Annotated in this window: 43 protein-coding genes and 1 tRNA gene (2 of these 44 cut by a window edge); 38 read left to right on the forward strand and 6 right to left on the reverse strand. The window is 47.3% G+C overall.

Going from position 1 to position 57,671, the window contains the following annotated elements:
- Together F0L74_RS05015 and F0L74_RS05020 are read right to left on the reverse strand one after the other, a co-directional pair.
- On the reverse strand, positions 1–2,037 hold the 5' portion of the coding sequence (locus F0L74_RS05015; protein ID WP_149836714.1) for an ABC transporter permease. 372 nt of this gene lie to the left of the window's left edge; 2,037 of the gene's 2,409 nt are visible here — the first part of the coding sequence; its start codon is at positions 2,035–2,037; the stop codon falls past the left edge of the window.
- 10 nt (positions 2,038–2,047) lie between these two features.
- Positions 2,048–2,677, reverse strand: a complete 630-nt coding sequence (locus F0L74_RS05020) for a 3-keto-alpha-glucoside-1,2-lyase-like domain-containing protein (protein WP_149836715.1) — start codon at positions 2,675–2,677, stop codon at positions 2,048–2,050.
- A 268-nt stretch (positions 2,678–2,945) separates the two neighbouring features.
- Between F0L74_RS05020 and F0L74_RS05025 the strand changes: the two genes are divergently transcribed.
- From F0L74_RS05025 to F0L74_RS05035, 3 genes are all read left to right on the forward strand, one after another.
- A complete protein-coding gene (locus F0L74_RS05025; RefSeq protein ID WP_149836716.1) occupies positions 2,946–5,393 on the forward strand; it encodes a bifunctional YncE family protein/alkaline phosphatase family protein in 2,448 nt (815 codons plus the stop codon).
- Positions 5,394–5,518: 125 nt separating this feature from the next.
- Positions 5,519–6,949 carry a glycoside hydrolase family 125 protein gene (locus tag F0L74_RS05030; protein ID WP_149836717.1) on the forward strand — a complete coding sequence of 477 codons (1,431 nt, stop codon included), beginning with the start codon at positions 5,519–5,521 and terminating at the stop codon, positions 6,947–6,949.
- Between the two features lie 72 nt (positions 6,950–7,021).
- The gene (locus F0L74_RS05035) at positions 7,022–8,803 is read left to right on the forward strand and encodes a MutS-related protein (RefSeq protein WP_149836718.1); all 1,782 of its coding nucleotides are present in this window, start codon (positions 7,022–7,024) and stop codon (positions 8,801–8,803) included.
- 7 nt (positions 8,804–8,810) lie between these two features.
- Here the strand turns inward: F0L74_RS05035 and F0L74_RS05040 are convergent, their stop codons facing one another.
- On the reverse strand, positions 8,811–9,044 hold the full coding sequence (locus F0L74_RS05040; RefSeq protein WP_149836719.1) for a hypothetical protein: 234 nt from the start codon (positions 9,042–9,044) through the stop codon (positions 8,811–8,813).
- A 61-nt stretch (positions 9,045–9,105) separates the two neighbouring features.
- On the opposite strand from F0L74_RS05040, the gene F0L74_RS05045 reads away from it, so the two are divergent.
- From F0L74_RS05045 to F0L74_RS05075, 7 genes are all read left to right on the forward strand, one after another.
- Positions 9,106–10,191: a PA0069 family radical SAM protein gene (locus F0L74_RS05045; RefSeq protein ID WP_149836720.1), complete on the forward strand. Its 1,086-nt coding sequence runs from the start codon at positions 9,106–9,108 to the stop codon at positions 10,189–10,191.
- A gap of 824 nt (positions 10,192–11,015) precedes the next feature.
- Positions 11,016–11,582, forward strand: coding sequence for a DinB family protein (locus F0L74_RS05050; RefSeq protein WP_149836721.1), 567 nt, complete (start codon positions 11,016–11,018; stop codon positions 11,580–11,582).
- 749 nt (positions 11,583–12,331) lie between these two features.
- On the forward strand, positions 12,332–13,393 hold the full coding sequence (locus F0L74_RS05055) for an AAA family ATPase (RefSeq protein WP_149836722.1): 1,062 nt from the start codon (positions 12,332–12,334) through the stop codon (positions 13,391–13,393).
- Between the two features lie 123 nt (positions 13,394–13,516).
- The gene (locus F0L74_RS05060) at positions 13,517–14,263 is read left to right on the forward strand and encodes a hypothetical protein (RefSeq protein ID WP_149836723.1); all 747 of its coding nucleotides are present in this window, start codon (positions 13,517–13,519) and stop codon (positions 14,261–14,263) included.
- Between the two features lie 9 nt (positions 14,264–14,272).
- Positions 14,273–15,682 carry an RtcB family protein gene (locus F0L74_RS05065; RefSeq protein ID WP_149836724.1) on the forward strand — a complete coding sequence of 470 codons (1,410 nt, stop codon included), beginning with the start codon at positions 14,273–14,275 and terminating at the stop codon, positions 15,680–15,682.
- A gap of 185 nt (positions 15,683–15,867) precedes the next feature.
- Complete coding sequence (locus tag F0L74_RS05070) at positions 15,868–17,079, forward strand: sterol desaturase family protein (RefSeq protein WP_149836725.1); 1,212 nt, start codon at positions 15,868–15,870, stop codon at positions 17,077–17,079.
- A gap of 9 nt (positions 17,080–17,088) precedes the next feature.
- Positions 17,089–17,159, forward strand: a tRNA-Cys gene (locus F0L74_RS05075).
- A gap of 6 nt (positions 17,160–17,165) precedes the next feature.
- Here F0L74_RS05075 and F0L74_RS05080 read toward each other — a convergent pair.
- Both F0L74_RS05080 and F0L74_RS05085 read right to left on the reverse strand, forming a co-directional pair.
- Complete coding sequence (locus F0L74_RS05080; RefSeq protein WP_149836726.1) at positions 17,166–18,290, reverse strand: acyltransferase family protein; 1,125 nt, start codon at positions 18,288–18,290, stop codon at positions 17,166–17,168.
- A complete protein-coding gene (locus F0L74_RS05085) occupies positions 18,290–18,784 on the reverse strand; it encodes an RNA polymerase sigma factor (RefSeq protein WP_149836727.1) in 495 nt (164 codons plus the stop codon). The genes F0L74_RS05080 and F0L74_RS05085 overlap by 1 nt, the downstream gene beginning before the upstream one ends.
- A gap of 461 nt (positions 18,785–19,245) precedes the next feature.
- Here F0L74_RS05085 and F0L74_RS05090 point away from each other — a divergent pair, with 461 nt between their 5' ends.
- The 21 genes from F0L74_RS05090 (at position 19,246) to F0L74_RS05190 (ending at position 44,026) form a co-directional block, all read left to right on the forward strand.
- Positions 19,246–21,624, forward strand: coding sequence for an SLBB domain-containing protein (locus F0L74_RS05090; protein WP_188315864.1), 2,379 nt, complete (start codon positions 19,246–19,248; stop codon positions 21,622–21,624).
- Positions 21,625–21,633: 9 nt separating this feature from the next.
- A complete protein-coding gene (locus F0L74_RS05095; RefSeq protein WP_149836729.1) occupies positions 21,634–22,926 on the forward strand; it encodes a nucleotide sugar dehydrogenase in 1,293 nt (430 codons plus the stop codon).
- Positions 22,927–22,959: 33 nt separating this feature from the next.
- On the forward strand, positions 22,960–24,039 hold the full coding sequence (locus tag F0L74_RS05100) for a lipopolysaccharide biosynthesis protein (RefSeq protein ID WP_149836730.1): 1,080 nt from the start codon (positions 22,960–22,962) through the stop codon (positions 24,037–24,039).
- Positions 24,040–24,105: 66 nt separating this feature from the next.
- The gene (gene pseB / locus F0L74_RS05105) at positions 24,106–25,122 is read left to right on the forward strand and encodes a UDP-N-acetylglucosamine 4,6-dehydratase (inverting) (RefSeq protein ID WP_149836731.1); all 1,017 of its coding nucleotides are present in this window, start codon (positions 24,106–24,108) and stop codon (positions 25,120–25,122) included.
- A 4-nt stretch (positions 25,123–25,126) separates the two neighbouring features.
- On the forward strand, positions 25,127–26,326 hold the full coding sequence (gene pseC, locus F0L74_RS05110; protein WP_149836732.1) for a UDP-4-amino-4,6-dideoxy-N-acetyl-beta-L-altrosamine transaminase: 1,200 nt from the start codon (positions 25,127–25,129) through the stop codon (positions 26,324–26,326).
- A 10-nt stretch (positions 26,327–26,336) separates the two neighbouring features.
- The gene (gene pseF / locus F0L74_RS05115) at positions 26,337–27,041 is read left to right on the forward strand and encodes a pseudaminic acid cytidylyltransferase (protein ID WP_149836733.1); all 705 of its coding nucleotides are present in this window, start codon (positions 26,337–26,339) and stop codon (positions 27,039–27,041) included.
- Positions 27,038–28,507, forward strand: coding sequence for a UDP-2,4-diacetamido-2,4,6-trideoxy-beta-L-altropyranose hydrolase (gene pseG / locus F0L74_RS05120; RefSeq protein ID WP_149836734.1), 1,470 nt, complete (start codon positions 27,038–27,040; stop codon positions 28,505–28,507). The genes pseF and pseG overlap by 4 nt, the downstream gene beginning before the upstream one ends.
- Positions 28,504–29,169, forward strand: a complete 666-nt coding sequence (locus tag F0L74_RS05125) for a formyl transferase (RefSeq protein ID WP_149836735.1) — start codon at positions 28,504–28,506, stop codon at positions 29,167–29,169. The genes pseG and F0L74_RS05125 overlap by 4 nt, the downstream gene beginning before the upstream one ends.
- The gene (locus F0L74_RS05130; protein WP_149836736.1) at positions 29,147–29,857 is read left to right on the forward strand and encodes a PIG-L deacetylase family protein; all 711 of its coding nucleotides are present in this window, start codon (positions 29,147–29,149) and stop codon (positions 29,855–29,857) included. Before F0L74_RS05125 ends, F0L74_RS05130 begins: the two co-directional genes overlap by 23 nt.
- Before the next feature lie 22 nt (positions 29,858–29,879).
- Entirely contained in the window at positions 29,880–30,932 is a 1,053-nt protein-coding gene (gene pseI / locus F0L74_RS05135) for a pseudaminic acid synthase (protein ID WP_149836737.1), read from the forward strand.
- 32 nt (positions 30,933–30,964) lie between these two features.
- Positions 30,965–32,305 carry a capsular polysaccharide export protein, LipB/KpsS family gene (locus F0L74_RS05140; RefSeq protein ID WP_149836738.1) on the forward strand — a complete coding sequence of 447 codons (1,341 nt, stop codon included), beginning with the start codon at positions 30,965–30,967 and terminating at the stop codon, positions 32,303–32,305.
- Between the two features lie 13 nt (positions 32,306–32,318).
- Entirely contained in the window at positions 32,319–33,386 is a 1,068-nt protein-coding gene (locus F0L74_RS34050; protein ID WP_149836739.1) for an acyltransferase, read from the forward strand.
- 85 nt (positions 33,387–33,471) lie between these two features.
- Positions 33,472–34,662: a polysaccharide biosynthesis protein gene (locus F0L74_RS05150; RefSeq protein ID WP_149836740.1), complete on the forward strand. Its 1,191-nt coding sequence runs from the start codon at positions 33,472–33,474 to the stop codon at positions 34,660–34,662.
- 12 nt (positions 34,663–34,674) lie between these two features.
- Positions 34,675–35,652 carry a WaaS/CpsH family glycosyltransferase gene (locus F0L74_RS05155; RefSeq protein ID WP_149836741.1) on the forward strand — a complete coding sequence of 326 codons (978 nt, stop codon included), beginning with the start codon at positions 34,675–34,677 and terminating at the stop codon, positions 35,650–35,652.
- Between the two features lie 21 nt (positions 35,653–35,673).
- Positions 35,674–36,792, forward strand: coding sequence for a glycosyltransferase (locus F0L74_RS05160; RefSeq protein WP_149836742.1), 1,119 nt, complete (start codon positions 35,674–35,676; stop codon positions 36,790–36,792).
- Positions 36,793–36,818: 26 nt separating this feature from the next.
- Positions 36,819–39,083: a DUF4838 domain-containing protein gene (locus tag F0L74_RS05165; RefSeq protein WP_149836743.1), complete on the forward strand. Its 2,265-nt coding sequence runs from the start codon at positions 36,819–36,821 to the stop codon at positions 39,081–39,083.
- 117 nt (positions 39,084–39,200) lie between these two features.
- Positions 39,201–40,112, forward strand: a complete 912-nt coding sequence (locus tag F0L74_RS05170) for a phytanoyl-CoA dioxygenase family protein (protein ID WP_149836744.1) — start codon at positions 39,201–39,203, stop codon at positions 40,110–40,112.
- A gap of 5 nt (positions 40,113–40,117) precedes the next feature.
- On the forward strand, positions 40,118–40,717 hold the full coding sequence (locus F0L74_RS05175; RefSeq protein ID WP_149836745.1) for an acyltransferase: 600 nt from the start codon (positions 40,118–40,120) through the stop codon (positions 40,715–40,717).
- 33 nt (positions 40,718–40,750) lie between these two features.
- Positions 40,751–41,890: an NAD-dependent epimerase/dehydratase family protein gene (locus F0L74_RS05180; protein WP_149836746.1), complete on the forward strand. Its 1,140-nt coding sequence runs from the start codon at positions 40,751–40,753 to the stop codon at positions 41,888–41,890.
- Between the two features lie 8 nt (positions 41,891–41,898).
- The gene (locus tag F0L74_RS05185; protein WP_149836747.1) at positions 41,899–43,092 is read left to right on the forward strand and encodes an O-antigen ligase family protein; all 1,194 of its coding nucleotides are present in this window, start codon (positions 41,899–41,901) and stop codon (positions 43,090–43,092) included.
- 124 nt (positions 43,093–43,216) lie between these two features.
- Positions 43,217–44,026 carry a glycosyltransferase family 2 protein gene (locus F0L74_RS05190; RefSeq protein ID WP_149836748.1) on the forward strand — a complete coding sequence of 270 codons (810 nt, stop codon included), beginning with the start codon at positions 43,217–43,219 and terminating at the stop codon, positions 44,024–44,026.
- 37 nt (positions 44,027–44,063) lie between these two features.
- Here the strand turns inward: F0L74_RS05190 and F0L74_RS05195 are convergent, their stop codons facing one another.
- Positions 44,064–45,350 (reverse strand): hypothetical protein, encoded by a 1,287-nt coding sequence (locus F0L74_RS05195; protein ID WP_213086893.1) that lies wholly within the window; start codon positions 45,348–45,350, stop codon positions 44,064–44,066.
- A 297-nt stretch (positions 45,351–45,647) separates the two neighbouring features.
- On the opposite strand from F0L74_RS05195, the gene F0L74_RS05200 reads away from it, so the two are divergent.
- The 7 genes from F0L74_RS05200 to F0L74_RS05230 form a co-directional block, all read left to right on the forward strand.
- Entirely contained in the window at positions 45,648–47,216 is a 1,569-nt protein-coding gene (locus F0L74_RS05200; protein ID WP_149836750.1) for a hypothetical protein, read from the forward strand.
- Between the two features lie 9 nt (positions 47,217–47,225).
- A complete protein-coding gene (gene gmd, locus F0L74_RS05205; RefSeq protein WP_149836751.1) occupies positions 47,226–48,338 on the forward strand; it encodes a GDP-mannose 4,6-dehydratase in 1,113 nt (370 codons plus the stop codon).
- Positions 48,339–48,350: 12 nt separating this feature from the next.
- A complete protein-coding gene (gene fcl, locus F0L74_RS05210) occupies positions 48,351–49,286 on the forward strand; it encodes a GDP-L-fucose synthase (RefSeq protein ID WP_149836752.1) in 936 nt (311 codons plus the stop codon).
- A gap of 632 nt (positions 49,287–49,918) precedes the next feature.
- Positions 49,919–51,820 carry an ABC-F family ATP-binding cassette domain-containing protein gene (locus F0L74_RS05215; RefSeq protein ID WP_149836753.1) on the forward strand — a complete coding sequence of 634 codons (1,902 nt, stop codon included), beginning with the start codon at positions 49,919–49,921 and terminating at the stop codon, positions 51,818–51,820.
- 71 nt (positions 51,821–51,891) lie between these two features.
- Positions 51,892–53,214 carry a glycoside hydrolase family 2 TIM barrel-domain containing protein gene (locus F0L74_RS05220; protein WP_149836754.1) on the forward strand — a complete coding sequence of 441 codons (1,323 nt, stop codon included), beginning with the start codon at positions 51,892–51,894 and terminating at the stop codon, positions 53,212–53,214.
- Positions 53,215–53,312: 98 nt separating this feature from the next.
- The gene (locus F0L74_RS05225) at positions 53,313–57,005 is read left to right on the forward strand and encodes a glycosyltransferase (RefSeq protein ID WP_246197623.1); all 3,693 of its coding nucleotides are present in this window, start codon (positions 53,313–53,315) and stop codon (positions 57,003–57,005) included.
- A gap of 141 nt (positions 57,006–57,146) precedes the next feature.
- On the forward strand, positions 57,147–57,671 hold the 5' end (the start) of the coding sequence (locus F0L74_RS05230; RefSeq protein WP_149836756.1) for a glycoside hydrolase family 2 TIM barrel-domain containing protein. It continues 765 nt past the right edge of the window; the window shows 525 of its 1,290 coding nt (coding positions 1–525); its start codon is at positions 57,147–57,149; the stop codon falls past the right edge of the window.

Raw genomic sequence — 57,671 nt, forward strand, 5'->3', positions numbered from 1 at the left:
TAGCTGCATCATCCGGTTCTCCGGCGCGTACAGCAGGTTTAGTTTATCATCCATAAATGCATAGCTGAATACAGCTGTAGGCGACTGTGCTTTCATCCTCGATTCCAGGAATTGGAGGGTTTGTTGTGAATGTCCGGCTTTTGCCTTTACCAGCAGATAGTTGCAGTAGAATGGTTTGTATTGTATCACCAGGGGTTCTATAGCGGCGTGTAGTGATGCAAAGTTGAAGTCTTTGATAAGACCCACTACCGTGCCGGTGTCCTTATCCAGTACATATGTTTTACCAATGGGGTCTCTAAAACCAAAGGCTTTCACCGCTGCTTCATTAAGGATAAACTCATGATGTTTAATCTCCGGGAATTGGCTCCTGAAATCCCTGCCGGCCAATAAAGGGATCTGCAGGGTGGCCAGCAGTTTTTCATCACTCCACATGGCACGGATAGAGGGCGTTTCTTCCCCGGGAGGTGAGCTTAAGGGATAAAAAGGCTGCATAGGAAACCGTTCTCCCGGTAATGTAGATACTGTTGCGTAATTGGAGATGGCGGTGTTTTGATCCATATCATGGATCAGTGTGCCAAAATGCTCCCACGAATTACCATACATGGTAACGGCTATCTGTTGCTCTTTATCAAACCCCAGGTTTTTATTATGGAATAATCGCATTTGCTGGTACATGACCAGCGCGCTGAAGATCATAAATACAGAGATGGCAAACTGGAAAATGATCAACCCTTTTCTTACGGTATACACCGGCGAGCTAACGTTGCGCTTGCCCTTCAGGGCCGGCACCGGTTTAAAGCCGGTCACAAACCACGCGGGGTATGCGCTGGCCAGCAGACCTATTACCGCTACCAGCAGCAATAAAATGCCCAGGTTGGGGACACTGACCAGCTGCTCAAAATGCAGCTGTTTGCTGCTCAGGTTATTATAAAAAGGCAGCACAGCGGCAAAGAGCACCAGCGCCAGTGTAGCGGCTGCCAGGGTAATGACAAAGGATTCGCCCAGGAACTGCCGCAGCAGCTGCGGCCGCGATGCGCCTATCACCTTGCGCAGCCCTATCTCCTTCATCCGGTTAAAGGCTTGGGCGGTAGAGATATTGATGAAATTCACGGCTGCTATCAGCAGTATGAACAATGCAGCTACGGAAAATATGTATACATAGGTGATGTCACTATTGGGGCTTAGCTCTTTCTCCATATGGGAGTGGAGATGTATATCCGTAATAGGGAAAAGGTGAAGCCTGCGGTTGGCCAGCGCCTCATGCGCTGTTTCGCCGGCGCCGCCATAATACTGCACTATGAACCGGGGCAGCTTAGCCTCCACCACGCTCTTTGACTGGGGCTTATTTAACAGCACATAGGTATAGAGCGCATTCCAGGTGCGCCTTTCCAATGAAACCGGGTCTACGTAATGCTGGATGGTGCTCCAGGAAAGCAGGTAGTCAAATTCCATATGGGTGGGAAACGCCGGCTTTCTTATCACGCCGGTTACCTTTAGCGGTAAAGGGCCTGCCTCGTCTACGATCACCTTACCCAGCGGATCTTCCTGGCCAAAATATTTGCGGGCCATCTCCTCTGTGACCACAATGGCATCTGTTGCTGTTAGCGCAGTGGCAGCATCGCCTTTAATAAAATTAAGGTCAAAAGTGCGGGTAACACTGGGGTCAACAAGGAAACCGCCTTTTTCCTCAAAGCGTTTTGCCTCCCCGTTGGAGGGGGTGTAACTTAATACCTGCCTGGCATAACGGTAAAAGCGGGTCACTTCTGTTATTTCCGGGATGGTCTGCGCCATCTGTAAACCCATAGTGGGGGCGGTGGCTGCCCATTGCCGGGTATCATCCCCCAAACCTTCCGTTGTTACGCGGAAGAGGCGGTCTGCTTTGCTGTACCCTTTATCATACCGCAGCTCTTCCTTTACATGGAATATGATCAGCAGCGCACACATCAGGCCCACAGCCAGCCCCAGTATGTTGATGGCAGAGAAGAGTGTATATTTCCGGAGATTGCGCCAGGCAATCCTGAGATAACTTACTAGCATAAACGGGTGTTTATTCCGGGGTGATTGTAAGGTTCCGCCAGTTGCCGGCAGAATTATTGCCTACCCATAAACCCAGTTTGCCGCCGGCATGATGGCTAAGCTGTTGTACCTGCAGGCTGGGTGTAGGTTGATTATTTACAAATACCTGTACCGTAGGGCTGTTCACCACTATCCGTACCTGGAACCAGTCATCTGGCGCAGGGGGCGGTTCAATAGGCTGTTCATACTGGTTGGGATGTTCTTCCCGCAGTTTAGGCCAGTCATAAGCGGGCAGCGAGATATATTGCACGCTATGGCTTTTCCGGGCGGGGTCCTGCGCACGGAAATTGAACGGACGGAAGTAAACCGCGTCATAGGTGGTATCATTCACGCCTTGAAAAGCAATCCCCACAAAACTCCGCTGCAATACATCCTTTCCTTTTACTTCAAAGCTGATAGTGCCCTTACGGAAGTTTATATGATGCAGCCAGGCAATACCGGGGTTCGGGCATTCACTCAGATGTAGCTCGCCCATGGCGGGGTTATCTGCTGTCCGGTTCACCGCTGTTACTGCCTGTACAGAAAGATCAGCGTGTTGCTGGCTATAGCCTGGTAAGGAAAATAGCAGTATAGTAGCTGATATGTATAGGATTTTGCTCATCGTGGAATATTATATAGCGCTATTCCCTAAAGAAGGTGCCAATCCGTTTATGAACTGATGACCAGTTTATTAAGAGTGCGGTAAAATGTAATATGTCCGCTTTTGGCTAATAGTACTGTCCGGTTTTGAACATGGGTGTAAAGCGGAAACTGTATCCAAGCCGGTGGCTAACCTTCCGCTGTGCTATACATCAGTTTCAACATTAACTTTCTATTACCTTTCCTCCTCCCACTCCCCATTTCCGCCACCACCTTTCTATTTTTATTGGATGAAGAAACTATGCTTATCCATCACCCTTGCCATAGGCCTGCTCCCGGCCATGGCGCAACAACAAGCTGGCGCAGATACAGCCGCACAGCGTTATACCCTGCCCAATGGCTGGTCGCTTACGCCGGTAGGCCATGCGCTGCCCCTGGGCGATCTGCCTTTGAACATGGTGCTTTCCCGCTCCGGCAAATACCTGGCCGTTACCAATAACGGACAAGGCAAACAAACCATCCAGCTCATAGACGCGCAGAAAGAAACCCTGCTGGATGAGGTAACCATTCCCAAATCCTGGCTGGGCCTTGCCTTTAGCAAGGACGAAAAGTCGCTCTATGCCTCCGCTGGTAATGACAATATCATCTGGCAATACCAGGTCAATAATGGAAAGCTGCGGCTGGCCGATAGTATAGTGCTGGGAAAACGCTGGCCGGAAAAGATAGGCCCTGCCGGTATGGTGATAGATGATGCCCGCAAACGCCTCTACGTAGTAACCAAGGAAAATAATAGTCTCTATGTAGTGGATCTCACTACCAATAAGGTGCTAAACCGGGTATCCCTGGAGGCGGAAGCGTATACCTGTGTCCTGTCTGCAGATGGAAAGCAGCTGTACATTTCCCTGTGGGGTGGTGATAAAGTGGCTGTGTTTAATACACAACAGGGCGCCATCACCCAAAGCATACCTACGCAAAGCCATCCCAATGAGCTGATCCTCTCCAGCAATGGCCGCTATATGTATGTGGCCAATGCCAACGAGAATTCGGTATCCGTGATAGATGTGAAAGCGCAAAAAGTGATTGAAACGCTCAATACCGCCCTGTACCCGGGCGCTCCCGCTGGTTCCACTACCAACGGCCTGGCGCTTTCTGCCAATAACCGCACCCTGTATATTGCCAATGCAGATAATAACTGCCTGGCCGTATTTGATGTGGAAACGCCTGGTAAAAGCCGTTCCAAAGGATTTATTCCCGTGGGCTGGTACCCTACCAATGTAAAAGTGCTGGGTAAAAAAGTATTGGTGGCCAATGGCAAGGGCTTTACCTCCATGGCTAACCCGGATGGGCCTAAACCCATCAACCGCCAGGATGCCGCCGGCAGGCATACGGGCAATACCCGTACGGGTAAGCCGGTGCAGTATATAGCCGCCCTGTTCAAAGGCACCCTGTCTATCTTTAAGGAGCCGGATGCGGCTGCGCTGAGCCGCTGGTCCAGGCTGGTGTATCAGAATACGCCTTACTCCAAAGAGCGCGAGGCCCTGGCCCCGGGCATGGCGGGTAATCCCATCCCGCAAAAACAGGGCGATGCTTCGCCTATCAAATATGTATTCTACGTGATCAAGGAAAACCGTACCTACGACCAGGTGCTGGGCGATATGCAAGAAGGCAACGGCGATACCAGCCTGTGTATCTTCCCGGAAAAGATCACCCCTAACCAGCATGCCCTGGCCCGGGAATTTGTGCTGCTGGATAATTTCTATGTAGATGCAGAAGTAAGCGCCGATGGCCACAACTGGTCTATGGCGGGATATGCTACCGATTATGTGGAAAAGACGTGGCCTACCAGCTATGGCGGCCGTGGCGGTACCTATGATTATGAGGGCAGCCGTAAGGTGGCCTATCCTAAAAAAGGATTCATATGGGATTACTGTCAGCGTGGCGGGGTTAGCTACCGTACCTATGGCGAGTTTGCAGAGGCGCATGAGGCCAGCATCAAATCCCTGGAAGGGCATTACTGCGAAGGCTACCCTGGCTTTGACCTCTCCATAAAGGATATAGACCGCCAACAGCTGTGGGTGCGCGACTTTGATTCCCTGGTGGCAGCCAACGCCTTACCGCATTTAACCACCCTCCGTTTTGGTAATGACCATACCAGCGGCCTGCGGAAAGGGGCTTACTCCCCCTATGCCGCCGTGGCGGATAATGACCTGGCAGTAGGCCGTTTTATAGAGCATATATCGCACAGCCCTATCTGGAAAGAGAGCGCCATCTTTATCCTGGAAGACGATGCGCAGAACGGCTCTGACCATGTGGATGCCCACCGTTCCCCCGTATATGTCATCAGCCCGTACACCAAACGGCACACACCTATCCATAACATGTACGCCACCGCAGGGGTACTGCGCACCATAGAGCTGATCCTGGGCCTGCCGCCTATGAGCCAGTACGATGCTGCGGCTATGCCTATGTGGGAGTGTTTTACCGATACGCCGGACCTTACGCCCTACACCGCCGTAGATGCCAATGTAAACCTGGAAGAGCGTAACGTGGCCGTTAACGAAAGCGCCCGCCGTTCCGCCGGTTTTGACCTGGCCCACGAAGACCGGGCCCCGGACCTGGAGCTCAATGAGGTGATATGGAAAGCTATCCACGGCGAGCACGCTGTGATGCCCGCCCCCCGCAGAAGCGCTTTTGTAAAGCTGCAGGAAGGGGATGATGACGATGACGACGATAAATAGCCTTTAACAGGATAATTGCTGGTTGATAGTTGTTGGAATAGCGGAAAAGCCGCTATACTAACAACTATCAACTATTTTTATATCTTGCGCTATTAACAACCATCTACTTTCCTAAAGCAATGATCATGGTAGCAAGAAGAGATTTTATCCGCAACAGCAGCCTGCTGGCAGGCGCTATAGGACTGGGATTCCCCAAGCAGGTGCTGGCCTGGGATGGCTATACTTCTAAACGTCCCCCGCTGGCAGAACGTAAGTTTACCAGCCAGGCAGTGGAAAAAGCCATCACTGACATCAAAGCGCAGATCGCAGATCCGAAGCTCGCCTGGATGTTTGAGAACTGTTTTCCTAATACCCTCGATACCACGGTAAACTTTAAGACCATGGATGGCCGTCCGGACACATTTGTGCTCACCGGCGATATCCATGCTATGTGGCTGCGCGATTCTTCTGCCCAGGTATGGCCTTACCTGCCCCTGGTAAAAGAAGACAGCGCCCTGCAACAGCTGATTGCCGGCGTGATCAACCGTCAGACAAAATGCATCCTCATAGATCCTTATGCCAACGCCTTCAACGAAGGGCCCACCGGCAGCGAATGGGACAAGGATCATACTGATATGAAGCCGGAGCTGCATGAGCGTAAATGGGAAATAGACTCCCTGTGTTACACCGTACGCCTGGCCTACAATTATTGGAAAACAAGCGGCGATACCAAGGTACTGGACGATAAATACAAAAAAGCCGCGCACCTGATCGTGCAAACCTTCAAAACGCAGCAACGTAAAGATGGCCCGGGCCCGTATAAATTCCAGCGTACTACGCCGGTACAGTCAGATACGGTAGCCAACAGCGGTTATGGCGCGCCTATCTCCCCGGTGGGATTGATCGTATCCATCTTCCGCCCGTCAGACGATGCTACGGTGTTCCCTTTCCTCATCCCCTCCAACATGTTTGCGGTAGTATCCCTGCGCCAGCTGGCGGAGATCAGTACCACCGTATGGAAGGACAGCGCTTTTACAAAGGAATGTACAGACCTGGCCAATGAAGTGGACAGGGCTATTAAAGCCTATGCCGTTGTGGAGCATCCGCAGCTGGGGCATATGTATGCCTTTGAAGTGGATGGCTATGGCAACCGCCTGTTTATAGATGATACCAATGTGCCCAGCCTCCTGTCCATCCCTTACCTGGGTTATACCACGGCAGATGACCCGCTGTACCAGACGGCCCGCCGTTTTGTATGGAGCACCTTTCACCCATGGTTTTACCAGGGCAAGTATGGTGATGGCGTAGGCAGCCCGCATACCGGTGTTGACTTTATCTGGCCTATGAGCATTATCATGAAAGCCCTTACCACAGATAATAAAGAGGAGATAGCCGCCTGTATCCGCACGCTGCGCAATACGGACGATGATAGCGGCTTTATCCATGAGTCTTACCACAAGGATAATCCCAAAAAGTTCACCCGTGCATGGTTTGCCTGGGCCAATACCCTTTTTGGAGAACTGATCATGAAAGTGAGCCAGGAATACCCGGAATTACTGAAAAGGCAATATGCCTGATAAATAATAGCAGGTGAAAAGTGGCGCAATGCCGCTTTTCACCTTTTCTTTACACCCATCACTATCCCGCCCATGTCCCCCCAGGAAACTTACACCGCCCGCAATACAGCATTACAGCAACAGGTGACCCAGGCCCGCAATCGGCTACAGCTCTTAGGCTGGATCCGCCTCTTTTGTTTTGTAGGGATGATCATATGCGCCTACCGGTATGTGGCGGACAATTTTGCCGCCATCTGGTGGCTGCCTATAGGCATTTTGCTGGTTGTTTTTATGTATGCGCTGGCAAAATACCAAAAGGTAAAAGATCATCTGCAGCTGCAACAGACCCTGCAAGATCTCAATGAAAAGGAGTTACACCTGCAAACCACGAACGAATCCCGTTTTGAGGCAGGCAATGATTTTGCGGATGATCAGCATTCCTTTGGACAGGACCTGGATGTTTTTGGCCCGGCCTCTTTATACCAGCACATTAACCGTACCGGCACACTTATGGGCCGGCAGGAACTGGCCGGTATGCTGCAGGCGCCTTTGCAGGAAACAGCGGCTATACTGGATATGCAGGCGGTAGTAAAGGAACTGGCGCCCCGGCTGGAGTTTCGGCAGCTGCTAACGGCACAGGCCATCCTGGCCGGGGAAACCCCTGCAGACCGGCGGGAGCTGCAGGCCTGGTTACAGATGCCGCTTGATTTTATTAATAAACGCTGGCTGCAGGTGATAAGCTGGCTAAGCCCTGCCTGCCTGGTGGCCTGCATTTTCCTTTACCTGTATACCAATCATTATTACCCCGCTACCATCTTCCTGATCATCAACTGGTTGGTGCTGGGCTCACAGTCAAAGAAAATGCTGGTGCAACACCGCCAGCTGGATAGCAAGGAAAAGGTGCTGCGTAAGTTTGCCACCCTGCTGCATCTTATCAAACAGGAGCCCTTCCGTGACGCAGCCCTGCTCAAAGCCCGGCAGGAAGAGGCCACTGCGGCAGATGTAGCCCTTATCCGGCTGGCCCGGATCAGCAATGCATTTGATCAAAGCCTGAACCTGATCGTGTCCACTTTCCTGAACTCTATCCTGTTATACAGCGTGCACTGCATGTTTAACCTCGAGAAATGGAAGGCCCGTTATCAGCACCAGGTGCAGGGATGGTTAAAAATAATTGCCCGCATGGAAGCCTGGAACAGCCTGGCCACCTTCGCCTATAATCATCCTGCTTATATCTTCCCCAAGGTAGCGGACCAGCCGGTGGGCCTGCAGGGGCAGGAGATAGGGCACCCGCTGATTCCGGCGGCGGAATGTGTGACCAACGGTATCAGCATAGGCCATCCCCAGCAATTCCTGATCATCACCGGTTCCAATATGAGCGGCAAAAGCACCTTTCTCCGCAGCGTAGGCAGCAATCTGCTGCTGGGCATGTGCGGTGCGCCGGTATGCGCCGGTTCTTTTGAGTTCACCCCCATGCGTATCATGACCTCTATGCGTATCAAGGATTCCATTGCCCGCCATACCTCTTATTTCCAGGCAGAGCTCCTGCGCCTGCAACAGATCGTAGAGGCGCTTAAAAACGGGGAACAGGTGTTTATCCTGCTGGATGAGATCCTGAAAGGTACCAACTCCGCTGATAAACTTACCGGCTCCCGCCAGCTGATCACCCACCTGCTACAGTATAACTGCCGTGGTATGATCGCTACCCACGACCTGGAATTAGGCGCCCTGGAACAGGCCTACCCTGACCTTATTAAGAACTACTGCTTTGAAAGCACCATTGAAGATGATCACCTGTACTTTGACTACCGCATCAGGGAAGGTATTGCCCATAACAAGAATGCCACCTTCCTGATGCAGCAAATGGGGATCATCTGATAGTATTTTAGCGGCTTTTGCCCAGGTCTTTCCTTCGCTTCTCCTTCGCTTTAGGTTCGGTTAAGGTTCGCTTAAGGTTGCAATGGGGGCTATTGGGTAAAATAGTATCAGAGATCTTTTTTGTTTCAGTGGTCCCCTTCCATTTCCGGTTGGCCTTCAGGCCCACACACGGCCATGTTTTTTCATTAAATGAAACGGCCTGATCGTAGCTATTCATCACGTTATCAAATCGTTCGCTCATGCTAATAATTTTATTTGCAAAACACTAAACTATTTAGTACTATTGCTAAAATTATTAGCATATGACATTGCCTTTTCAGGAAGGTGGTGCACCTGAGACCCAATACTACAAAGGAAGGGGCGCGCAGCTAAACCCGAAGAATAAGTTTCTGGCCAATGAGTACGCGCAGGAGCACCCCGAAGGAATAGATGAATGGTGGCAGGCGGATGTTCCTACCCAGATAATAGAGGAACATGCGAAATCACTCGTGAATAAGGTAGATAGTCCGGATGTAGGGATGTGGTACTCCATGAACCCTTACCAGGGCTGTGAACATGGCTGTATCTATTGCTACGCCCGTAACGCCCACCAATATTGGGGCCTTAGCGCGGGGCTGGATTTTGAAAGGAAGATCGTTGTTAAACGGAACGCGCCGGAACTGCTGCGCAAGTTCCTCGATAATAAGAACTGGACGCCCAAACCCATTGGCCTGTCTGGCAATACAGACTGTTACCAGCCGCTGGAGCGTAAAATGTGGATCACCCGGCAGTTATTGGAAGTGGCCCTGGAGTACAAGCAACCCCTGGGCATCATTACCAAGAACTCCCTGGTGCTGCGCGATAAATACCTGTTACAGCAGCTGGCGCAAAATCAGCTGGTATGCGTTTATGTATCTATTACCACCCTGCAGGAAGACCTCCGTCAGAAAATGGAGCCCCGCACTGCTACCGCTGCGCAGCGCTTCCGGGTGGTAAAGGAGCTCACGGATGCCGGTGTGCCGGTAGGGGTAATGACTGCTCCCATGATCCCCGGCCTTAATGACCATGAGATGCCCCAGCTTCTGGAAATGGCCGCCCAGCACGGAGCCAAATTTGCCGGATATACCGCCGTACGGTTGAATGATGCCGTAAAGATCATCTTCAATGACTGGCTGTATAAGAACTTCCCTGACCGTGCAGATAAGGTATGGCACCTGATAGAGAGCATGCACGGCGGCCAGGTGAATGACAGCGAGTTTGGGCGCCGTATGCGGGGAGATGGCAACATCGCAGACCTGCTGCGCCAGCAGTTCAGGATACATACCAAAAAGAATGGCCTTAACCTGGAGAAATTTGAATACAATACCAACCTCTTTCAACGGCCCCAGAAACAATTAAGGCTTTTTTGATAGCGCCCCACCGTCCCTGGTCGGTAACCCATGGGCCCTGCCCTTGGATTGCAAAGGCTTGTGACATAACCCATGCCGTGGACTATCGACCATGGACGGTGGACTATGAACTATGACTATGAACAGTGGACAATCAAATATGAACAGTGGCGGGTTGCGGACCATGGGCCAACGTATACACATCCACGTACCCATCATCACCCTCCATTTTGTGGACTTATTCCACAGTTTCCTCCCGCATACTATCCGCCGGAAACCGCCAGCTACAGCCTATTAGCGCCCCTTTATAAAAAAATTATTAATTCCGCAAAAAAACCGCTATTGAATTTTGCTTAATAAAAAAAATAAAAATATCTTTGCTACAGCAAAATAAAATTAAGTGTCACGCATTTCACAACATATGATTTCTGCGGTATCCTGTAAGCTGAAGAAGCAGGTCAGGGACGGATTGCGGGCATGTTGCACCAATTGTTAACAAAATAGTTATCAAGTGATAAAACAAAAGTCCCGCAGACAAAGTGCGGGACTTTTTGCTTTAGCGAAGTTTGAAAATGATGACTGAGCACAGAATAAAACGTATCCTAACAGCAACTGTCAAACGTGTAATTGCACTGTCTTTCGACTGTGCCGGCACGCCATGGGATTATTTTGTGCTTAAAAGATCGCACGGACCAGGTAGTATATAGCAAAACAGTATAGTTTTTGTTATAAGATCCCGGCCCGTTGATATCGAGCCGGGATTTTTGTTTTTTTTAATATAGTTATGTACTAACCCGTACAGTGAATGAATCAGGTCAGGTGCATAACCCCAAATGGAGTAGACCATGAGAAACGTTATTCAAACAGTAAGAGAGGCCTTGCTCACCAACTTCAGGGAGTTGGACACCTGGTTTAATAAAGAAGTAGCATTACTTGATTTTAAACCGGGCCCGGACCAATGGAATGCCCGTGAAGTGCTGGAGCATATCAGCCTTACCAACTATTTCTTGTTGCTGATCATCAACAAGGCCACGCGCAGAGCGCTGGACCGCAAAAGTAACGGGCATACCGTCGTACTGCCCGGAGATTACTTTAGCAAGTTTGACCAGATAGATGTGCTGAGCAGCAGATCTTCCGGCTGGATCCGTCCGGACCATATGGAGCCCACCGGCTTCAGACAGCTGGATGAGATACAGACCCTGCTCAAACAACAGTATGCGCAGTGTATGTATAACCTTAGCCTGTTAAAGAATGGCGAGGGCCGCCTGGTATTCACAAATATGGCGGTAGATGATCTGGGTAAACTGGATATATACCAATATATCTACTTCTTGACCAAACATATTGAACGGCATATCCGTCAACTGCAAAGGTTAGAGAAACAGTTTGCCACTAATTTGGAATTGATTTAATACGGTCGACCAGATATCGTCATCCTTGACATTGTTAATCTTGCTTTCGGGTCATTTATAAATAAGCGTGCCGTCCACCCAAAAAAGTGGATGGCATCTTGTTACTATCGCCTAAGGTTAGACGAAAAATAAATTTTAAAAAAACAAGCACGGAAATTTGTAGGATCAGCAGGAATCAGTGTATATTTGTGCCGTTAAATTATTCATCAAAAAAACATAACATGCGTCTTAATACTTTACATATCGGTGCAGCGTGGATGTCCTCCAAGAAGGACAACCAACAAGGCCGGGCATGTTATCACCATAAATGAATCAAAGTAATTTGTGTATATAGCAAGAAGCCCGGCAGCAAAAGCGCCGGGCTTTTTTGTTATCCGGCTTATGGAGGAAATCAGAAAAAATATAAGTCACTGTTTGCGCCACCAGGGCACGTGTGCTTTTAAATTAAGCACAAGCCAATGGTTTGGAGCTGTCCCTTATCGCCTAAGGGTCAGTTGGGCAAGGTATGCCAGTATGTGAAGTCAATGCTTTACATAACAAGGAGCCCTGCCCGTGCAAACGAGCAGGGCTTTTTTGTAAGATATTTTTTTCGTCTCTGTTTGATTTTGACCCCCTTTTACAAATGAGCGCATGGTGTAGTGTGGTGATGTATTCATCTTTACCAGGGGCCGCCAGCAAGGACTGCGTGTGCACTGGTAAAGAACCGAATACGAGGTTGGGACATCTGCCTCTTTAAACCAAACACAAAAATGGATCAACATATACAACAAAGGATCATCACATCAGAAAGCGTTTTCGGTGATCGTTTACTGGAATCCAAGCGGTTCTATTTGTACTGCTTCAATGCCATCCCCAGCATCAATATAATATGGTCAGTGGATGGCTACCGCGCGGCAAAAGCATTCAAAGAACAATTTGCCGTCCGCATTAAACAAAGCTACCAGTACGGCACACTGGCCCGTAAGAAAAAGGATTACGAATACACGATGACCTTACTGGTAATGGATAACAACTGTGTAGTGGAATTCGCATATGGTTATTGCGAGATCCTCCATAATGGCGCAGAAATGGGATTTGTAGCAGAGGTAACTGCCTTCCTGAAAAAATTCCGTCAAAGGCAGCCCCGGGAAAAGCCCGAGATAAACCTGATCACACGTTATGGCAGCGGATACGATCTTAATAGTATGGAGATCAAAAAGACCAAACTGGATCTGAACCTTTATTATGAAGACGATTTTGCGGCCATAGACGCTACCATCCAAAAGCGCCTCAACAAACAGGACGATAAAGGCATCGTACTGCTCCACGGCCTGCCTGGTACCGGTAAGACCACTTACCTGCGCTACCTGATAGGCCGCCTTAAGAAAAAGGTGCTGTTTGTATCGCCGGCCATTGCCGGCAGTATCACGCAGCCTGGTTTTGTAGAGCTGCTGATAGAGAACCCCAACAGCGTGCTCGTTATAGAGGACGCGGAGAACATCATCATGGATCGCCGGCTCTCCGGAGATTCTACGGTGTCTAACCTGCTGAACCTGTCAGATGGTTTGCTGGCAGACTGCCTGAATGTACAGGTGATCTGCACCTTTAACAGCGACCTCTCTGCCATTGACAGCGCACTTTTACGCAAAGGCCGGCTGATCGCCCGCTATGAATTTAACAGGTTATCTGTGCAAAAGGCACAACGCCTGTCCCGCCACCTGGGGTTCGAAACGGAGATCTATAAGCCCATGAGCATTGCCGAGATCACTAACCAGCATGAACCCTCTTATGAACAGCAAAAGGCTGCCCATATAGGTTTCCGGCTGAATTAAACAACATTGTTCACCACTAAATCATTAACGCATGAAAACTTCAAACAAGTCCATATACAATAGCAGGGAAAAAAGGCGGGAACTACTGTACCGCATATTCTTTCGATCGGAGGATAATGTATTATGGACAAACAACACAGAAACTATTACGACTACTTACAAAGCTCCCGGATCAGCAATGAGCGAACCCGCGAGCGAAGGAGAAGAGAGCACCACGACAAGCAATTGCTCAAGGTAAAAAGGGATATGTACAGGCTCAGGGATGCGCGGAGAAACCAGGAATGGGTAGCACTGCAGCCGCCTATTATGAGAGGTTATTTACGCCATTTTGTTTTAAGGGCAGATGTGGCCGCCAGCAAACAGGCCGCCTTCTACCAGGGTATCCTTGACAGGATCAATACGGAACAGCACAGCTACCGGAAAGATTTCAGGGTAAAGAAGAAAAGATGGGGAAAGAAAACCTGGAAGATAAGGGAGCAGCAGCTGCAACGGCCACTGGACCGGGAGTTCAGGCGAATGAATTTTACGGCGGCAGAAGCCGCTCTCTTTGAAGAAAGAGAGACCCCGGAGCATAAACGGAAGTATCATGGGGCAACTTATGTATTCCGCGAACCGTGGCGTTTTACATTGCGGGTACGCCCGAACATGATCACAAAGATGCAGTTGCTGGATGAACAGGTGGAAAGTGATCTGAAACGGCTTGAGAACTACGTGGAGCGAAACGGATTGCGACCCAGATTGGACAGGATTATGTACAAACCTGCAACCTGGTACAGGCGCGACCTGGAGCCAAAAGCAAAAGAAGTGTACAAGCACTTGCCCTTGCAAGTATTGCTCAACAACGAATGGTTTAACAGGCATGAATTGTAAAATACTATCATGACAAAACTTAAATTAACTGGTAAAGCGCTACGCAACATCGGCTTCCCCGAGGGGCCGGCGATCAGCATAGCCATTACCGCCATGGAACAGCGGTTTAAACATCATACAGAAGCCGCTGCCCTGGACATCCTGAAGCAGGTGCTAACGGATCCCATGGCCTACCTGGCAGATGATGCCTTACGGAAAATTGCAGGGAGGTTAATGGAAGCAAAAGAAGAAGAGGATATCCCCTTAAAAGAGATACCCGTGCCGTACGAAATATTCGGCGCAGGTTTTATAGAAACAGGCGCGCTTCAGCAAATGAACAGCGCCGTACGTTTACCGGTAGCCGTGGCCGGCGCCCTTATGCCAGATGCCCACCAGGGTTATGGCTTGCCAATAGGAGGGGTGCTGGCTACCAATAACGCGGTCATCCCTTACGGGGTTGGCGTAGATATTGGCTGCCGCATGTGCCTGAGCATACTGGACCTGCCGGTAGACCAGCTGGATAAAAAAGCCAGCCGTTTTATAGATGCCTTGATGAAGCATACTAAATTTGGCGCCGGCGAAGAATGGGACGAGCCTGCAGAAGCAGCCGTACTGGAACACCACCTGTTCCGCGAGCTGCCCCTTTTACGCAGGCTGCTGGATAAGGCGGCCGGACAACTAGGCACTTCCGGCGGTGGTAATCACTTTGTGGAATGGGGCCTCGTGCAGATCACCGGCGCCACGGATTGCCACCTGGCGCCCGGTACTTACCTGGGACTATTGTCCCACTCCGGTTCGCGTGGCCTGGGAGCGCAGATCGCCACCTACTATACCCGCCTGGCAAGGGAGTTATGCCCGCTGCCCAGGGAAGCCGCCCACCTGGCCTGGCTGGAGATGGACTCCGAAGCCGGACAGGAATACTGGCAGGCTATGAACCTGGCCGGGGATTATGCCAGCGCTTCCCATCACGAAATACACCGCCGTATGATAAAGGCTACCGGCGCACAACTACTGGCAAGGGTGGAGAATCACCACAACTTCGCCTGGAAAGAAGTGCATAACGGACAAGAGCTGATCGTACACCGTAAAGGGGCTACCCCGGCGGCTAAAGGTGTGTGCGGCGTAATACCCGGGTCTATGACGGCCCCCGGTTATATTGTAAGGGGCCGCGGTGATGCCGCTTCCCTGCACTCTGCCGCCCACGGCGCAGGGCGTGCAATGTCACGCTTTACGGCCACACAGTCCATTACCCGTTATGAGCTCAACAAACAGCTGCGCGAACATGGCGTTACGCTGATTGGCGGCGGCCCGGATGAGGCGCCCATGGCTTATAAGAACATAAACGAGGTAATGGCCGCCCAACAGGGACTGGTGGATGTTGTAGGCCGCTTTCAGCCTAAGATCGTGCGTATGGCCGATGATGGAAGCAAAGAAGATTAGACAAGGGTTAATCAGTACAGGAGGCAGCAGCTGTTTTTATACATGCGTGCTGTCTCCTTTTTTTATGCCGTATCTGTTGATATACAATGCTTCTAATAAGTCTACAAATTTTGTAGGGTTTTGTGATGTAAAAAGCCTATTATTGTAACTGTTTACCACCACCTTGTTGTTTCTCAGTTTAGTCTATGCAGTTAAATCACATGGCATGGGCCATACCAGTGTTCCTGTTACTCATGGGCATTGAATATTGGGTGGCGCGTAAAAAAGGAAAGAAATACTTTAGCTTCAGTACCTCCATCACCAACCTGCATGTGGGTATTGCAGAGCGCCTGCTGGATACCTTTACAGTAGGGGCCTTCTATTTTGTGTATGATTATCTGCACCGGCATTTTGCCATTTTTAATATACAACCCAGCGTATTGTTATGGATCACCCTACTCATTTTTACGGATTTTATCTGGTACTGGTATCATCGCCTGGCGCATGAGGTAAATATCCTCTGGGGCGCTCATGTGGTGCACCACCAGAGCGGGGAGTTCAATTATACAGTATCCGCCCGCATCACGGTATTCCAGGCATTTGCCCGTATGCTGTTCTGGTCCGTGCTGCCCATAGCGGGTTTCCCGCCCGCTATGATCATCAGCGTACAGCTGGTACACGGCATTTATCCCTTCTTTATCCATACGCGCACCATTGGTAAACTGGGTTTCCTGGAATATATACTCGTTACGCCTTCCCATCACCGGGTACACCATGCCTGCAACGAAAAATACCTGGATAAGAACTATGGTGATGTGCTCATTATCTGGGATAAGCTCTTTGGCACCTTTGTACCGGAAGAGGAGGAGCCAACATATGGGTTAACCAAACCGCTTGAAAGCCATAGTTTCCTGTGGCAGCATTTTCATTTCTTACTGGAAATAGCCTGGGCTTTCCGGCAGGCGCAAGGCTGGAGGCAGCGGTGGCAGGTGGTGTTTGGCCGCCCGGATCATATAAGCTCGGATATAAGGCCGTTGCTAGAAGAAAAATTCCTGGTCCGCAACAATACCGGTGCGGCTACCCGCCGCTTACATAATTATGTAAAACTGCAGATGGGGTTTACGCTTGCCGCGCTTTTTTGCTTCCTGCTACTGGAACATTATATCCCGGTTTTTGTACAGGCATGTTTTACGGTATTCATTTTTCTTACATTAATTAACAGCGGGGCTATCCTGGAGCAGCGGAGATGGGTGTTTTACCTGGAGTATGCCAGGTTGCTTGTGATCTTTATTGCCGGCTATTATTACTGGCCGCATCCCGGCCTGCTATGGCTGGTAGCCATGGTGCAAACGCTGGTATTTTACTATAAAGCCGCCATTCAGCAACATTATTTAAGCCTGTTATACGGGCATACATAACTAAACGCAGGTTACGTGGCCGAGTGACAAGGTGAAGGTCAGCAAAACCTTTTACGACGGTTTGAATCCGTCCGTAACCTGCTTGCTCATACCCTTATGTACACTTTCTTTTTATCCATCCACCAGCCCAATGCCCAGAACAGGCATACATGAAAAACGGCAAACGCCAGGGAACCAGGGTAATTGCCCCATACCGGGCGAAAAATATGTTCGTACAACCACCCGTACAGGTTTTGGCCGGCAAGGGTACGCACCAGCAGGTATAGCTTCACCAATACGCCAGACATTACATAGATAAACAACGGGTTCTTTCCAAACACCTCAAAAACGCTTCCTGCCCGCCGCCATCCCCGGAACTCTATCGCATACATCAGCACAGACAGGAGCAGCAGGGCAATGCCCACCGTATATAATACGTAGGAGCTGGTCCAGATCTTCTTATTAATGGGAAAAACCAGATTCCAGCAAAGGCCGGCAAAGACCAGCAGGCAGCCGGTCACCAGCAGCCCGCACAGCATGGGATAATCTTTACCTTTTTGCTGGATATAACGCCCGGCCAGGTAACCAAAGATCACATTACAGGTAGCCGGCAGGGTGCTCAACAGGCCTTCCGGGTCAAAAGGAACCCCTTCGCCCCGGTACAGATGCTGCTCGCCTAATACCCATTTATCCAGCCGCAGGCCGGCGTAGCCCTCCAGGCTGTAAGGGTCGCCCTGTCCAAAGGCCAGTAACAGCCACCAATATGCCAGCAGCACACAGCCCGCTATCATAAAGGAGCGCCGGTCTCCGGAAAAATGGATGATAAGTCCCGCCAACCCATAACAAAGGGCTATACGGGGCAGTACCCCCAGGATCCTTAGCTGGCCAAGGGATCTGAATACCAGTTGGCCGTCCTCATTCCACCGGAAAAAGGGGAACCAGTTGAGGAACAGCCCAATAAGGAATATCAGGAGGCTGCGTTTCAGTATTTTCTGCAGCGCCGCTTTATGGCCCTGTTCCTGGTAACGTGGCAGGGAAAAGCTCATCGCATTGCCTACGGCAAAAAGAAAGAACGGGAATACCAGGTCCGTGGGGGTACAGCCATGCCAGTGGGCATGATCCAGCGGCGGGTATACATAATCCCAGCTGCCTGGGTTATTTACCAGTATCATACCGGCAACGGTAAGGCCGCGGAATACGTCCAGGGATAGGAAGCGTTGTGGAATGGTCATCAGGAAGTGATCTGTTGCTTTAGCATTTTCCGGGCAAAATGGATCCGGCTTTTAATAGTGCCCATGGGCTCCTGCAGGATATCCGCTATCTCGTAATATTTAAAACCTTCATAATATAGCAGGAATGGGCGTTTGAAAAGTACCGGTAGGCGGTAGATGGCATGGTGTATATCCTTTATCCGGAGGCTGCTTTCTGCCTCATTATTGACATAGGGTTGTTGTTTAAGGGAAAGATCGCGGGCTACCTGGTCCCGGAACAGCTGCTGCTTGGCCTTCCGCCGGTAGTGGTTGATGAAGAGGTTCCGCATGATAGTGAATAACCAGGCACGGATATTGGTACCGTCGAGGTACTTTTCCTGGTGCAGCAAGGCCCGGTAGATAGTTTCTTGGTAAAGATCGCGTGCAGATTCCGAATCTCTGGTAAGCACGATGGCAAAAGGCTTGAGAAAGTCTGATTGATGCAGCAACAGGTCGGTAAATTCTGGGGACGACATTTTTACCTGGTTTTAACTTTAGCTAATTTAAACAAAAAATAATACAGTTCCTAAAAAAATGAATAGGCGTGGAGGGGGTAAAAATGGGAGTGGTAGCGGGCTGCTAGCCCCCGGGTGTGCAGGCGCCGGAAAGATGGGTATGTTTAGTATATGTATAAGCTGCAGGAGGCCAAACAGGGGGATCGCCAATAACAAATAATTATTCCACTGATTTTCATTAACCTAATGCAAATAGGTTATTTTTAATAGATTTGCACCTGGTTTGCCCGGACCTGGCAGGAGGGAGTTGTATGCCAGGCAGTTGATTTTCAAAACATTCGAGAAAGTATATTTGGTAGTTCATGCTTAGAAAGATATTACTGTTACAACTGTGTTTGCTCGTAGGGTATTGTTCTACAGTGAGGGCGCAAGTGCCGTCTACTATATCAAGGGACCAGCTGAGACAGGTTAAAATAGACGATTTGTCTGATGACCAGATACGCCAGTTAGCGGCCAGGATGAAGCAGAGTAACGTCAGCTTTGATCAGATTGACGAATACGCACAGCAAAATGGAATACCGCCCGGCGAAGTTGCTAAGCTAAAAGCCAGACTCCAGCAACTTGGGCTTGATCAGCAACTGACAAACCAGAGCAAAAAAGACTCCAGCGCCGAGGATAATGAGGAAACTGACCGCCAGGTAAGCGATAGCACGGACTATTGGGATCAGAAGTTGCGCAGGATCAACAGTAAGGAAGATTATGAGCGTGCTTTGCGGCGAAAGAAGATTTTTGGCACAGAGCTTTTTAATAACAAGAATCTCACATTCGAGCCCAACCTTAGAATGCCAACGCCGCCTAATTACCGTATAGCGGCCAATGATGAACTGTTAATAGATGTATATGGTTATTCGGAAGTACAGCATCAGTTAAAGGTATCCCCTGACGGATATGTACGGATCCCCTATGTTGGGCCGGTATATGTAAACGGTCTTACGATGGAAGAAGCCCGTGTCCGTATCACCAAGCAACTGTCATCTATTTATGGAGGCATTAAAACCGGTAATACCTTTGTTCAGATCTCCCTTGGTAGCATAAGAAGTATACGCGTGCTGCTGATAGGAGAGGTGGAGCAGCCAGGCACATACAGCTTACCTAGCCTGGCAACCGTAGCTAATGCACTGTATGTATCCGGCGGCCCCAGCGAAAACGGTTCTTTCCGTAGTATACAGGTGATCCGTAACGGGCAGCCTGTAGCGACTTTTGATCTGTACGACTTCCTTTCTCATGGCGATCTTACCAATAATATAGTACTGCAGGACCAGGACATAGTAAAGGTAAACCCCTATAAAACACGTGTTGAGCTGATGGGAGAGGTGAAGCGCCCTGCCATCTTTGAAGCAAAAGACGGTGAAAGCCTGCAGCAGATACTTGACTATGCAGGAGGCTACACAGACCGGGCTTATCATGAAGTTATCAAGGCTATCCGCGTTACTGATCGGCAACGGGAGGTAATGAATGTGCCAGCTGACCAGGTAGCCAGTTTCCACCTCCGGTCCGGTGACAAATACATTATAGATTCTGTTGTGAATCGTTACACAAACAGGATAACCATCAGCGGGGCTGTATACCACCCGGGTGATTATGCACTGGAGGACGGCATGACGATCGCGGATCTTATTAAGAAAGCAGACGGCGTAAAGGAAGAAGCTGCCATGGCTCGTGGTATAATACGGCGATTACAGGCAGATTATACGCCGGCTATGATCAACTTTAATGTGCTGGACGCGATCAACGGACGCCAAAATATATCCCTGCAACGGGAGGATAGCGTAGTCATATATTCCAAAATGGACCTGCGGCAATTATACCAGGTGACCATCGGTGGAGAGGTGAACCTGCCCGGCCGGTATCTTTATGCGGATAGCATGCATCTGGAAGACCTGATACTGCTGGCAGGCGGCCTAAGGGACGCCGCTTCTTTAAAGCATGTCGAAATTGCCCGGCGCATACGTAACAATAGTATTGATTCAGTAGACAGCCGCATGGCCATCATACAACAATTTGATGTGAATGCGGACCTTAGCAATAATCCCGGTGCAGCCGCTTTTGCGTTACAACCGTTTGACGAGATAGTGATCCGTAAGGCGCCTTCCTATGTGCAGCAAGCAAACATACAGATAGATGGGGAGGTGATGTTTACCGGCAAGTATACGATCAATACAAAACAGGAGCGTATTTCTGATGCAGTACGCCGGGCCGGTGGTTTGCGCCCGGAGGCCTACCCGGAAGGTGCGGTGCTGTTACGCAAAACCTTTGTGAATGAGTCAGATAGCGCTTTCCTTACCAACAAGCTGGAAGTATTCTACAACAAACTGCAGGATAGCTCTGATATAGAAAGAGTAAGAAATGTTGTACAGCGTAAGGAGCAGCTGCTGGGCATTAATCTTGACCAGATACTAAAGAACCCCGGGTCCAAATATGATCTGTTGCTGGAAGAAGGCGATATCCTGAAAGTGCCTAAAAAGCTGCAGACAGTGCAGGTTTTTGGCGAAATATATTTCCCCAAAAAGCTGCGGTTTGATAAAAATACAGACTTCCGGGATTATATAAGGGGCGCTGGCGGTTTTACATCCCAGGCATTGAAGAGACGTAGCTATATCGTATATGCTAATGGTGAGGTGAAGAATACCCGTAAGGTATTGTTCTTTAATAGTTATCCCAAGGTAAAACCAGGCGCCGAAATATATGTGCCTACAAAAAAAGACAGAAAAGGGCTCAGTGGTCCTGAAGCCATCGGTATAACAAGCGGATTGGCGTCAGTGGCATTGATCGTTATAACAATATTAGACCGGATCAAGTAAATAGCCGATATGACATCCATGCCCTACAAGATTGCGGTAATAGGTTTGGGATATGTGGGGCTACCGTTGGCCATTGAGTTTGGAAAGAAGTATGATGTGTTGGGTTTTGATATTGATCAGCACCGGATCAGCGAACTGCAGGCAGGCAATGATCATACGCACGAAGCTGATCTGGAGGCGCTATTCACGGTAACGCAAAAGCGCAGGGAAGTTGAGGGGGCGGGATTATGTTTCTCTGCTGATCTATCTTCCTTATCGGCATATACGACGTATATTGTTACAGTACCCACTCCGCTTAATCAGTTCAAAGCGCCTGATCTGCAACCTTTGCTCAGGGCTACGGCAATGCTGGGGCGGGTGTTGAAAAAGGGAGACCTGGTGATCTATGAATCTACGGTGTACCCGGGCTGTACGGAAGAGGATTGTGTGCCCGTACTGGAGCAGGAATCGGGGCTGCAATATAATGTTGATTTTTTCTGTGGTTATTCTCCCGAGCGGATCAATCCCGGCGACAAGGTAAATACCCTTACGAAGATCAAAAAAGTTACTTCTGGCTCCACAGGCGCAATTGCCAACCGTGTAGATGAGCTGTACCGGAGTATAATTACGGCCGGTACACATAAAGCGCCCAGTATCAGGGTGGCCGAGGCGTCGAAAGCAATTGAGAATGCGCAGCGGGACCTTAATATCAGTTTTGTGAATGAGCTGGCGCTGATATTTGACAGAATGGGGATTGATACGATGGATGTGATAGAAGCGGCAGCCACCAAATGGAACTTTCTGAAATACACGCCCGGCCTGGTAGGCGGGCATTGTATAGGTGTAGATCCTTATTACCTGGCTCACAAGGCAGAGGCTTTGGGCTACCGTCCGGAAGTAATACTTTCCGGTCGTAAGGTGAATGATAACATGGGCATGTTTGTAGCCAATAAAGTGGTCAAACTGCTCATAAAAAAAGGTCATAAAATAGATGGCTCCCGCGCATTGGTGCTGGGTTTTGCATTTAAGGAAAACTGTCCGGATATCCGTAATTCCCGGGTGATAGACATTTACCGCGAGCTTGTACAGTTTGGGCTTTCAGTAGACGTTTATGATCCGCATGCTTCAGCGGTGATCGTGAAAAAAGAATATGGGATTACCTTAAAAGAGAAGCCGGATCAGCGGTATGACGCCATTATCCTTGCAGTGGCTCACCGTGAGTTCAGGGAGATGGATTATGCTGAGCTGAGGAATGGTGCGGCAGCGGTAGTGTTTGACACCAAGTCATTTCTGGACCGGCAGATAGTTGACGGAAGACTATAAATTCATAAGATTTAAGATCATATAGCTTAATAAATGCAAGAAGAAAAGCAATATACGACACCACAGACAGAAGAGGTGACATTGAAAGATGTTATACTAAAAATGCAGGACTGGTGGCGGTTTCTGTTACGCAAATGGCTGACCATTGTGATCTGTGGCCTGGTGGGCGCTGGTCTGGGTCTCACCTATGCGCTCCTTAAGAAGCCGAAGTATATGGGCGAGCTTACATTCGTGCTTGAAGACAGCAAGTCCAACCCCTTGTCGGCCTATATGGGTTTGGCCAGCCAGTTCGGAATTGATCTGGGAGGAGCATCTGGTAGTGGCGTATTTCAAGGGGATAACATCCTGACATTTTTGAAATCGCGCCTGCTGATAGAAAAAACGCTGCTTTCTCCGGTGCAGCTGGCTGATAAGAGAATAACGCTGGTTGACTATTATATCAGGATTACCGAGCAGGAAGAAAAATTCAAGAAACTACGAAAACCGGATGGAATATATTTTCCGTTTCAGCAGAAGCGGGAGAATTTCTCCATTTTACAGGATAGCGTTTTGTTCCTTGTGCAGGAGGCTATAGTTAAATCGGCGCTGACAGTGGAGAAGCCAGACAAAAAGCTGAGTTTTATCTCTGTAAAATGTACCTCTCCCAGCGAACTGTTCTCCAAAATATTCACTGAGCGCCTGGTGAAGCAGGCAATTGACTTTTATGTTAATACCAAGATAGGTCGTACAAAGGTTAATGTGGACAAGCTGCAAATAACGGCAGATTCCCTGGAGATGCTGCTGAATAGAAAAACATATTCGCTTGCGGAAATGCGGGATCTGAACCAGAACCCTGCCAGGCAGGTAGCCGGCGTGGGCGCAGAAGTGCAGGCCCGCGATAAACTGGTTTTACAGACCATGTATGGGGAAGTGATCAAGAACCTTGAGCTCAGTAAGATGGCAATGGCGCAGGAAACGCCGCTGGTGCAGATCGTAGATACGCCCATTTTGCCTTTAAAGAAAGTAAAGGTGGGCCGTTTGGCAGGTCTGGTTGTAGGTGGTTTCCTGGGCGGTTTTCTGACGCTGCTGGCGCTTATCTCCGGAAAGATCTACCGGGATGTTATGAACAAGTAACGAGTAACAGCAGCAACAAACAAACTGAATTTTTACTAGGATTTCGATTAAAATAATGTTTTCACAATGTTAGATTTAAATGGTAAAAGTATCCTGATTACAGGTGGTACCGGTTCCTTTGGAAAAGCCTTCACAAAAATTGTACTTGAGAGGTGGCCCCATATCAAAAGATTAGTGATCTATTCAAGGGATGAACAGAAACAGTTCCAGATGGCTATGGACTACCCTGAATCAAAATATCCCATGATCCGCTTTTTTATTGGTGATGTAAGGGACGGAGATCGTTTGAAGCGTGCGCTGAAGAATGTTGAGTATGTTATTCACGCGGCCGCAATGAAACATGTTCCCATTGCTGAGTATAACCCCATGGAGTGCATTAAGACAAATATCATGGGCGCCGAAAATATTATTGATGCAAGCCTGGAAGGCAGCATCCAGAAGGTAGTGGCGCTCTCAACGGATAAGGCAGCAGCTCCTATTAACCTGTATGGCGCTACCAAACTGGCTTCTGATAAGCTGTTTGTGGCCGCCAACAATATCCGCGGGGCTAATCCTATAAAATTCTCCGTGGTAAGATACGGGAATGTGATGGGCTCTAATGGATCTGTGATACCGTTCTTCCTTAATAAAAGAAAAGAACGCGTATTACCGATAACAGATACCGCAATGACCCGTTTCAACATTACGCTTACAGAAGGCGTGGAAATGGTGTTACATGCATTGGAATCCGCATGGGGCGGGGAGCTTTTTGTTCCTAAGATCCCGTCATACAAAATAACAGATGTTGCAGAGGCCATAGGTCCTGACTGCGAGCATAGAGTCGTAGGCATCAGGCCGGGAGAAAAGATCCATGAAGAAATGATCACCAGCTCCGACTCTTTCTCCACATACGATCTTGGTAAGTATTATACCATCCTTCCGCAGAACCTTAGCTTTAAAATAGGGGATTTCATCGATCAGTTCAATGCTAAAAAGGTACCAGAAGGGTTCCGGTATAATTCAGGTGAGAATACGGAATGGGTATCAGTGGAAGAACTTCGGAAATTGATCAAGGAGCACGTAGACCCAACTTTTACAATTTAATAGCATGAAAGCGATCCCATACGGCAAACAGGATATACAACAGGATGATATAGATGCGGTAATAAGTGCCCTTACATCCGACTATCTTACGCAAGGCCCGAGAATACTGGAGTTTGAAAAAGCTTTTGCTGCTTACACAGGAGCGAAGTATGCCGTTGCAGTTGCAAATGGTACTGCAGCATTGCATTTAAGTGCCATGGTGCTTAATGTGCAGCCGGGCGACAAGGTAATTACTACTGCTATTACTTTTGCGGCTTCTGCAAACTGCGTAAGATATTGCGGAGGCGAGGTGGTCTTTTGTGATATAGATCCGGAGACTTACCTGTTAGATCTCCGGCAGGTACGCAGTTTACTTGAGAGTCATCCCCGCAATACATTTAAAGGGATCATCCCGGTTGATTTTGCCGGTTATCCGGTCAACCTTGAAGCATTCAGGCAGTTGGCAGACGAATACGGATTATGGATCATAGAGGATGCCTGCCACTCTCCCGGAGCATATTTTACGGATAGTAAAGGCGTTAGACAGCATTGCGGTAATGGTAACTTTGCTGATCTTTCTGTTTTCTCCTTTCATCCTGTGAAACATATTGCTGCCGGAGAAGGGGGAATGGTTACAACAAATAGCGAAGCACTGTATAAAAAACTGATGCTTTTAAGAACGCACGGCATTACCAGGGACCAGGATGCATTTATCAACGGGCAGGAGCTGGCTTCTGCCGGTGAGGATGCTACAAACTATCCGGGCTGGTATATGGAAATGCAGACTTTAGGGTTCAATTACCGCCTTACTGACTTCCAGGCTGCACTGGGTCTGAGCCAGCTGAAGAAAGCAGATGCGGGCCTGGCGCGCAGGAAAGAGATCGCAAAGAGATATGATACCGCATTCAAGGGGCATCCCGCCATCCAGAGCCTCGGCTTGGAGCTACAGGAACAGGATACCTCTCACGCATACCATCTCTATGTTATACAGGTGAAGAAAAGACTGGGGTTGTATAACTCGCTCAGGCAGGATAACATCTTTCCGCAGATACACTACATACCAGTTCACCTGATGCCATACTATCAGCAGCAGGGCTGGAAAAAGGGTGATTTGCCGGTTGCGGAAGATTATTATGCGCATTGCCTGAGCTTACCGATGTATCCTTCCTTAAGTAATGAGGAACAGGATTTCGTTATCGACAGGATATTGAAGTACTTCAGCTGATCTATTAACTATGAAAAATCTGGCTATTATACCAGCTAGGGGCGGGAGTAAACGTATTCCCCGGAAAAATATAAAGCCTTTTCTGGATAAGCCCATTATCTCATATTCTATTCAGGCAGCGCTGGATACAGGGCTTTTTGATGAAGTGATGGTTTCTACGGATGATCCTGAAATTGCAGCTGTGGCACAAGCCTGCGGAGCGCAGGTCCCGTTTTTCCGCTCCGGGCAAAATTCCAACGACTTTGCAACGCTGACAGATGTGATACTCGAAGTGGTGGCGGCATATGAGGCCAAACAGCAGGGGCCGGAAAATATTTGTTGTATACTGGCCACGGCGCCGTTCATTACTGCTTCAAGATTGAAAGAGGCTTATGATAAGATGCTGAATGAGCAGCTTACATCGGTTTTTCCGGTAGTTAAGTTCTCCTATCCTATCCAACGCGCGTTAAAGGTGGATCCTGTAACCGGCCTGGTAAGTATGCTCTATCCGGAACACCTCACCACCCGCTCTCAGGATCTTGAAGAATATTATCATGATAGCGGCCAGTTCTATTGGGCTAAGCCGGATGCGCTCAGAAGTGAACAAACACTTTTTACCGCCAGGGCAGGCATGCTGGCCTTATCACAAACAGAAGTGCAGGATATTGATAGTGAAGATGATTGGTTGATGGCTGAGCAGAAATTCAGGCTGATGAATTTATACAAAGGAGCATGAAGAAACGGGTTAATTTCAGGGCGGATGGGAATAGCAGCATAGGGCTTGGGCATGTTGTAAGGAGTTGCGCACTTGCAGCTATGCTGAGAGATGATTTTGAATGCCATTTTTTTATCAGGGAACCTTCGCCGGTTTTAAGGGAACAAATATTGGAAAGCTGCCAGGAGGTACACATACTACCGGCTGACACTGATTATCTGGAAGAAGCAGAAAAACTAACAGGCATACTGACAGGTGAAGAGATCGTAGTGCTGGATGGATATAATTTCGATACAGCTTATCAGGAGATAATAAGAAAAACAGGTTGCAAGCTCGTTTGCATTGATGATATTCACGCCTATAAATTTCTCGCTGATGTAGTGATAAACCACGCGGGCGGAATGAGCAGGGAAGATTATGACACTAAACCTTTTACCCAGTTATACCTGGGCACGGAATATGCGCTGTTAAGACGCGATTTCCTGGAGGAGGCAAAGAACAGATCTCTCGCAAAAGATAAAGAGATTTTTATTTGTCTGGGCGGCGCCGATATTAATAATGACCTGATCGGCATATTGTCTTTTTTGGAGGCCAATGGGGTAAAAGAGAAATGTAATATTGTTCTTGGCAGTGCCTACCGGCATTTTGAGGAGCTGAAAGCAATGCTTGAGCGCACCAGCCTGCAGACAGAAGTGATCCGTAATGCTTCGCCGAAAGAAATGATAGCCGTGATGAAAAGGTCTGCATGTGCTATTTGCCCTCCCAGCACAATATCATATGAATATCTTTCCCTGGGAGGAGTTTTATATCTGAAACAAACGGCAGATAATCAGAAAGACGTATTGTCTTTCTTCGTAAAGAAAGGGTTAGCTTTTGACCTGAAAGAATTTGGGAGCATAGACGAAACCAGGATACAAGCAAGTTTGAAAGCGCAAGCCTTATTTTTTGATGGCAGGTCAGATGAAAGACTGCGCCTTATTTTTGAGCGGCTGCATGACAGATATGCTTTGACTGTAAGACGGGCCTGCGCGGATGATGTCTTGTTGTTCTATAACTGGGCCAATGACCCGGAAGTGCGGGCTGCGGCGCTGAGTACTGCTCCCATACCTCGTGAATCACATATAAGCTGGTTTAATGCAAAGCAGCAGGATGAAAATGCCTTTATGTATGTGGTTAGCTGGAATAACGATGAGATGGGGCAGGTGAGATTTGATACGGAAAAAGGAAAGGAGAGAGCGGTTATCGATTATTCGATAGATAAGCGCTACAGGAATAAAGGGTTGGGCGCGGCGATGCTCAAGATGGCGACAGAGTGGTTTGTGAAGGAATTGGGGCATTCCATATTACTGGAAGCTGTTGTAAAAACGGATAATATCGCATCTAACCGCGTATTTGAGAACCTGGGCTTTCAGTTCATAGAGCAGCGTAGCATAACCGGCGCTCTTTGTAATTTTTATACTTGTCTGATTAATATTGATGAAGTATGATTATCATCGCAAATTCTAATCCGATCCACAGAGCGCTTGAAGATGCCTGCAGAGAGGAACTCGGAGCGCATATCATCAATGACAGAAATGAGCTGACGGTAGATAGGATCGAAAAATTGTCGCCGGAATATATCTTTTTTCCGCATTGGTCTTTTATTATTCCTAAGGAAATTTATGAGAGGTTTGAATGTGTTGTGTTCCATATGACCGATCTGCCATATGGCCGTGGGGGCAGTCCTTTACAGAACCTTATTTTGAGAGGCCACTCAAAAACAATGGTTTCCGCTATTAAAGTAAATAAGGGAATAGATACCGGCGATGTGTATATGAAGAAGGAACTGGACCTTTACGGAACGGCGGAAGAGATATTTCTAAGGGCGGGGAAGGTTATTCATGAAATGATAAAGGAAATTTTGAGTTCCGGACCTTTGCTGAAACCACAGGAAGGAGAAGGAACGGTTTTTAAGAGGAGGACGCCGGCAGAAAGCAAAATAGGGAAAGAAATAGATTCATTGGAAAAGCTGTACGATTTTATCCGGATGCTCGATGCCGACGGGTATCCGCATGCATTCATTGAGAATGAGTACTTTCGCTTCGAATTTACAAGATCATCGCTAAAAAAAGACGCAATTGTAACTGATGTTAGAATTACTAAGAAATAAAAGGATCATGGTTGTTGTTGCTCATCCGGACGATGAGCTCCTGGGGCCTGGTGCAACAATGCATAAACTGATCAGGGAATATAACTGCCAGATAAGAGCAATTATACTTGGAGAAGGGATTACTTCCAGGTCGGAGACAAGAGATGTAAAACTGTGGGAAAAGGAGCTGGAAACGCACAGGGCTAATATTAACAAAGCTGCCGCGGCCATAGGCTACCAATCCGTTGGAATATACGATTTCCCCGATAACAGATTCGACGCAGTAAACCTGCTTGATATTATAAAGGTAGTGGAGAAAGAAAAACAAAGCTTTGACCCTGAAGTGATTTTTACGCATCATGGCGGAGATGTAAATATTGATCACCAACGCACGTTTGAAAGCGTAATCACTGCTACCCGACCGCTGGAACATGAGAAGGTAAAAACCATTATTACCTTTGAAACGCCTTCAGGTACAGAGTGGAGAGCCTCTTCGGATCCGCGGCACTTTATACCAAACTTATTTATTGAGGTATCGCCTGCAGATCTTGAGGCGAAAATGAAGGGAATGGAGGCGTATGAGTTTGAAAAAAGAAAGTATCCGCATCCCCGCTCGCCTGAGGCGCTTACAATCCTTGCCCAACGATGGGGCATTGTTATCGGCAGGAAATATGCGGAAGCCTTTACGTTGATCAGATGTATTGCATAAATCAAATTATTAACAGGATACTATGAAGGAGTTTAAAATAGATACGCAGGTGATTGGCTATAGCCACAGGCCGTTTATTATTGCAGAAATGAGCGGCAACCACAATCGATCATTGGAAAGGGCGATGAGTATTGTGAAAGCGGCGAAAGATGCAGGTGCGGATGCGATTAAATTACAGACGTATACACCTGATTCAATGACAATTGACCATAAAGGCGGCCTATTCGATATAACAGATGAGAAATCATTATGGAAGGGTAGAAATCTTTATGAGCTATACCAGGAGGCGATGACCCCTTACGAGTGGCATAAGCCGCTTTTTGACTATGCAAAGGAGCTGGGTATTATTTGCTTTTCTACCCCTTTTGATGAGGAAGCTGTTGACCTGCTTGAAGAGTTGGGCGCACCTTGCCATAAAATAGCGTCATTTGAGAACAATCATCATCCTTTATTAAAAAAAATTGCGCGCACAGGTAAGCCTGTTATAATGTCAACAGGGGTATCCTCACTTGCTGATATTGATGAAAGTGTGATAACCCTTCGCAACAGCGGATGTAACGACCTTGTATTACTAAAATGCACCAGCACTTATCCCGCTTCGCCTGAAAATACAAATCTGCTTACAATTCCGCATATGAGGGAAATGTTCAAATGCGAAGTGGGATTATCAGATCACACGATGGGTATAGGCGCTGCCGTTGGGGCTGTTGTTTTAGGCGCCCGTGTTGTTGAAAAACATTTTTGCCTTAGCCGCGCAGAAGGGGGCGTTGACAGTGCTTTTTCACTGGAGCCTCATGAATTTAAAGCCCTGGTGCAGGAAACGGAAAGGGCTTTTTTAGCGCTGGGAGAAGTTAAGTATGGCGTGCAGGAGGCAGAGAAGAAAAGTATGAACTTCAAACGGTCGATATATGTAGTCGAAGATATTCCGGAGGGAGGTACTTTTACTGAGAAGAATCTTAGGGTCATTCGCCCAGGCGATGGGCTGCATCCGCGTTTTTTTGACACGGTCATTGGAAAGAGAGCTACGCAGGCCTTGAAAAGAGGCATGCCGTTCAGAATGGATATGTTCCATTAACAAATCAAAATGCCGGATAATTGTCAAGTAGTATGAAGAAAAAGGTATTGTTTTTTGCACGTGAATATCAGGCGGATTTTTTTCCTTTGCTTCGTAGCCCGAAATATGATGCTTACTATGTTACGCTTACACTGGAAGAAAAACGGAGAGTGGAAGCAAAAGGACAGCCCGTATTTGCATGCTTCGAAGAGATGTACGACACGCTGACCCCGGATCAGTTCCCTGATAATTATTCTCTGACGTCTTTCGCATCTGACCGGTTTATGGGCAGCATTCCCCTTGCAGAAAGACGGACGATATTAGGAAAGGAGATCGCCTTTTGGCGTTTTGCACTGGAAGAAGGGAAAGCAGATGCTGTTATCAATGAAACAGTGGCCATTGAAGCGTCAGAGGTGCTGTTTATTGAAGCAAAAAAACGTGAAATACCTTACTACTCATGGATGAGCCTACCGGTTCCAAATACGTTTTACTTTCAGCATACGCCGATGTACAACGAACTTGACCAGCGCATCCAGGAGATCCAACCGGGAGATGAAGATTTTACCAGGGCTGAGATGTATATGGAAAAAGTGCGGCAGGGGGCTGGAGCCCCCTTCTATGCGCAGAATCTCAAGAAGCGCGGCAATCCTGTTGTGCTTCTGAAGTCTTTTAAGCGTTGGTTCCTGGCAAAGAAACAATCTGCAAAACACTCTAGGAACAAGTCGCTTGCGGTATTTGGAAATCCGCAGCAGGTCTTTGGAACACAGATGAGGTTATATTTTCTGTCTCTGTTCAGAAAGTACAGGAAGCCGGAAGAGCTCAAGCAATTTGAGCTCGTTTTTTACCCTATGCATTTTGAGCCGGAAGCGACGCTGAGGTACATGTCTGAATTTTATTCCAACCAGGTAGCCACTATGGAGAATATCTCCAAGTGTCTTAAAACGAATCAGATCCTGGTAGTAAAAGAACATCCGCAGCAACCGGGCATGTTCCTTACAAATATGTTTCGGAAGCTGCAACGTAACTATTCCAATATTCTTTTTCTACCGGCAGAAATCCCTACATCTGATCTGATCAGAGAAGCTACAGCTATTGTGACCTTGACAAGCACGGCTGGTTTTGAAGGCTTAATATTAGGCAAACCGGTATTTGTATTGGGAAAGGTTTTTTATAACCAATGTCCCGGTGTTAATAAGATCCAATCATACGAGGAACTACGGCAAAAGTTAAGGGCTCTCAGCTATGCAAAGCCTTCTGCCGAAAAAGTGAAACATTTCGTCGCACAGATGATACGCCATGCCAATACTGGCAATCCGTATCCCCACGCCAATTTGTGCACAAGCGATAATATAGCTGCCGTAACACACGCTATTGAAAAACAGCTGGAGATTTAACAATAAGCTGGTTATGACGATCGTAAAAAAAATATATCATCGGCTTCTGAAAGGATTCAAGCGAAGACCTATTCTGCCTTTATTGAAGAAGAACAGGAGGAGGATCTTTGTTGACAGCTCAGCTTCCTTTGGATTCCGGTCTAAAATAATGCTGTATCCTTCGCCGGCTCAGCAGCTTACCGGGCACAATGTAATTGTATCCGGAAACTGCCATATAGGAAATCAGACAGAAATTCATACTTATACTAATGAACGTGTATGGATCAAACCATTCACTTCGATCAATGACAATTGCCGGATCATTGGTAACGTAACGATCGAGCGGTATTGCCTGTTGGCTTCAAATATATTTATATCTTCCGGCACTCATGTGGCATTTACCCATCCTGCTATGCTGATTAAGGACCAGGACAGGCTATTCCCTTTTTCTGGTAAAAAGGTCCAGATCGAAGAGGATTGCTGGATTGGCTGGGGAGTGGTCGTTATGCCTGGTGTAAACATTGGAAAAGGGGCGGTAATTGGCGCAAATGCAGTGGTCACCAAAGATGTTCCTCCTTATACTGTTTACGTAGGATCACCGGCAAAAAAGTTAAGGAGCCGGCTTGATTTTGATCCTCCTGAACAAATATTATATCAGCAGGAAGAAGGTCATCCATACCTCTACAGGGGATTTGCCCTAAGCCAATCCGAGATCATGGCCACTGCTAAGGAAAAGTTCATTGGAGCGGGCAATGCATGTTGTGTTATACTTGCTCAAAACAGGGGTGAGCACAATGCCGTTCGTATAACAGGCAAATTTACTTCGAAAGTTGGGGCCGCAGAAATGCTTGTAACTGTTAATAGCGCTTCCGCTGCTGTTTATAAATTTCAGGGTGAGCATATCGACATTTTTGTTCCCGCTCAGGCCGGGGACAAGCAGCCACCTAATGATGCATTTTCTTTATATGAGTCAATAGGGGATGGCCTGAAGCAGTATACCTGCGTATGTATACAAATAATCAATATGGAACCGCATGCCAAAGCACTGTGCCCATGGGGAATTTCATCAATCGAGTTGGTAAATCATGAAATTCAGCTTTAGACAACTATATAGCAATCCAAAGATAAGTTATGTTACCTTGAACATATCTTTGAGCGGTCTGTCATTTATCCGCACCTTCATTAGTATGAAGTACCTTGATTTTTATGATCTTGGGCTTATTGGCATTGTGCAAATACTAATAATGATCATGTCCATGTTACAATTAGGCATGGTAACGGGCGGATACAAGGCCTATTCAATACTTCAGGAGAACTTCGATATAAACAATACTATTACTTCATATGTTATGGTCATGTTGGGAATTTCGCTTCCCATTTTGATCTTAACAACCCATAGTGGCAGTACCCCTGCTTACATTGCTGTATTCGGGATCCTGATCGGCGCCCTTTCCCTTTATAACAACTGGCTTACCTGCATGATGCTGGCCAAAGGTGATATCAAGCCATTGAATACGATCAACCTGATCTCCGCTTCTGCCTCTTTTATTACATTACCAGCAATAGTCTTCTGGAAATTACACGGTGTGCTCTTGGGAACTGCGACTGCGCCGATCTTATTTTGCATAACAGCAATGATCAAGGTGCCATACCTGCGCCCATTCAGGTTCACCTTGAGCAGGGCTATGATCAGGAAGCTTTTATATTATGGATTCGTACCTTACTTAACCTCCACTTTTCTTTACATCAATATACAGATCGAGAGATGGGCAATTGTAAAAGTTATGGGGGTTGAAGAATTAGGGAGGCTTTCTCTGTGTGTAATTATTTCAGCTGCCTTCATGATTGTGCCCAATTCAGTGAGTAACCTGTATTTTCCAACTGCAATGAGAACCTTTGCCGAAGGAGATTTTCAACAGTTTCGGCTGGTAATAAGACGATATACACTTGTTATTGCCGCATACGGTGTAGCTTTCGTTACTGCTACTGCCTTACTGGTACGTATATTGGTCCCATTTTTCTTTCCAAAACATGTGCCGCAGATACACCTTGTTTACTGGATGCTTCCTTCTTTGTTTTTCATGGGATTTAATACTATTCCAATAATCATATTTAACGCAGCATTCAAGTACCGCGCCATCATTACGGTTAACATTATTGGCCTGCTATGCATGGCAGGTGGCATTTTTGGGATCCTTCAATTCCATAATATCCAGCTATATTATTTTATAGTAGTAGAATCGAGCGTTGCAACCATTTCATTCCTCACTGCCCTGGGCGTGTATTTAAAGATCAGGCGCCGGTTATACGCTCCTAAGAAGAAACCTGAAAGCGACCTTCAGAATGGCATTATCCATTTATCGGATTTATCACAATAAATAAAGGTACACATGGGAATATTGCAACATAAAAAAATACTATTCGTTGGTCCGATATTCTATGATTATCATTTAAAAATCTCTGCCACGCTCCGGGAGCATGGAGCAGAAGTGTATTTTGTACCAGAACGGGAATACGGCTTCATATATAAAGTGCTTGGATATCTGCATAAAGCCCTGGCGTATGCTTACTCGAATATTCATTTCCTGAGGAATCTCCGATCCATCAAGGATGGCGCGTCATTTGGTTTTGTCTTTATCGTGCATGGTGAAACAATCACCAGAACACTGCTCCTTAAGATGAAAAGGCAGTTTCCGAATGCAAAATTTATAAACTATCATTGGGATTCGCTTAAGTTTAATCACCGGGCAGCATTAGTACTTGATCAGTATGACGCAGCCTATTCATTTGACCGGGAAGACGTAAAAAAATATCCTTTTCTTCGCTATAAGCCACTTTTTCACAACAATGAACATCCCGCTGTTCCATCGTCACCCAGGTATGATATGGTATTCATAGGGGTGGACTACAGCGATCGCTATCAGATCCTCCAACAATTAGGAAAGGAGGCTGGCCGTCATGGCCTAACCTGCAAGCCCATGCTGATCACAAGCAAGTTTTCGTTTTACCGCAAAAAGCTTTTGGGCCATAAAGCATACAGAGCTGCAAAAGCGGATGAGTTTATTTATGAAAAGATCCCATATAATACATTTGTTCAGCTTACGAATGAATCATCAGCGGTTATAGATATCAATTTTGAAGGGCAGGCAGGCTTGACAATGCGTACCATTGAAGTGCTTTCAATGGGGAAAAAACTCATTACGACTAATCCATATATCATGGAGGAGGCGTTCTATTCGCCAGATAGCGTACTCGTCATAGACAGGTCTCACCCGGTCATTGACCCGCATTTCTTTAAGCGCCAGGCATCACCCGCAAACATGTCAACATTATTGCTCAGGAATTGGGTAACTGAATTTTTTGTATAGTAAATAATACAAGTAACCCAAATGCAAGATCAACATAAGATACTCTTTATCAGCACATTTCCACCCAGCGATAAAACAGCTGGCCAGAACTATACACGTTTGCTTTTGGAAGACCTCGCCAATCGCGGGCATCTGATTGATATAGTGTTTTTTCAATATGGGGATCACCAGTATAAACCGCAACATCCTGGCATACGTATATTGGCTGCTCGTCCACTTGGGATGGGGAGAAAACTGATGAATATCCTGAAGATGCCTTTTTTGCATCCGTTTTTCACCTCCCGCCTGTCCTTTCGCCTTATCTGGCTGCTGCTCCGCAAAAGCAATCAGTATAATTGCATATATCTGGACTTCTCCCAGGTATTTCTATATGGTCTTTTTACGCCCCGGTCAATGCGATATCTGATGTTGCATGACGTTATCTACCAGAAATACACCCGTAAATCCGGAGTACTTCAGGCACTTACAAGAAAATGGGTTTTCCTTTCAGAAAGATTAATGTTAGCCGGGAAAAAAAAGACATTACTTACGTTCAGTGAGAAGGATAAAGAACTGGTAAATGCCTACTATGGCAAGGATGCTTACGTAGTCAGTCCATTTCTTTCTCCGTTGATAGGCCAACTGAAGGATACGGATTTCGTTGAATCGGGCTATTGCTGTTTTTACGGAGCATGGAATCGAAGTGAAAATCTCGATGGTTTGAAATGGTTCATCCACCATGTTTATCCACTTCTTAAACAGCGTGTTCCTCTCAAAATTATCGGAGGTGGGATGGACAAAAAGGAAAAAGACACGTTGTCAACAATACCTGGAGTGGAATTGTTAGGCTTTGTGGATAATCCTTACCCAATTCTTGCTGGCGCTAAGGCATTGATTGCGCCACTATTCCAGGGGGCCGGCGTAAAATTCAAGGTACTTGAGGCCCTGGCCTGCGGAACAACTGTAATAGGCACGGAAATTGCCTTAGAAGGAATTGCTTCCGGGCTAAAGCAAGGATTGATCGAATGCAATACAGAACAGGATTTTGCCCGGGAGATCGACAATCTAGCCCTATCTTCCTCTGCCATGAAAGACAAAATCACCTTACATCAAAAGACAGTTGCTGTCTACACACGTAACCGGTTCTCCGAGATATTGTGAATAAATAACATGTAATACTTTGTGTCATGTCAGTATTAGGATCCAGACTACTCTTCCTTTTGGCGTTGGTTGTTTCCTGCCAACCGTTTTGCAATGCGCAGTCAATTAAATTGGCCGATGGCGGTAAATCATCCTACAACATTATAATACCCGGGAACGCTTCAGAAACGGAGAAAAAATCCGCTGAAGTACTGCAAAATTATTTCCAGAAAGTGACCGGCGCCAGGCTTGATATCCGGGAAGAAAATGGACAGAATGCAGCCATGATCAGCATAGGCAGCACCAAATTAGCTGCCCGCCTCCTAAAAGCTACAACGATCAGGGAAGATGGCTACGCAATTGTGAGTGAAGGAAAGAACCTGGTCATAGCAGGCGCGGGAACAAAAGGCACTTTATACGGTGTTTACACGTTTATTGAAAAATACCTTGGGTGCCGTAAATGGTATACTGGCCCTCCTCAGATCCCTCAATCCCGGACAGTTTCAATACCTGCAAACTTATCCCTTTATGAAAATCCTGCTTTTGAATACCGGGAAGCGTTTTTCCCTGGTGTTAGAGACCAGGAGTACGTAGACTGGCATAAGTTGCATCAATTTACCAAACTTTGGGGCTCATGGGGCGACACATACGAAAAATTTGTTCCTGCCTCAGTTTACTTCAAGAGCCATCCGGAATATTTTGGTTTAGTAAAAGGTAAAAGGGTCCCCAACCAGTTATGCACCAGCAATGAGAATGTAATCAAGATCATAATTGATTCACTCCAACGAAAGATGAATGCTAATCCCAATGCAGAATATTGGTCTATTAGCCCTAACACCGGTCCCGGATATTGTGAATGCCCCCTTTGTGCTCCCACAACAGCGCGGGAAGGATCCGTTGCGGGAAACCTTGTGCTGATGGTGAATAAGATCGCAGCGCATTTTCCGAAGGCTAAATTTACGTTCCTCGCACATGGTTATACTCAACAGGCGCCTAAATACGCCAAACCTGCATCTAATGTAATTGTGCAACTCACCAGTATAGAATCTGACCGCTTGCTTCCATTTACCCAATCACCTTCCGCTGAGAATTTTATTAAGGACCTTGCGAATTGGAGAAAACTCACGGATAACATATATATATGGGATTACTGTGCTCAATTCACAGCCTATCTTGCTCCTTTTCCTATTGTTCCCATCTTTCAACCCAACCTTCAGTTCATGAAAAAAAATATGATCAAAGGTGTGCTGGAACAGGGAAGCGGCCCCGGGTATACTGATATGGGAGAACTAAAGGGATATGTGCTCGCAAAATTGCTTTGGAACCCGGATGTTAACGTAGACCAGCTGATCCAGGAATTTACAGACGGATACTATGGCCCTGCTGGTCCATCTGTACGCGAATACTTATCCGCTATGAGAAATGCTGCTGTGAAGACGCATGCGATAATGGATATTTTTGGTAACGTAGCAGACGGTGCAAATACATTCCTTTCGCCTAAGTATCTTGACCAGTATAACGACCTGCTTGGAAAAGCAAAAAAAGCGGTAGGGTCAAATTCAGTGCTGCTGCAGCGAATCGGGGCCTTACAACTCACACAGGATTTCACTTATCTTCATCAGGCGCGCTATTACGGCAAAGGCCAGAGAGGTTTATATAGCAATAATGCGGCGAGCAGAAGCACGGTTACACAGGATACTTTGCAGGGCGTGTTAAAAAGATTTCTTGATAATGGCGTAAAGGTAGGCGGCGTGCAGGTTGCAGAGTTCGGCCTTTCTCCGGGGGCATACGCTGCGGAAGAGAGGAAAATTCTGTCTGCACCCGTAAGGCAGAATATGGCAATGAACGCGAAAGTGTCATTGAAATTTCCGTATGAAAAAAGATTTGAGGGAAAAGGAGCAGCAGCCTTAACAGACGGTGTTGCGGGATTAGGTGATTATTCCTACAACTGGCTTCATTTCAAAGGTCACCCGATGATAGCCACTGTTGACGCAGGCAAAAGCTTAAAAGCAGACTCTATCCAAACCAGCTTTCTTTACAATCCTGGTTTTAATTTGTTCCTACCGGCCTCGATCAAGGTGGAAGTCTCCTCAAACGGAACAGATTATATCACTTTACAGACTATCAATGTACCGGAGCCTGTTAAAATAGACCGTCAGGTTAAACTTGTACCATTCAAGATCGCCACCGGTAAAAATAACAGGTTCAGATTCATCCGCGTAACAGCGACTCCCCTGTCAGACTTTCCCGATTGGGCCTGGGCCCCATCAAAAACTCCTGTCATCGCATGTGATGAAATATGGGTGTATTAAGATGTTCTACTAATCAACGTGCGAAGGGGTATATAGTTATACATTTTAATAAATTTAATTATGATGTATTGGGAAATTCTGAAGTACCTTGCTTAACTTTATATAATTTTGTCGGACATGATCAATACATTGTTAAGAAAAGCAAAAAGAGCTGCCAGGCCTGACTTCTGGCTATTCAAATGGCAAAGGTCTGTAACCGGATTGCCTTTGCGTAAAGCCTCTATCAATATAATTAAACGAATGGTTGGTAACCGGCCTGTTGCCGGCACCAAAACGCTTGATATTCCTAATGTAGAAGAGCACATCCTTTCCCTGAAGTCCAAAGGATTTACCAATCTGGGCCAACTCCTTTCGCAATCTCAGGTCGAAGCAATAAAGGCTGCGCTGAAAAATTATAAATGTTTTGATCCCCATAATCGGGCAGTAGGTCAGTTTGATCCCGCTCAGGCGCCACTTACATGCCATACAGCACATTATCACAGAGAAGATTTGATTAAAAATGATATCATAATCAATATCGCTAATGATAATGCAATACTTAAAATTGTTCAGGAGGTATTAGGAGCCGTCCCCACCATTTCGAACATCAACTGCTGGTGGTCATTTGCCGGCCGCTCGAAAGCTGAACATGCCCAGCTTTTCCATAGAGATGTTGACGATTTCAAATTTCTCAAACTGTTCGTCTATCTTACAGATGTAACCAGCACAGATGGGCCTCATATCTATGTTTCAGGTTCTCACGACATAAACAAAGCCACGCAGATACGAAGGTATCAGGATGATGAGATCAAAGCAACCTTCGGTGAAGAGAATATCAAGTCTTTTGAGGAGCCTCAGGGCAGCCTTTTTCTTGTAGATACTTTCGGTATCCATAAAGGTATGCTTCCGCAGAAGAATGACCGCTTACTTTTACAAGTTCAATATTCGCTGCTGCCACTATATGTTGAATCCTATCAACCAGTAAATCTGCCGGCGAAGAATAAACTTGACCACTACGTTAACCGGCTGCTGCTCAAACAGGAAAACTGAATAGAATGTTGAGATCCTTGTTATACAGCTTAGATGCCCGGTTGAACTACTGGCTTGGTAAAGGGCGATTCCGGTATCTTGGTGGGAAAGTCCGTATTATTTGCCCGCTGCGTATTACCGGGCATAACAACATTTCGTTGGGCAATCAAGTTATAATAAATTATAAAACATGGCTGGCTGCCCAACCTTTAACCGGTATGCCAGATTGTCTTTTGGAAATTGGAGATGGTTCCGTAATCGGCAATTTTAACCACATCTATGCTACCCACTCCATTAAAATCGGTAAGAATGTGCTGACTGCAGATAAGGTCTATATTTCCGATAACCTGCATCAGTATATTGATATTCATGTGCCAGTTATGCATCAACCTGTAATACAGAATAGAACGGTTGCTATTGGAGACGGGACCTGGTTGGGAGAGAATGTTTGCGTGCTGGGCGCTCATATCGGAAAACAAAGTGTGATAGGAGCTAATTCAGTGGTGATCAACGACATTCCGGATTATTGCGTAGCGGTAGGAGCTCCCGCCAAAATTATTAAAAGATATTGCCTGAAGGAAAGCGCATGGAAAAAAACCACACCTGATGGCGCTTTCGTAGAATGATCGTGCTGATCATTTTTTCAATACCTGAACATTATGACAAATATTCTTATTACCGGAGGTGCAGGTTTTATTGGTTCCAACCTCGCATTGAAACTTCTTGAAAAAAACTATAAGGTGACTGTCCTTGACAATCTTTCTCCACAGATCCATGGTCATTCACCTGAAACAACTTCCCCATTGTACTTATCGATCCGTGATAAGGTAACCCGCTTCATTAAGGGAGATGTCTGCGATAAGGCAACCGTGGCGGAGGCAATCTCCGGTCAGGATGCCATCATTCATCTGGCAGCAGAGACCGGAACCGGACAATCAATGTACCAGATCGAAAAATATGTGCAGGTGAACTTAGGAGGGACAGCATTGATCCTGGACTATCTTACCAACCAACCGCACTCCGTCAAAAAAATGATCATCGCTTCTTCCCGTGCTATTTATGGGGAAGGCAAATACATTAGCAAAGAACTTGGTGTCGTATATCCGGAAGCCAGGGCTGATGAGGAGATGGCTAAGGGCAATTTTGAAGTGCAGTATCCCGGCTGCCATGCCCCGCTTCAATTGGTGGCTACAGATGAGGAGTCTAAGATCCATCCTACATCTGTATATGGTATTACCAAACAGAACCAGGAACAAATGGTGATGACGGTTTGCAAAGCGATCGGTATTTCACCAGTTGCGCTGCGTTATCAGAATGTATATGGCCCCGGACAATCACTGTCCAATCCTTATACTGGCATTCTTTCGATCTTCTCTAACCTGATCAAGCTCAAAAAAGATATTAATATTTTCGAAGACGGAAAGGAAAGCCGCGATTTCGTCTATATTTCGGATGTAGTGGATGCAACAGTGCTGGGGTTAGAAAAAGAGGCGGCAAATGGACAAGTCTTCAACGTTGGCGCTGGGGTGGCAACTACCGTTACGGAAATTACGGAAATGCTGCTAAAAGAGTATGCGTCTGACTGCACGTATACCATCACCGGCAATTACCGTATCGGCGATATCCGTCACAATTTTGCTGACATTTCCAGGATCAAGTCGCTGTTGGGATTTGAGCCTAAGGTGAGCATTGCCCAGGGTATACATCGATTTGCTGAATGGGTGACAGGGCAGCCTGCACAGGAGGATAAATACAGCAAGTCTCTCAAAGAAATGGAATCAAAGGGTCTGTATAAATAGGGACAAATTTGGAGAAATCTCTTTTATATATAGCGCTTTTCTTGCTGATCATGTCGTCTGGAGGCGTATTGCCTATTATGCTGGGCGGCGTGGTTTTCTTTTTGTTGATCATGGTTTTGCTGGGACTGACTTTGGTACTCCGGTCGGGTTATAACCAGACAGCTTTGGTAAGGTGTGGCAGCTTCTTCTTCATGGCGATAATCATTTTGATCACCTTTCAGCTCAAAAATACACACCAGCTGATTGATGAAGAATTCCCAAATTTCTTGTTCCGGTTCTTTATTGCATGGCTGGCGGTGCTTTGTTTCCGCCTCAGCGGCCGGAATATGGAAGACATGATCTATAAGCTGCTGCAGGTCATTGCCTGGCATGCCTTGTTGAATTTCTTTATACAATTCGCGGTTGGTCCATTTTTAATGGATATTGACCTGGAGATATTAAAGGTGAAGACCTTTTCATTTATTTTCTTTTACGAATCCCTCTTTGATTTCGCAGGGGGAAGTATTTTCCGGAATCAGGGCTTGTTTTGGGAACCCGGTGTGCTGGCGATTTACCTGAATCTGCTGTTTTATATAAGTATCCTGCGCAAGAAGAACGTTTTTGTGGGGGTGCTATCTGCATTTCTGATCTTCACAACCTTTTCCACAACCGGGCTCATGCTGCTGGTGGTTCAGTCATTGGTCATTTTTAAAGGAGTTATCCGTAAAAACATTGCATATATCGTTCCCTTGCTGTTGCTCTGCATTCCGATTCTTCCTTTTATCCTGGACAATTTTCAGTCAAAGCTGCAAGATGACAATGGGTCATTTCTGGTACGAGCCTACGATTATATGGTTTCCCTTAACATGATCAAGGATAACTGGTTGACTGGGGTTGGGTTTGGCAATGATGTTTATCTGAAAGCGCAGGAGTCCAGCAGTTTTTTCCAGTCTGCCGAGTTACTGGAAGTACGGCGTAACTCCAATTCCATCATGCTGCTTTTTGTTTCCTTCGGGATCCCCGTAGGCATTATTGTCATGCGATACCTTTTTTTACAGCGGGCTATCATGGGCAACCGGTGGCTGCTCCTTTTTATGGTGGTGGTGGGCCTTAGTTCGGAGCCGCTGATCTTTACCGGGTTTTTTATGATGATGATCATTTCCGGCGCAGTAAGGCCGGGCCTTTCAACTTCGGCTGCCAGTCCCCCGGCATTGCCTGCCTGAGAGAGGGTCTTTTCTCAGGCATAGTTGACTTTATTAAATTCTTATCGATTGATTATCAGTCAAATAATTTCCGATTATATTTGGTAATTTTACCCTCTTTTGAGAAATAACGTCTATTTACTGTATGTTTGATATTACCTGTTCAATTGTATTATATAAAAATGACCGCAAGCTGCTGACACAGGCAATTGAAAGCTTTCTCAGAACGACATTGAACGTTCGCCTGTACCTTGTCGATAATTCTCCGGACGATTCACTCCGCGATATCAGTAGCGATCCCAGGGTAGAATACATATTCAACAATGCCAATCCTGGTTTTGGGGCCGGGCATAATGTAGCGTTTCGCCGGGTGCTGGACATTTCGCCCTTTCACCTGGTGCTGAACCCGGATATCGTTTATGAACAGGATGTGCTACAACCAATTCTGGCACATATGCAATCTCATCCCAGGGCCGGCGTGCTGATGCCTCAGATACTCAATGAAGACGGTAGCATTCAATACCTGGCAAAATTGTTGCCCACCCCGTTCGATTTCTTCATCAGACGTTTCATACCGGTCCGCTGGGTCCTGGAACGGTTAAATGAAAGGTTCGAATTGCGGAAGTCCGGATATAACAAGATCATAAACGCCCCGTTTCTCTCCGGTTGCTTCCTGGTATTCAATACCAGGGTTCTTCAGGAGATTGGCCTGTTTGATGAAAAGATTTTCATGTATACGGAAGATATTGATATCACCCGCCGGGTTAGCGAAAAATACGATGCCGTGTTCTTTCCACAAGTGGCGGTATATCACCTGCATGAAAGAAAGTCTTTTAGGGACATTCGTAACTTCAAGGTATACCTGAAGTCTACGTTGTATTACTTCAACAAATGGGGATGGTTCTTTGACAGGGAAAGAAGAACTATTAACCGCAGAACTTTAGCGCAGTTCTGATGTCCGTAATCAGGTACTAAATCCTCATGCCAACGAATTAATTTACGCTTTCCAGCAAAATATCGTGTAGTTGGGCCAAAGGCATTTCCGTAGGGTAAGCGTGTTTGAAGTTGGTCATAAAATAGCCAACGCCGTGGTGTTCTCCATTCTTAATTGCCACAAAAGCAATCCGCTTCTTAAACTCATTGACTGTGGGAGCACCGATGGAAGATTTGATAGAGAAGTCATCCTCGATATTATTGGGGTAAATTAACTCTACAAACAGGCTGTTTCCGCGATTGTCCACCTCAAAGATCTCTTTTTCGTCGCCCTGGCTAACATAGCTTTCCAGAATTTTTTCCGCGGCCAGCGCATCTTCATTATTATCGAATTCGATCATGAAATCCCTGGACATGCGGGGAACAACGGACTTGTACTTAATACCGATTAAACCCAGGAATTCAGCGTGTTCTTTCAGACGCCAGTAAAAAGTAGTATGATGATGTGGTTGTTGGTGCAGGCCAGTGGCAATATATAACTTTACTCCTTCGGCATCTAACCGGTTAAGGATCTTGTCGTACTCGGTTAAAATAGCTAACAGTGGATCTTCCTCTTTAGGGCAATACCATTCGGGGTTTTTAAGGGTGCCTTCATATATTGCTGAATTGAACAGATAGTGATGCTGGATATGGGCGCCCGAATTCAGGAAAAGAGAAGAAAAGTCCGGTTTGTGCTTTTTCCATTGGTGCATAAACACATCTGCCAGCAGGGAGTCCAGTACAATTGCCTTCATACCAACTTTTCCTTTAGCAGTAGCCAGATTAAAATAGTGAGCATACCTGGTGAAGGGAATATACGTTGCCATTGATGTCAGGATAGCAGCTATAGAGGCGGGCTGTAATCTCTCCTGGGCATTGTCATTCACGCTCTGCCTTACAGCCAGGGCAAGTTTCCGGATGAGCCAGGAACCGCTTGGCGGCGTAAGTGTCCAGGGATCGGGAACAAAAAAGCTCGGTATATTCAGCCGGTTAGCCGCATTGAAAGGGGAAACGGCGCCTACCTTCTTGCCCTTTTTTTCCATTTCCTCCCAGATCTGCACAAGGTCTTCCCTTTCTACAATATCACCTAACCTGAATACTTTATGTTCATTGTATGTTTTGCCTGTGTGGACCGTTACCCATTGTATCCAGGGTTCTAATAATTTATATTCCGACTCAGACGTTGTTTGCACATAACCATACGTGTTAATAAGCCTATTAAACGTAGGAAGTAATCCTTTTTTGCAATAGCCAACAATATATTCGAAATTTAACTCATTTAAACCCAGCAGGATACTTTTACTCATATGTGTTTTTTGTATAAAAAGCAAAGTTACTGTATTACAATAGTTACAGCGGCTCAACAATCAAAAATAAAATTACAAAAGAATTTAATTTTAACTACTCATTTTTTGTTATAGTACAGCGCATCAATAACGCAAAAATGCGGCCGGCTGCCAATCCGATCCGCATTATCCGGCAAGTGCAGCCGGAGGGGATCCACAGCGGGGCGCCCGGATGAGCCCTCAAAGTATATAATGAAGCAAAACTTGTAGATTTTATATAATCCATATCTTTGCTCATTCGCTTACAAACCATTATTTATGCTTCCCAAAGTCCATATGTTAGCTTTGCTAACAATAGGTTGCCTCTTGTGTACCTGCCAGGTGCAGGCCCAAAGTGCCGGCCGCCAGTATTCGCTGGGTTTCTACCAGCCTGTGTCGGATAGCACTAATTATCATTCTTCCCTTAGGGACTATATGGTGCAGCCGGTGTTTGCCCTGCCAGATGATACCACCAAAAAAAGGAGCTGGTTTCATCGTAAACTCTTCCGTGAGCACCTGCTGGAGTTCAGCGGGGAGGACTATGAGTTTTATGCCAGCTTTCTACCGGATTTGCAGGTGGGGCACACCAACAGGAATGGCACCACATGGCTGAATACCCGTGGCGTGGTGGCCGGCGGTAAAATAGGCGATAACCTTACTTTCTATACAGAGTTCTACGAGAACCAGGGGAAATTTCCGAAGTATGTGGACGAATTTGGCCGTGCTAACCATGTTGTTCCCGGCCAGGGCGAATGGAAAGACTATAGCAACGGAAAAGCTTTTGATTTTGCATATGCTTCCGCGCTTGTTGACTATAGAGCAGGCAAACACTTTAATTTCCAGCTGGGATATGATAAAAATTTTATTGGTGATGGCTACCGCTCCATGCTGCTTTCCGATGTGCCGTTTAACTATCCCTTCTTTAAAATAGTGGCTAACGTAGGTCGTATACAGTATACCACCATGTGGGCCCAGTTTATAGACATGCGTTATCCCAAAGCCTCTTACGATAACGGCTACCGGAAAAAATGGGGGGTATTCAATTATCTTGACTGGAACGTGAGTAAAAAGTTTTCTGCAGGCCTTTTTGGCGGTGTGATCTGGCAGGACTCAGATTCTTTGGGTAAACGGGGCTTTGACATGAGCTATATCAACCCTATTATTTTCCTGCGCCCTGTGGAGTTTTCAGTTGGCTCTTCAGACAATGCGATCCTGGGACTCAATCTCAAGTACGCTGTAAGCCGCAACAGCGCCGTGTATGGTCAGTTCCTCCTGGATGAATTTAAACTAAGTGAGTTTACGAAGGGCACCGGCTGGTGGGGTAACAAATTTAGCGGCCAGCTGGGCTTCCGTTCCAACAATCTCTTCAAAGTTGCCAATCTGAACGGCCTTACAGAAGTAAATGCTGCCAGGCCGTTCACTTATTCACAGCGCACATCACTTAATAACTACGGACATTATAACCAACCGCTTGCAGATCCGCTTGGCGCTAATTTTGTAGAGTGGGTAAATATTGTAGATTACAGGTACAAGCGCTGGTTCCTCCGTGGCGAAGTAATGTATGCTCACTATGGGCTGGATACCGCCAATACTAACTACGGAAAAGATATATTTAAGTCCTACTATACCCGTACACAGGATTTTGATAACAAGATCGGGAATGGATTGGGAACTAATTTGCTTTATCTGCAGGGAACCCTGGCCTTTTTGCTAAACCCCAAATATAATTTACGCCTGGAAACATCCGTAATTGCCCGCAGGGAAAGCAATGATCTGGGCCGTACAAGCGAGCTGATATTCCAGGTAGGTTTGCGTAGCACGTTCAGGCAATTGTATTATGATTTTTAACGCACTTACATGAAAAAAGCCCTTATTACAGGCATCACCGGTCAGGACGGCGCCTATCTCGCTGATCTCCTGCTGCGTAAGAACTATTATGTGCATGGCATTAAGCGCCGCAGTTCTCTTTTTAACACAGACCGTATAGATCACCTCTACCAGGACCCGCATGAGCAGAATGTGCATTTCAAGCTCCATCACGGCGATCTTACGGATTCTACTAACCTGATCCGTATTATCCAGGAAGTGCAACCTGATGAGATCTATAACCTGGGCGCCATGAGCCACGTGAAAGTGAGCTTTGAAATGCCCGAATATACAGCCAATGCGGATGGTATTGGTACCCTCAGGATACTGGAAGCCGTGCGTTTACTCGGGTTAACCGAAAAGACCAGGATCTACCAGGCCTCCACCTCAGAGCTGTATGGCCTGGTACAGGAAGTGCCGCAATCAGAAAGAACGCCTTTTTATCCCCGTTCTCCATACGGGGTGGCTAAGCTGTATGCCTATTGGATCACTGTTAACTATCGGGAAGCTTATAACATGTATGCCTGCAACGGCATCCTTTTTAACCACGAGAGCCCGCTGCGCGGAGAAACTTTCGTTACCCGCAAGATCACCAGGGCAGTAGCTAAAATAGCGCTGGGTATGCAGGATAAATTATATATGGGTAACCTGGACGCACAACGTGACTGGGGCCATGCAAAAGATTACGTGGAAGCCATGTACCTCATACTGCAACAACCGCAGCCTGAGGATTATGTGATCGCCACCGGCATTACCACTACCGTCAGGGAATTTATCCGTATGGCTTTTGCAGAAGCAGGTATCGGTATCGAATTCAAAGGCAGCGGGGAAAATGAAAAAGCGGTCGTAAGCAGCTTTGACACAGCTATCCCTAATCTGAGCACTGGTCAGGAAGTAGTGGCCATCGATCCCCGTTATTACCGTCCCACTGAGGTGGACCTCCTGATCGGCGACCCTGCCAAGGCGCAAAACCAGCTGGGATGGAAGCCAAAATATGACCTGGGAGCATTGGTGAAGGAAATGGTGTTGGCTGATATTGAGTTGTTCCGCCGCGAAAAGCTGCTGAGTGACGCAGGTTATAAAGTATTGAATCAATTCGAATAGGAGATAAATAACATGCAGCAGCATCAGAAAATATACGTAGCGGGACACCGTGGTATGGTGGGTTCAGCAATCATGAGAAAGCTACAAAGTGAAGGTTTCAATAATATCGTTACAAGTACATCGTCAGCATTGGACCTCCGTGACCAACATGCAGTTGCTGATTTCTTTGCAGCAGAAAAGCCGGACTATGTATTCCTGGCGGCAGCCAAAGTAGGCGGCATTGTAGCCAATAACACTTACCGGGCGGAATTCCTGTACGACAACCTCATGATCCAGAGCAATGTTATTCACCAGTCGTACATAAATGGCGTACAAAAGCTGATGTTCCTGGGTTCTTCCTGTATCTATCCAAAGATGGCCCCACAGCCGCTTAAAGAGGAATACCTGCTTACAGGCCTGCTGGAGCCTACGAATGAACCATACGCCATTGCCAAGATAGCCGGTATCAAGATGTGCGATGCCTATCGCGACCAGTACGGCTGTAACTTCATTTCTGTAATGCCTACCAACCTGTATGGGCCTAATGATAATTACGACCTGCAGAACTCACATGTGCTGCCCGCCCTTTTGCGTAAGTTCCATGAAGCAAAAGAAAAAGGCGTTCCGGAAGTAGTGGTGTGGGGTACCGGTACTCCTAAAAGGGAGTTTCTGCATGCAGATGATATGGCTGCTGCCTGTTTTTTTCTCATGCAGCATTATAATGAAGCCGGCCTGATCAATATAGGCGTGGGGGACGACATCACCATTGCAGATCTGGCGCGGCTGATACAGCAAATAGTTGGCTACAACGGAGAACTAATGTTTGATACCTCCAAACCAGATGGCACTCCAAGGAAATTGATGGACGTCAGCAAACTTGGTGGCCTTGGCTGGAAGGCGCGGATACCTCTGGAAGAAGGTATCCGCGAAGTGTATAAGGGTATAGTGAAAGACGGGCTTTTGAAATAGCGGCGCTGGAATAATCACACGAAATGGTAGGCATACAGGAAAGTAAATGTCTTATCTTAGTAGGGTAGCATGTTATTTTTGCTTAAGTTATGCCAGCTATCGTATTACATTGCATCGTAATGACTGAGATCACTGTGCTATACATGCTTGTTAACAATGTCATGAGAAAAGCCAGAAAGTAAAATTGAAAAAACCGGATACGAGCATCCCTTTATCCCTTATCTGCTTTGTTAGCAAGCCGCATCAGATCTCCAGGACACAACAACAAAAAGTGGTGAAAAGCGTTTTGGCCCTCCCGTATTACGGGAGGGTTTTTTACGCCCTCAGGGTACATGCAGTGTGAAAGTAAAAGAAAACAAATGGACAAAGGCCGATTCCGTATAGCAGCCTTGGAGGTCATCCACCTTAAATAAGCATTACTATACTACAGTCAGAACCCGTGATTCAGGAGTGCTCATGGGTATCGGAGGTGGCAAACGTACCAGCCCCGTGTAAATCTGGCAAAAGGAAAAACTGTTTTCCTCAGATCAATATACGGAATATTTCTAACAAAGTACTACCCCCGGGCCCCATCTTTCTGCCCCCAAAGGCCGCCTTTTATGAAAGCGTGCCGGATTTACTATCTTCGCCCCATGCATTACGTAACGGTAGAAGGGATCTCAAAATCTTACGGCGAAAAGCCATTGTTCAGGAATGTTTCTTTTCATATAGAAGAAGGGGACAAAATAGCGCTGGTAGCGCTTAACGGCACCGGTAAATCCACCCTGCTGCGTATCCTCTGCGGAAAAGAAACGGTAGACGAAGGGAAGGTCTGGATCCATAAAGAGGTGACCGTGGTAATGCTGGAGCAGCAATCCGCCTTTAACCTGCAAAAATCCATCCTGGCCAACATCTTTGCCCAGGAACACCCCATTCTGAACGCCATACGTGATTATGAGCGGCTTACGGACGATGACCGGGAACCCGATCCCGTACAGCTGGCCGCCGCCATTACCAAAATGGATGAGCTGGGCGCCTGGCATTTCGACGCCAAAGTAAAACAGATCTTAGGTAAGCTGAATATTCACCACCTGGACCAGGAAATGGGTACCCTCTCCGGCGGACAGCTTAAACGCGTGGCCCTGGCTAAGGTATTGATAGATATAGGATTCGAGCATAAACATACCCTGCTCATCATGGATGAGCCCACCAACCACCTGGACGTATCTATGATCGAGTGGTTGGAAAGTTTCCTGAATCAGGAAAATGTGACCCTGCTGCTCGTAACCCACGACCGTTATTTCCTTGATAGCGTTTGTAACGAGATCATTGAGCTGGACCAGCAACAGCTGTTCATTTATAAAGGCGATTACGAAAACTACCTGGAGAAAAAGGCCGCCCGCGAGGAAAGCGATAAAGCCAGCGTAGAAAAAGCCCGTAACCAGTACCGTAAGGAATTGGAGTGGATGCGCCGCCAGCCAAAAGCGCGTACTACCAAGGCCAAATCCCGTATAGACGCATTTTATGACGTAAAGGAAAAAGCCAGTGTGCGCCTGGAACGGCAGCAGCTGGAACTGAATGTGAAAATGACCCGCCTGGGTGGTAAGATCCTGGAGCTCAAGAAAGTATATAAGGCCTTTGGCAATCTTACCATCCTGAAAGGGTTCGATTATACCTTTAAAAAAGGGGAGCGCATAGGCGTAGTGGGAAAAAACGGCGTGGGTAAATCCACCTTCCTCAATATGCTGCTGGGGCAGGAGGAACCGGATTCCGGCAAGATCAACATCGGCGATACTGTCGTCTTTGGCAACTACAACCAACAAGGCCTGGTACTAAAGGAGGATATGCGTATTATCGAGTTCGTAAAGAACATCGCAGAGCATTTTCCCCTGGCAGACGGTACCAAGGTAAGCGCCGCCCAGTTCCTGCAGCTATTCCTCTTCCCGCCGGAAAAACAATATACCTACGTATCCAAACTGAGTGGAGGAGAAAAACGCCGCCTGCACCTGCTCAGCATCCTGTTCCGCAACCCTAACTTCCTGGTGCTCGATGAACCCACGAATGATCTGGATCTGCCCACCCTCAGCATCCTCGAAGATTTTCTGCAGGACTACCAGGGCTGTATCATTATCGTAAGCCACGACCGTTATTTTATGGACAAGCTGGTAGATCACCTGTTTGTATTTGAAGGCAAGGGCGAGGTACGCGATTTCCCGGGCAACTACACCCAATACCGGGAATGGGAAAAAGAAGAAAGCCGTAACGCCTCCAAACAGGAAGCGCCGGCTGCCGCTACTGCTGCCAGCAAGGAAACGCCTGCCCCGGAGGCGCCCAAAGGCCGCAAGATGTCTTACAAGGAAAAGCGGGAACTGGAGCTGCTGGAGCAGGAAATAGCCAAACTGGAAACAGAAAAGAAAACAATTGACGAACAGCTGGCCAGTGGCGCCCTGCCCTATGAACAGCTGGAGCCCCTTGCCCGCCGGGTAGGAGAGGTGATACAACTGCTGGATGAAAAAGGGATGCGCTGGCTGGAACTGAGCGAAATGGAAGGCTGATGATAATGAACAAACATGCTATAGGTGAAAAGGAATAAAAGCCTTAACTTCAGATAGTTATCTATCTAGGCATGGAATGTAAACCGATACTGCAACGGGGGCAGTGTCTCATCCTCATATCCGCAGTTTTTGTTCTCTTTTCTTTCATTCATTGTAACACCAGCACTTCCCCCATCCGCAATAATGCGAAGGTTTTTATTCATAAAGAAGGTTCCTCATATACCATCTACCGCAATGGAAAGCCCTTTGTCGTAAAGGGAGCTGCCGGCTACACGCAGCTGGCAACGCTACGGGCCATTGGCGGCAATACCATCCGCACCTGGGATACCATCAACCTGGGCGCCATACTGGATGAAGCGCAACGTAACAACCTGGCGGTTATAGCTGGCTTGCCCCTGCCAGGCAGTAACTATCTCAATTATTTCTACAAAGACGCAGATAAAGTAGCTGCCAATTACCGGGGCCTGCAACAGATCATCACCCGGTACAAAGATCATCCCGCTTTATTAATGTGGTGCCTGGGCAATGAGCCGGGCTTTAACAACAAACCAGGTAGCCGTTATTTTTACCGCGCATTCAATGCCCTGTTGGATATGATACACGCCACAGACCCGGGTCACCCGGTTACCACTACCATGGTGAACTTTAGCATATGGGAGGCGCTCTGGATAAAATGGAAGGTACACGGCCTGGATCTGGTATCCTTTAACATATTTGGTCAGCTGCAACAGCTGCAGGCCAAATTGCATAAATATAGCTGGATCTGGAACGGGCCTTTCCTTATATCAGAATGGGGCGCATATGGCCCATGGGAGGCGCCCGTAACGGCCTGGGGAGCGCCCATTGAAAATACCAGTACTAAAAAAGCAGAGCATTATCAGCAGCTATACGCGCAGTTGCCCGCAAATGATCCCCGCTTCCTGGGCGCCCTTGTTTTTTACTGGGGCCAAAAGCAGGAAACTACGCCTACCTGGTTTAGTCTTTTTGACGAGCATGGCGCGGTTACGGCAGCGGTAAACACCTTGCAATACCTGTGGACGGGTAAACAAGCGGCTGCCCCTGCACCAGTTATAAATTATATGCTCCTGGGCGGTAAAGGCGCTGCAGATAATATCATGCTGCCGCCCAACGCCCTGCAGACCGCACGAGTGTTGGACAGTGCCGCTGCAGGGCCACATACCCTGCATTGGGAACTATGGCAGGAAGACTGGTTTAGTGAGTTGAACAGAAAGCCATTGAAGCTGCTGGATACCCTTATTACGACCAACAGCCGCCAATTGCAGTTTAGAACGCCTGTTAAAGAAGGGCCTTATCGTATATATGTAAAGTTATCAGACAGCAGTGGAAATTTCGCTACCGCGAATACACCTTTTTATGTAGTAGAAAAAGAGTAATTGCGAGAATGTCAGACATGCAACAACGACCGAATTTCGCCCCTTCCCGGATGGAATTATTTACGCTGCGTTTAATGATCCTTATCGGGGTAATCAGCATGGGGTTACTTTTGTACTATCTGCTTAATCCGGTGCAGATAGGGTATGCGCCATTTTACTGGCTGCTGATGGCCGCTGTTATTTTTAACTGTTTACGCGTCCTGCATGAATGGTATCATTACTTTTATATCACAGTGCCCCCCACGCCGCCGCTTACAAAAAAATTCACTGTAGACATATTTACCACCTTTTGCGCGGGAGAGCCTTATCCCATGATCGTGGAAACGCTGGAAGCCATCCAGGCCATTCACTATCCGCATACCACCTATTTATGCGATGAAGCAGATGATCCCTACCTGAAAGAAGTATGCCGCCGCCTGGGCGTGCATCATGTAACCCGCACAGATAAACGGGATGCTAAAGCAGGTAATATCAATAATGCCTTACTGCAATCCACCGGTGAATTATGCGTGGTGCTGGACCCGGATCATGTGCCGCGACCGGATTTCCTGGACCCTATCATACCACATTTCAATGATGCGGCAATAGGTTTTGTACAGATAGTGCAGGCTTACAGTAACCAGGGGGATAGCCTCATAGCCCGCGGCGCGGCACAGCAAACATTCCAGTTCTATGGCCCAATGATGATGACCATGAACCGGTATGGCACCGTGCTGGCTATTGGCGCTAACTGCACCTTTCGCAGAACCGCGCTGGAGTCCATTGGCGGCCATGCCGCAGGTCTGTCAGAAGATATGCATACGGCCATGCAACTGCATGCCAAAGGCTGGAGATCTGTGTATGTGCCGGAAGTACTGACCTATGGCCTGGTGCCCTCCACCTTATCCGCCTATTATAAGCAGCAACTAAAATGGGCGCGCGGCACCTTCGAATTGCTGGTAACCTCGTATCCACGTTTGTTTAAGCATTTCACCTGGCGGCAACGCCTGCATTATGGCACTATCCCCTTTCATTATTTCTCCGGCGTCATCTTCTTAATTAACTTTTTAGTCCCTATGCTCTCGCTGGTGTTGGGCGAAATACCCTTAAGGGTAGACCTGCTTTCCTTTACCCTGGCAGGATTGCCTTTTATCTGTGCCACTCTGGCTATCCGGCATTTTGTACAAAGATGGGTGATGGGGGAGGATGAGCGGGGTAATCACATAGTAGGTGGCCTTTTATTAATTGGCGCCTGGTGGATCTATATACTGGGCCTCTTTTATACCATCATCCGTAAAAAAATACCTTATATCCCTACGCCTAAAGATGATAGCGAGCCGGATAAATGGCAGCTGAATATTCCTAACCTGGTCATCGCGCTTTGTTCGGCTGCAGCTATTGTGTATGGGTTGTATACAGATTGGAACCCTTTTGCCTGGGTAATGGCGGGTATCGCCGGCATCAATTGCGCGATTATGCTGTTTAATGTGATCATCAGCCGCCGGCATCACCTGCAGCGGTTTAAGCGGCAGTCCATAACCGTGCAGAATATGGTGGATCGCATCGCCTTTATCAAGCTTCAATTCTGGTTCTTCCGGCATGCAATATATAATGGCCTCCGGCGTTTTGCATTACTATTGCTCATCTGCATATTTACCGGCACCATACTCTTTATGGCTGCAGCCTCCAAATTACCAACCCGTGCCGGTAAACGTACCTTCAAGCACAATATCTTCTATACCGGTATCTTCAGCCCTGCAACGCAGGATGGTCTTACCTCCATACAGCAGGTAAAAGGCCTTGAGGAGCAGTATAAATTTCATTGCAATATCATTTCCCTGTACATTCCCTGGGGCGATGAACCGCGTTGTTTGGTGCCGCAACCGTTAGTAGACTCCATTTACCGTAACGGCTCCTATCCCATGATCACCTGGGAGCCCTGGGGCGGTTTATTCAGCAGTAAAACATTGAATAGTGATCAGCAGCTGCTGGCACGCATCAGCCAGGGTAGTTATGATCATTACCTCCATACTTTTGCGGCGCAGCTCAAACAGTTGAACCGGCCTGTATTACTGCGTTTTGCCCATGAAGCGGATAATCCCTTCTATCCCTGGTCCGCCAGCGGCGGCAATACAGCTGAGGATTTCAAACAGGCCTGGCGGTATGTGCATGATCTTTTTGCAAGGGAGGGCGCCTACAATGTAGTTTGGGTATGGAATCCCTGGCAACCGCAGGCGGTAAACGATTATTTTCCCGGCAGCAACTATGTGGATTGGCTGGCGGTGCCGGGTTTAAATTACGGCACGCTGCATGAAAATGGTAAAAGCCACACCTTTAAAGACTTGTATGCACCTTTTCACCGTTTGCCCATTTTCAGATCGGGGCTACCGGTAATGATAGCGGAAACCGGCTCGCTCCGCGGCGCGGCCAACCAGGAAAAATGGCTGGAGGATGCGTTAACAAACATAGATACCGCCTTTAAGGAAATAAAGGCGCTGGTGCTCTTTAATTCTGATATGGACAGGAACATGCCCCAAAAGTCACATGCCGGTGTATTGAACTGGAAACCGGAACATCCCGCTCCCTTCTTTACCTCGTTGGCCCGGTATTACGCTCCCAAATGGCATGGCCTGTCACAGCAAAATATACAGATGCCGCAGCTCTCTGCTTACAATCATACGCCCGGTGGCAGAAGGCCCCTGCCGGATACCCTCCGTGGCGTTAACTACCAGAAAGGGCAGCATTGGTACAGGAACCTGCATGCGCTCACCCGCCGCGAGATAGTGCACGACTTCACCGCCATGAAACAACTAGGCATTAACACCATCATCCGCAACGGCCCCGGTGTATATGACCGGAATATCCTGGCGGTGGCCCGGCAATGCGATATAAAGATCTGCTATTCCTTCGCTGCGCCTACTATTACAGATCTGATAACAGATAGCGCCCAGCTCTATAAGTTTACGGATAAGATACTGAAGCGTATACAGGAATTAAAGGATGACAGGAGCATTATCGCCTGGAACATTGGCGATACCCTGTGGCAGCAATTGAGCGACCGTTTTTACAAGCCCGGGGCGATATACCAGCAATATGCTTATGCCGCCTGGTTACGGAAATTGGTGACCCGTATCAAAGCGCTGGACCCTGTAAGGCCCGTCACCATGGATGTACGCGTAAATAACCGGGTAACGGATCTAATGGATCAATTGGAGCATCAGCTGCCGGAAATAGATGCATTCGGGCTGGTGTTTGGAAGAGATACCACCGGTATGGCGCAGCTTAGTCAGCTAAAGGCGCGCTGTTATATTAGCCAGGTATCCGTAATACATTATGCCTGGATGCCGGCATCGCGCGGTAGTATTTTTATTAACAGCTGGCAGGATATCGGGGATCGCGACTACCTTACTTTTGATGGGTTGGTAGATCACTGGGGGCGATACAAGGTAGCCTGGTATCAGTTACGCCAGCGCTGGACGAACGTTCACCAGGATTCGCCCTTGCCGCCGGTAAAGATCCTGCGTCCCGCAGCGCTTACTACACAAGGTAATGTCCTCACCTATAGGGCCATCACCTGGCAGCAGCGGCAGTGGAAACTAGCGGCAACAGATGCGCCGCATGATATGGTATTTGAATGGCGCCTCGTAAGAACAGACCAATGGGGTAATCCCGTGCTCATGGAATATGTGGGAAAAGGTACCGAGTTACAGCTTCGTATACCCGGAGAGCCCCATACATACCGCTTATACCTGTCTGCTTACAAAGGCAATGATGTAACCACCGCTCAAACCCTGCTCAACACCCCCCTTTAATAAGGAGTAATTTTGCGCAATGATAGCAAAACAGCCACCCGCACCAAATCCGGCACGAAAAATGCTAAAATAGCGCCGGAATTATTTCAACCGTTTGCTAATTTAAGAGGACAATACAACCATACCATTTATTGAAACACAATGAAACCATGGAGAAACCTGCTTTGGGTGCTTCCCCTTCTATCCATCTGTTGCCATCACCCCGCCACGCCCGCAAAACACGGGGCCGTATTTATACAAAAAGAAGGAAAGCAATACGTTATTTACCGTAATGGCCGGCCTTTCTCCGTAAAAGGAGCATCCGGTTATACCCATCTGCAACAGCTGCGGCAGTCCGGCGGCAATACCATCCGTACCTGGGACACCGTTAACCTGGGCGCCATCCTGGATGAGGCGGAACGGGAGCACCTGGCCGTTATCGCAGGCCTGCCCATGCCGGGTAGCGCCTACCTCGATTACTACTATAAGGATACCGCCCGGGTGGCCGCTTTATACCGTGCGTTTGAGGATATTGTACAGCGCTATAAAAAACATCCGGCCCTGCTTATGTGGTGCCTGGGCAATGAGCTGGGTTTTAGCGCCAAACCAGGTTACAGCGCGTTTTACAATACCTATGATCATTTGCTGCAGATGATCCATGATACAGACAGGGATCACCCTGTAACT

The organism is Chitinophaga agrisoli (genome assembly GCF_008386695.1).
GTDB classification, from domain to species: domain Bacteria; phylum Bacteroidota; class Bacteroidia; order Chitinophagales; family Chitinophagaceae; genus Chitinophaga; species Chitinophaga agrisoli.

Bases quoted from the DNA above. Each gene is read 5' to 3' on its own strand.
- F0L74_RS05220 (WP_149836754.1), top strand. From the start codon at position 51,892: ATGGAATGTAAACCGATACTGCAACGGGGGCAGTGTCTCATCCTCATA.
- F0L74_RS05060 (WP_149836723.1), top strand. From the start codon at position 13,517: ATGGACAAACAACACAGAAACTATTACGACTACTTACAAAGCTCCCGG.
- F0L74_RS05165 (WP_149836743.1), top strand. From the start codon at position 36,819: ATGTCAGTATTAGGATCCAGACTACTCTTCCTTTTGGCGTTGGTTGTT.
- F0L74_RS05195 (WP_213086893.1), bottom strand. From the start codon at position 45,350: ATGAGTAAAAGTATCCTGCTGGGTTTAAATGAGTTAAATTTCGAATAT.
- F0L74_RS05055 (WP_149836722.1), top strand. From the start codon at position 12,332: ATGGATCAACATATACAACAAAGGATCATCACATCAGAAAGCGTTTTC.
- fcl (WP_149836752.1), top strand. From the start codon at position 48,351: ATGCAGCAGCATCAGAAAATATACGTAGCGGGACACCGTGGTATGGTG.
- F0L74_RS05100 (WP_149836730.1), top strand. From the start codon at position 22,960: ATGCAAGAAGAAAAGCAATATACGACACCACAGACAGAAGAGGTGACA.
- F0L74_RS05065 (WP_149836724.1), top strand. From the start codon at position 14,273: ATGACAAAACTTAAATTAACTGGTAAAGCGCTACGCAACATCGGCTTC.
- F0L74_RS05080 (WP_149836726.1), bottom strand. From the start codon at position 18,290: ATGACCATTCCACAACGCTTCCTATCCCTGGACGTATTCCGCGGCCTT.
- F0L74_RS05045 (WP_149836720.1), top strand. From the start codon at position 9,106: ATGACATTGCCTTTTCAGGAAGGTGGTGCACCTGAGACCCAATACTAC.
- F0L74_RS05085 (WP_149836727.1), bottom strand. From the start codon at position 18,784: ATGTCGTCCCCAGAATTTACCGACCTGTTGCTGCATCAATCAGACTTT.
- F0L74_RS05175 (WP_149836745.1), top strand. From the start codon at position 40,118: ATGTTGAGATCCTTGTTATACAGCTTAGATGCCCGGTTGAACTACTGG.
- F0L74_RS05225 (WP_246197623.1), top strand. From the start codon at position 53,313: ATGGGGTTACTTTTGTACTATCTGCTTAATCCGGTGCAGATAGGGTAT.
- F0L74_RS05070 (WP_149836725.1), top strand. From the start codon at position 15,868: ATGCAGTTAAATCACATGGCATGGGCCATACCAGTGTTCCTGTTACTC.
- F0L74_RS05035 (WP_149836718.1), top strand. From the start codon at position 7,022: ATGTCCCCCCAGGAAACTTACACCGCCCGCAATACAGCATTACAGCAA.
- F0L74_RS05025 (WP_149836716.1), top strand. From the start codon at position 2,946: ATGAAGAAACTATGCTTATCCATCACCCTTGCCATAGGCCTGCTCCCG.
- F0L74_RS05200 (WP_149836750.1), top strand. From the start codon at position 45,648: ATGCTTCCCAAAGTCCATATGTTAGCTTTGCTAACAATAGGTTGCCTC.
- F0L74_RS05020 (WP_149836715.1), bottom strand. From the start codon at position 2,677: ATGAGCAAAATCCTATACATATCAGCTACTATACTGCTATTTTCCTTA.
- gmd (WP_149836751.1), top strand. From the start codon at position 47,226: ATGAAAAAAGCCCTTATTACAGGCATCACCGGTCAGGACGGCGCCTAT.
- pseI (WP_149836737.1), top strand. From the start codon at position 29,880: ATGAAGGAGTTTAAAATAGATACGCAGGTGATTGGCTATAGCCACAGG.
- F0L74_RS05030 (WP_149836717.1), top strand. From the start codon at position 5,519: ATGGTAGCAAGAAGAGATTTTATCCGCAACAGCAGCCTGCTGGCAGGC.
- F0L74_RS05150 (WP_149836740.1), top strand. From the start codon at position 33,472: ATGAAGTACCTTGATTTTTATGATCTTGGGCTTATTGGCATTGTGCAA.
- pseC (WP_149836732.1), top strand. From the start codon at position 25,127: ATGAAAGCGATCCCATACGGCAAACAGGATATACAACAGGATGATATA.
- F0L74_RS05170 (WP_149836744.1), top strand. From the start codon at position 39,201: ATGATCAATACATTGTTAAGAAAAGCAAAAAGAGCTGCCAGGCCTGAC.
- F0L74_RS05155 (WP_149836741.1), top strand. From the start codon at position 34,675: ATGGGAATATTGCAACATAAAAAAATACTATTCGTTGGTCCGATATTC.
- F0L74_RS05140 (WP_149836738.1), top strand. From the start codon at position 30,965: ATGAAGAAAAAGGTATTGTTTTTTGCACGTGAATATCAGGCGGATTTT.
- F0L74_RS05215 (WP_149836753.1), top strand. From the start codon at position 49,919: ATGCATTACGTAACGGTAGAAGGGATCTCAAAATCTTACGGCGAAAAG.
- pseB (WP_149836731.1), top strand. From the start codon at position 24,106: ATGTTAGATTTAAATGGTAAAAGTATCCTGATTACAGGTGGTACCGGT.
- pseG (WP_149836734.1), top strand. From the start codon at position 27,038: ATGAAGAAACGGGTTAATTTCAGGGCGGATGGGAATAGCAGCATAGGG.
- F0L74_RS05095 (WP_149836729.1), top strand. From the start codon at position 21,634: ATGACATCCATGCCCTACAAGATTGCGGTAATAGGTTTGGGATATGTG.
- F0L74_RS05190 (WP_149836748.1), top strand. From the start codon at position 43,217: ATGTTTGATATTACCTGTTCAATTGTATTATATAAAAATGACCGCAAG.
- pseF (WP_149836733.1), top strand. From the start codon at position 26,337: ATGAAAAATCTGGCTATTATACCAGCTAGGGGCGGGAGTAAACGTATT.
- F0L74_RS05180 (WP_149836746.1), top strand. From the start codon at position 40,751: ATGACAAATATTCTTATTACCGGAGGTGCAGGTTTTATTGGTTCCAAC.
- F0L74_RS05040 (WP_149836719.1), bottom strand. From the start codon at position 9,044: ATGAGCGAACGATTTGATAACGTGATGAATAGCTACGATCAGGCCGTT.
- F0L74_RS05125 (WP_149836735.1), top strand. From the start codon at position 28,504: ATGATTATCATCGCAAATTCTAATCCGATCCACAGAGCGCTTGAAGAT.
- F0L74_RS05160 (WP_149836742.1), top strand. From the start codon at position 35,674: ATGCAAGATCAACATAAGATACTCTTTATCAGCACATTTCCACCCAGC.
- F0L74_RS34050 (WP_149836739.1), top strand. From the start codon at position 32,319: ATGACGATCGTAAAAAAAATATATCATCGGCTTCTGAAAGGATTCAAG.
- F0L74_RS05130 (WP_149836736.1), top strand. From the start codon at position 29,147: ATGTTAGAATTACTAAGAAATAAAAGGATCATGGTTGTTGTTGCTCAT.
- F0L74_RS05050 (WP_149836721.1), top strand. From the start codon at position 11,016: ATGAGAAACGTTATTCAAACAGTAAGAGAGGCCTTGCTCACCAACTTC.